The following is a 57,671-nucleotide window of genomic DNA, read 5'->3' as shown; positions in this document are numbered from 1 at the left end:
TAGTAGTTGTAAGAACTATAAGTGAATACGAAGGTGGTTCTTCTAATGTTTTTAACAAAGCATTTTCGGCTTCTGGAAGCATTTTTTCTGCATTAAAAATAACTACAATCTTTTTTCCTTTATCAGATGAAAATGATAAAAACTCTTGAATATTTCTAACATGATCTATCTTAATATTATTTTCATCAATCATTAAATATCTTTGTATATCATAATTAGTAACATCTAAAACTGCTTGCATTACTTTATCATTAACATATCTTTTATTTTCACCAACAATGGCTATAGAATTTCCAGAATTATTCTCAATTAATTTTCTTATTTTTTCCATATTGTTCCACCTTCTTCATAGTACTCTCTTAAAATTTTTTCTAACGCTGCTCCATCATATTTTACAAGACCATCTTTCATTAAAATTACTCGATCAGCTATATCATAAAAAATCTCTACATGATGTGTTGCAAGTATTATACCAATACCAGTTTTTTTTAATTGCTCAATTAATCTTTTAATAATCATTCTATCGTACTTATCCAACATTGCAGTTGGTTCATCAAGTAGCAAAAATTTAGGCCTCATAGCTAAAATAGAAGAAATTGCAAGCTTTTGTTTCTGACCTCCAGATAAACTATATGGATCAAAATCTTTATAATCTAATAATCCGGTAGTTTTCAACGTTTCTAAAGCTCTTTTTTCAATTTCTTCTCTTTTAAGTCCTATATTTTCAAGCCCAAAAATTACATCTTCCCAAACAGTACTGCCAACAATTTGCGTTTCAGGATTTTGAAAAACATAACCAGTGGCCATATAAAATGGCTTCCCATCGCTAGATATTATTTCACCTTTAAAATTTACTACACCCGCAAGGGCTTTTAAAAATGTTGTTTTTCCACTACCGTTATGGCCTAATAATAATACTAATTCATTGGTTTTGAATTTTATATTTATGGGACCAATTATTTTCTTATTTGTATAAAATACTTCTAAATTGTTAACTATTAATTCTATAATATCAACTCCAATAAATCCCCTGTATTGAACTTTAATATATCATTTGCTCTATATTGATTTGCAGCAATTTCAACATATCCAGTACTATCATTATGTACCAGTAATTGTCCTTTTTCAATTTCAGAATAATAATTTGCTATGGGAATTTCTATTCTCTTTCTGTTTTTAACTATTGTAACTTTTTCAAAATCCTTAATCCAATCATAAGGAATATTTGTTTCAATATTCCCAAATTTATCAATATAAGCAATTTCTCCTTGAATATTATTTCCAGATCTTTTTGGTTTAATATATGGAAGAGTTCCATAGTTATACAACTGATCTCCAAGTTGTTCAAATTTCCCAAGGGAGATGTATGCAGCCGCTGGAGAAAAGATATCTCTTCCATGAAAAGTTTGAGAATCACCATAATGAAATTCTTTATTATTGAGTTCTCTTATCTCTAATGGTTTTTCAATTTCAAAAACAAGTGTAAAAATTCCATTATCCGGCCCTACAAAGTAATAGTTTTCAGTTTTAGCTGCTATAGCTTTTCTAGAACTTCCTACACCATAATCAACCACACATAGGAAAATGCTTCCCCTTGGAAAGTGTATAAAAGAGCGCGAGAGGATATACATTGCCTCTCGCACATTAAATGATGAAATATCATGAGTTAGATCCACTATCTCTATATTGGCAATTTTTCGCATAACTCCTTTGCAGATTCCAACATAATGTGATGAACCCCAATCAGTCATAAATACAATCATATTATCACCTTAATAAAATAACTTAGTTAACTCCTTTAAATAGTAATCTACTGGCCTGTAATTTAACATTGTTTCTGAATAAGGAATTTCAGTAATAGAAAATCCTTTTACACCAACTGCTTGATAAACTTTTCCCATTTTTATCATTTCTATTGCATGTGCAGCCATCTGAGTTGCTATGATTCTATCCATTGCTGCTGGAGATCCACCCCTTTGTAAATAACCAAGATTAGTATATCTCCATTCAATTCCAAACTTTTCTTTTAATTTTTTTTCAATATACTTTCCAATAATTTCTGATGAACTTAATTTCTCATATCCATCACACTCTTTTTTTATCTCTTCAGGCAGTTCGACTCCAGATTCCACTACTATTAATGAAAATCTTTTTTTACCTTCATATCTTCTCTTTATAATTTCAATCAGTTCATCAAAGTTTGGTTTTTCAGCGGAAGTAATTATATAATCAGCTCCACCTGAAAGTCCTCCAATTGTTGCAATCCAGCCACCAGGTTTTCCCATTGTCTCAACTATCATAACCCTATGATGTGATTCAGCTGTAGAATGAAGAACATCCAATGCATTTTTAACATGCTCAACCGCAGTGAAAAAGCCTATAGAAAAATCAGTAAATGCCAAATCATTGTCAATCGTTGCGGGTACCAAAACTGAGGGAACTCCTATTTTCATTAGATTTATTGCTGCCTTTGCACCAAGTCTTCCTCCTAAAATAAGCAAGGATGAAATCCCATATTGTTCAACTTTTTCCTTAACTTTTTCAACATCTTCCTCAGGAACATATAGTGATGTTCCAAGCATAGTTCCACCTTGATGTAATATGTTTGATACATTGGGTCTCAATAAAACTTCTAAATCATCTCTTAATAATCCTTCAAATCCATCTTTTATTCCCATAACTTCAATATTTAGGTCTAACCCTCTAACTACAGCTGAACGTATTGCTGCATTTATACCTGGGGAATCATTTCCTACACATAATACACCTACACGTCTCATATATTACTACCCCCTTACAATTGTCATTAATACTATTGACGTAATAGCCATTAATTTTATCAGTATATTAATCGAAGGTCCTGAAGTATCTTTGTATGGATCTCCTACTGTATCTCCAACCACTGTTGCCTTATGTGCAAAGGAACCTTTACCTCCAAAATGTCCCTCTTCAACAAATTTTTTTGCATTATCCCAAGCTCCACCAGAATTAGCCATGAATATTGCCAACATAACTCCTGAAACTGTAGCACCAATCAACAATCCACCAACACCTATTGGACCAAAAAGAAAATATAGTAATGTTGGTGAGAGAATAGCTAATACTGCAGGTAGCACCATTCTCTTTAATGCACCTTTAGTTGCAATTTGTATACATTTTTGATAATCTGGTGTAGATTCACCACTTAATATTCCTGGAATTTCTTTTATTTGACGCCTAATTTCTTCTACCATATCATCTGCAGCATCACCAACAGCATGCATAGTTAGTGCCGAAAAGAAGAATGGCAACATTCCACCAATTAAAGCACCTAAAAATAGATATGGATTACTCAAATCTACTGAACTAACATTTGATATTGAGCTAAAGTTGGCAAATAACGCAAGTGCAGTAAGTGCTGCTGAACCAATTGCAAATCCTTTACCCATAGCTGCAGTTGTATTACCAACAGCATCAAGAGAATCTGTAATCTCCCTGACTTTTGGATCCAACCCCGCCATTTGTGCTATTCCACCTGCATTATCCGCAATTGGCCCGTAAGCATCTACAGATAAGCTTATACCTAAAGTAGAAAGCATGCCAACACCTGAAAGTGCAACACCAAAAAGCCCTAAAATTTTATATGATAGTACAACTGCAAGTGCTATTAACAAAGTTATAATAAATGTTGACTCCATTCCGAGTGCAGTTCCACTAATTATTACATTTGCAGGCCCCATAGTTGATGTTCTTGCAAGATTTTCAACTTTTTTTCCTGAAGTGTACCACTCAGTTATCAAACCTATTAATAATCCAACAAAAACTCCAAAAAAGACTACGTAAAAGATATTTAACCAATTTACTAAATAACTATATACAAATGTTGCTGTAAGTGCTAAAACGCCAGCAAAAATTGTCCCAAACCTTAAAGTTTTAGCAGGATCAGCAGATTTTTTTGCCCTCAATAAAGTTGTAACTATTCCAACAAGTGAAGATAATAAACCAAAAATTACAACAAACACAACTGAAATAAAGCCTTTCTCTCCAAAAAATAAACTTCCAAGAACAATTGCAGAAAAAATAGATCCTACATATGACTCATACAAGTCAGCACCCATTCCAGCAACATCACCAACGTTATCTCCAACATTATCAGCTATAACTGCTGGATTTCTAGGATCATCTTCTGGAAGATTCGCTTCAGTTTTTCCAACAATATCTGCTCCAACATCAGCGGCTTTAGTATAAATTCCACCACCAACTCTTGCAAACAGTGCAACAAATGATGCACCTAACGAATAATAACTTATTAATTCAATATCTTTTGTAACATAATATGTCAAAGCAAGTCCTAAAATCCCAAGTGTGGATACGGTTAATCCCATAACAGCTCCGCCAGAAAATGAAACACTTAAAGCTTCTCCCAAGCTTTTTGTTGCTGCCCAAGCAGTTCTTGCATTTGCTCTTGTAGCAATAGCCATTCCAAAATAACCTGCCAAAACGGAAAAGGCTGAACCTATAAGTAGAGCAATACTTGCCTTAATACTTACTATAAAATAGAAAAATATAGCTAGAGCAAAAATAACTGGAAAAAACACTTTGTATTCTTGCAGTAGGAAGGACTTTGCACCCCTTTGAATAATCTCTGATAGCTGAGTTGTCCTCTCATTTCCTGAGGATTTTTCCAAGATTTTAAATGCAAGAATCAAAATAAAAACAACTGAAATTGCTCCAGTTATCAAAAAATAAGCCAAAATCTCACCCCTTTAGATAAAGTTGAGGGCCTCAAAGCCCTCAAATTTAATTTATTTTTTATTCACTTTTTTATCCATCTTATCACAATTGGACTTGCTATATATAGGGATGAATACGTTCCAACTATAGTACCGATTGTCATACCGAACGCAAACGGTTTTATACTATTTCCAGAGAACAACAATAGTATAAATATTACTATGAAAGTTGTCAAGGATGTATTAATAGTTCTCTTAATAACTTGATTAATACTATTATTTACTAATGTTTCAATAGTACTACCACGTGACCTTCTTAAATTTTCCCTGATTCTATCGTAAACAACTATAGTATCGTTCAAAGAATAACCTATTAATGTTAAAATAGCTGCCACTGCTGCAACATTTAATTCATAGTTAAAGAATGAATAAAATCCCAAAGTTATTACAACATCATGTATCAATGCAACTACAGCACCTACACCAAAGACAAACTGGAACCTTAAAGTTATGTAAATTAAAAGTGCAAGTAATGTAAATACAATTGCTTTCCAAGTAAGATTCTTAATCTCTTGCGCTGCATAACCACTTGTTTCGTTAAATCCAATTACCTCTGCTGTAAAATTATTATTCTTAAATGCTTCAACTATTTTTTTGCTAAGTACAGATTTTTCTTCTCCAGTATAAACTTTTAATTCTCCATTTTCATCTTTTGGTGAAACTACAATTGAAAACTTAGAAATTCCTTTTGGATCATCAACACTTTTTATTTGGGTAATTCTGGCATTTTCAAACTCAGGTGCCAGGTCCTTTATTAATTGTCTAACATCTGATTCACTAACTTCTGCATTTACTTTTAAAATTATTTCCGAACCACCTAAAAATTCAACACCAAAGTTAAAACCTTTAGTAAAAATACTTATCAGAGATGCCACTACTAAAATTAGTGAAATTACTATAAATATTTTTCTTTTTCCAACGAAATCAATCATGCCCTGGCACCTCCCTTGCTAGCACCTTTAACTTTAATTGCTCCAGAGAATAATTCAAGGAAAAATCTTGAAACAACAAGGTTAACAAACAAACTACCGAGAACACCAATAATTAAAGTTATAGCAAATCCTTTCACTGTTCCTGTACCAAAATAATACAAGAACAAACCAGCTATAATTGTAGTTAAATTAGCATCAAACAAGGTTATAAATGATTTTGAAAATGCAGTTGAAATTGCCGCTTTTACAGAACTTCCTCTTCTGATCTCTTCCTTAATTCTTTCATAAATAATTATATTTCCATCGACAGTAGTACCAATTGTCAAAATGATACCTGCAATTCCAGGTAATGTAAGTATTGAACCAGTTGCAGCTAAAATTCCAAGTAATAAGAAAGTATTATATAAAAGTGCAATATCAGCTACAATTCCCATTACTCCATAGAATATTATCATGTAGATTAAAACTAATATAATTCCAATTATACCTGCCTTGAGAGAAGCTGAAACAATATCTGCTCCTAAAAGAGGTGCAACCCATCCAGATGAAACCTTTTCAAGTCTTGCTGGCAACGCACCACTTTTTAATATAGCAGCAAGTTGTTTTGCTTCATCAAGTGTAAAATTACCTTTAATTAAAGCACTTCCATCTGTAATTTTTGCAGTAACAAACCCAGCAAATTGCACTCTATCATCCAAAACTATCGCAAGTCTTTTTTTCAAAGCTTGCTGGTATGCTACACCACCTTGATTAATTAAGTCTTCTGGAACATATAATTTTTCCGTAATTCTTTTAAAAACGTCTGCATACTGCTTATCCAATTTAAATGTTACAACATAACCTGCAACATTATTTCTATCAACCTGTGGAATTGCTTCTACTATTTTTGGAGAAACAAGTTTCAAATTGGAAATATTTGCTATTTCCTTTTTTACCAAGTACCAAGTTTTACCCTCTCTATCAAGTAGCCATTCTGCCTTTTCCCTTTTTGCTTCATTTATAAGATTTGGATCAATATTTGGATCTGATGTTGTAGAATCAATAACTTGACCAAACCAAAGAAGTCCTGTAGAACCTATCAATTGTTCTGCACGGGCTGTATCAGTAGCTCCAGGAATTTCTACAATTATAAATGTATTTTCCTCACGAAATGTTTGTTTTACAACCGCTTCTGTATAGTTTGCCATATCAAGTCTGTTTCTTAAAACGGTCCAAACATCTTCTGCCACTTGTGAAGGATTCTCAACTGATTTATCAATATCTACTTTATATTCAATTCTGGCTCCACCACTTATGTCAAGTCCAAGTTTTATTCTACTGAAAAGACTTGCAAGTCCCTTGTATCCTTCACTTGTTGGCCAGAGCAGCGAAAGAAAAGCAAGTGCGATAACGATTAGTGTAATAATTCCCCTAACTTTGTTATCTTTCATCTCATTACCTCCCCTGGCTTATTCTTTATTGTCTTCTTGACTAGATTTAGAATTTTCTTCTGTTTTATCTTTATTTTTCAAAACTTTTGAAATATATACTTTTGCTACTTCAAGTTCGGTAGTATTACTTGTCTTTATTTTCAAAGTATCTTTTCTTACATCGATAACTTTTCCAACAATACCACCAGAGGTTATAATTGTATCTCCTCTCTTAATTTCAGAAATCATCTTTTTAAATTCTTTTTCACGCTTTCTTTGTGGTAGAATTACCAAAAAATACATCATTACAAAAAAGATCAATAAAAGAAACAACATTTGAAATAATCCACCTGCAGCACTTGGAGCAGCAGCTGTTGCACCACCCGTACTTGCTGATGGATCAGGGACACCTGAATAAACAATATTTGCCATAAAAACACCTCCTGTATTTTAAAAATTCATTTTTTCTGCTGATTTTACAACATGTTCCATTAATAATGCAGTAGTTATCCTACCAACACCTCCTGGGACAGGTGTAACTTTTGCAATTTCAGATACTTCTTCCTTCACATCTCCTACTATTTTCCCATCAACTACATTTATTCCAACATCGATAACAATTGAGTCAGCTTTTACCATTTCTTTGGTTACAAGTCCTGCTTTTCCAGCAGCCGCAACAATAATATCAGCATTTCTCGTAATTTCTGCAAGATTTTTTGTCTTTGTATGACATACCGTCACTGTTGCACTTCTATCTCTTCTTAAAAGCATAGTTGCTAGAGGTTTTCCAACAGTTGTACTTCTTCCAATAATTACAACGTTTTTCCCCGCGATTTCTGTAACATTTTCTAAAATCTTTACTACGGCTTCAGCAGTACATGGAGCAAAAAACTCATTTCCATACATTAACATTCCAAGATTATACGGATGTCTTCCTTCAATATCTTTTTCAGGAGAGAGATTTTCAAAAACCAACATTTCATCTAATTCGGGTAAAGGATGAGTAACAAAAATCCCATTAATACTTTTATCTTCAGATAATTTCCTCAATTTTTCTAACACTTCACTTGAATTAGAAGCCTCAAAAATTTCATAATCTAGCCCAAATCTTTTTGCCGCTTTCTCTTGACTTTTTAAATAACTTATTGTTGAAGGATCTGGCTTATAAGTTACTGCAACCAATTTTGGTACTTTTTTTAACTTAGACATGCGGTCTATGATTAAATTTTTAATTTCAGAATATAATGGCTTAACATCAATTAACAATTTGCTCATCCCCCTTGAGTACTGTTTTAAAATTTATTTATTGGTTTAAGACCATGCTTATATAAAATACCACAGGTTTCAAACATACCATATTTTGTAAGGATCAAACTTATACCGTTTAATTCTGCTATTTTTATAGTCTCTGGCATTATCTCTCTATTTCTGACAATAATTACCGCTGGTATTCCTACAACACTTGCAGTTCTTACGCATTGAGGGCTTGCAAGCCCTGTTACAAGCAATGAACCTTCCTCACCAAATGCCAACACATCACTCATTAAATCAGATGCAGCAACTTTTTCAACTTCAATATTTTCTATTCCATTATCAACAATTACCTTAGCATTTAAAAGATTTATAATCTCTTTTAATTTCATTATTCCCCCCCTTTTAGCAAATCACCTTTATACGCAAACTTTAAAAATGCTTCAAAAGTCCAAGGACATTTTTCTCTAAAAATATTTGCAATATTCAACGCATATTGCTGTATTTCCCACTGAGCATGAGAATCCGCTCTAAGATTTAAAAAGTTCATCAAGCTTCTTGCATTAACGGTCCAATAAAATTGTGTATACGAAGACATTGGAAGAACAATCCTTGCCATTTCTCTTGCTACACCCATTTCTAAAAGCTCTTTATACACTTTATATGAATTTTCTATCGAAGATTCTATTAAATCTAAAGCCTTTTGTTTTAACTGTTCATCATCAACTCTTATAGCTTTTTGTTTATCTTCAACTACGTTTTTTCTTACATGATCCGGGATATAAAATTCATCCTTAAGCTCTGTATACCTTAAGCTTGCTTCATTAAAAGATCCAATCCTATGCCTAAACCATTGCCTTGCTACAAAAATAGGCGCTTTTACATGAAATGTAAAAACTATGTGCTCAAATGGTGTTTCATGACCATGCTCCATAAGATAAAATATAAGATTTCTATCTTTTTCAGGTGTCTTTATACCTTTTCCATAAGAAACACGAGCAGCTTTAACAGCTGCATAATCATCTCCCATCATATCCACAAGCCTTAAAAATCCCTTATCTAGTATCTTGTATTCCAAAAAGAGGCACCTCCATTTTGCTAATTATTTTTTTATACCTTTCTTCATCTATCATACCACTTTTATACCATTCTTCAAGTTGAGTTATACTTAATAATTCCATAACAGGTTTATAAGTCAATCTATGCAAGGGAGTCAACCCATGCTCTTTAATTAATTTTAAATGAAGTTGCGTTGGATAGCCTTTATGTTTCTCTAGCTTATAACTTGAAAACTTTTTTGCATATGAAACAATTATCCTATCTCTAACAACTTTAGCTAATATTGATGCAGCAGAAATTTCCTTTACTAATGAATCGCCTTTCACAATACATTTAAAAGGAAAATTCAAATTTAAATTTTTTCCATCAACAAATGCTATATCAAAATCTACCTTTTTCTTTAATTTTTCTAAAGCCCTATTCATAGCAATTTCTGTAGCATGCAAAATATTAAATTTATCAATCTCATCAGCAGTTGCAATAGAAATTGCAAAATAGCTTTTTTTAATTATTTCCAAAAACAACTTCTCACGTTTTCTGCTTGTAAGTTTTTTAGAATCATCTAGTCCATCAATTTCTTCATTTAAAACTACTGCAGCTGCTACAACAGGGCCAAACAATGGACCTCTTCCTGCCTCATCAACACCTGCAACTACCATCATTGAATCATCCCATAAACTTTATTAATATATTCAAAGAATTCTTTAGAATTATTCCCTGTTATTACAAACAACCAATTTCCTTTCCACCATGTAATAACATTAAGGTCTTCAAACTTTGTTTGCAAATAACCTCTATCAAATAAACTAAATTTAAAATAATTAATTTTCAGAATACTTCCAAATGTCTTTATCAATCTATTCCAGTCATTTTTAGTAAGCTTTTCATCTTCATATTTAAATACGTAAAACATTCCATCAAAGTTTTTAAATACTCCATACATTCCTCTATTTAGCTGCACACCATACAAAGAATTTATCTCTCCTGCCTCTACCAACGGATATTCAAAGCTATCTAATAAACTAATTGCACTCTTTAATGAAAAACTAACAGGCAAAGAAGGTGTTTTAATTATTAAAGTACAGCTAAATGCTATTAATAGCACCAAAACTATTGCTACTAAAAGTTTTCCCATTAAACTCCCTCCCCAATAAAACCAAAGAACTCAGCTGCCTTTTCTATTATATCACGCCTCATTGCAAGGTCTGCATGATCTGCACCATAAAATATAAAATTAATATCACTATCCTGAGTTGCGCTAAAAACTGGAACCATTCCGTCATTTTCTAAAAAAATTGAATTCTCAGGATAAATATTATCCACAATATACTTTAAAAAATATAGTCCTGTAAAATATATCGGATTTGATTTTAAAATATCATCAATAGTCTCAACACTAACCTCTAATCTTCCAACAAAATTTACTCTTTTTATATAATCAGGAATAGGAGGAAATTTTTTACCAAAAATTAAATATTTATAATTTGGGGCTAAAATATAACCATTAAAAAAATTCGCAAGTAAAAGCGCTCTCTTTATAAGCTCTACTTTTGGTGTTGTGAAAAAATTCAAAATACTAGTCTTTAAAAATATTAATTGTGCTAGTGGACTTCCAATATGCGGTGTACCTGCAAAAATTACCTTTTTTACCTTCCTTGAAAACTCTTTATCTTGAAGAGCATATCTTAGTAAAATCCCACCCATGCTGTGTGCATAAACATAAATTTCTTTAAAAGAATCTGTCAATTCAATCAGCTTTTTAGAACTATATTGTAAATCTACCGAAAGGGACGGATAAAGAAAAAAATATATACCAACATCATCTGGCATTATTTCTTTAAAAGTATCAATCATACTTTTTTTGTAAAATCCCAACTTCTCATCTACCTCTTTGGGAGCTATCCCATGAATCAAAATAAGCTTTTTTCTACCTTCTCTAACGGTAATCAATTCAGGTTCAAATGGAAAATAATCTTTAACTTCCACCTCATCATATTCAAAAAACGGTTTAATTTTTATGCCTAAACTTCTAAAAACCACAACCCCGCTCATTTTATAACTATATAACGGAATAGATAAGAGCACTGTTGAAACCGCTAGTAAAAATAAGACTAATATAAATCTTTTCAATCAACAACCTCCTCAAAATATTTAGCAATTTTTTCAAACGTTTTAACTATATCATCATATATGATAATGTCTGCATAATCATCTAACGGTGTCTTATCTTTATTTATTATCGTTAAAGTTTTATTTTGTTTTTTAGCATAAATTGGCAAATACGCAGCAGGATAAACTTGAAGTGAGCTTCCAACTACAATTAAAGTGCTTGAATTATCAATCAAAGAGTAAGATTCTTCTAAATATCTTACACTTTCTGAAAAAAATACAATATCTGGCCTTATTAATCCCCCACACTCACAAATATAACCATCAAAAATGTTTTTTGATTGTTTTCCACATTTTGTACAATAAAATCTTGTAGCATTCCCATGGAGTTCCAATACATTTTTCGAGCCTGCTTTGTAATGAAGATTATCAATATTTTGAGTTATAATACCATTTATATATCCATTTTTTTCAAGCTTTGCAAGAAACATATGAGCAAAATTTGGTCTTGCATCATACATTTTTGGAAACTCTTTGTATACAAAACTATAAAAAGCAGAAGGATTTTCAAAGAAAAATTGAAGATCAAAAATTTTCTCTCCATATTTTTGATAGAGTCCATCTTCACTTCTAAAATCTGGTATTCCGCTCTTGGTACTAATACCAGCTCCTGTCAAAACTACAATATTACCATTTTTTATTATCCTTATTAATTCTTTTAACATAATAAAAACTCCCTACTAAAAAAATAAATATATATATTGAAAAATTTCTAAAAAATACCGCAAAAAGGACTGAAGCTAACAATATAATAACTTTTAAAAGATTCCACTTTTGAATTTTCACTATAGAATATAAAACACCAAGAACCAGACCTATTATAGATGCATAAACTCCCTCAAAAAAACCATGTAATTGGGCTGAATATTTCCCAATTATACTTCCTGCTAATATAATTATTGACACAGGAGGAATTAATACACCTAAAACAGAAAGCAATATTCCACTAAATCCAATTACTTGCTCGCCTATTAATATAGCTAAATTTATAGCTATTGGCCCTGGCATTGATTGTGCAAAAGATAAAATTTCTGCAAATTTTTCCTCATCGATATACTTGGAAAATTTTCTTTTTAAAACTGGAACCATAGCATAACCACCTCCCAAAGTAAAAAGGGAGGTTATGAAGAATTTTCCAAACAATTCAAAACTTTTTTTAAAACAATTCTTCTTCATTTTCTTGTTCTAACCTCTCTAAAAACTCCATATATTTTTTATCTATTTCCTCTTTCTCCTTTTTAAAATTTATAAGCTTTTTTCTTGCAACTGCAAGCAAATCAACTGCTTTTCCATACAACTTTATTGCAACTTCAATATCAACATCATTTTTATGAAAATAATTCTTTACAATCTCTATTTTTTCAACTAATTCATTAAAATCTAATTTTTCCATATCTTCAATTTCTAAAGAGAGTATGTCCTCCATAAAGCTCCTCCTTTTTTATTTTTTTCTCTGTTACAACCTTAGTTTTTACTTTTCCGTCCTTCAAAAATAAATCTAATTTATCTCCTATTTTCATCTGTCTAATACTTTTCACAAAATGTCCACTTTTCATAACCAATGCCCCACCAAATAAAAGTGGTGCAAATTCTTCTCGTTTTAAAAGCTCTTGAAATGTTTCATTAAGCATTGTTTCTTTATTTGAAAGTAAAATTGATATATCTCTTTCAAGTATTTTTTCAAAATTTTCAACACTATCTTTTTTGGATTTCAACTTATTTTCGAGAGAATTAGATATAAACCTTAAAAAATCTTCAGATAATCTCTGAGATGAATCATTTATTTTGTAACTAACAAAATTTTCAATCTTTTCATAAGTTTCATCCAGATCTTTTACTATCTTTATAAAATCACTTCCTATAACTTTCTTCATATAATCTATCAAACCTAATTCTACTGTTCTTTCATAGACTTTAAAAACATTAGAAAGTAAAATTCTTAAGTCATTATAACTATCATCTAATTTTTTTACATTATCTTCTATTTGCTTTGATATAGCTCTTGCAACTTCTGTCGGAGTAGCAAATCTCTTCCAGGCAACATAATCCGGGATTGTAAAATCTCTTTCATGCCCTATACCCGACAAAATAGGGCAATACTCATTAAATTTTGCAATCTCTATTCCAAGTGACAAATCATCAAAATACATCAGATCACTTCTTGCACCACCACCACGAGCAATGACAACAACATCATAGTCTATATTCGATTTTCTTATACGATTAAGCGCTAAAATGATACCGGAGGCAGTTTGTGCCCCTTGCATAGGTGATTCATAAAGATGCACAATAGGACGGTACAAATAATGAACTGTCAAGTTTTTTAAAAAATCTTCGTAACCAGCTGCACTTTTAGATGTTATAATGGCAATCTTTTTTATCGGTGGCAATTCAGAAAGATCATGCTTTTCTTTCATTAATAAATTCCTAACCTCAAGCTCTTTCAATATTTCTTTTCTTCTTTTTTCAATCTCAGATTCTCCCATCGGAGCTATTGTATCTGCATAGAAGGTAAAACTCATTCTATCTCTGAAAAAAGAAAGTCTTCCTTGGAAAATCCACTTTTTCCCAACAAGCTCCTTAACATTAGAAATTTTTATAACTTCCAAAATTTTTGGCGCAAGATATCTAGGTACATACACTGTAATTTCAATATTTCTTGTTCCATTCTTTGCAGTATAAGGTTGTGAAACATCAATATACAATCCTGTAGAATGGTTATTGGCTCTAACGACATCAGCATAAAACCTAAATGTTTCACTTGTAAGACCCGTCATTTCTATTTTTTTTGTAACATATTCATTTAATTCTATAAGATCTTTAAACTCCTTTACCCCTGCCATTATTCCCACTCTTTTCCATAATAAACATCTACTTTTAAAGGAACATCTAGCTTGACTGCATTTTCCATTTCATTTCTTACTATATCTTTTACAATCTCTAGTTCATTATCGGGTACTTCAAAAACTAACTCATCATGAACCTGCAATATCATTTTTGAACGTAGATTTTCCTTCTTCAATCTATTATGAATATTAATCATAGCTATCTTTATTATATCAGCTGCTGTTCCTTGAATCGGAGTATTTACAGCTATTCTTTCTCCTTCTTGAACTCTATTACCATTTTTCGATTTTAACTGTGGAATATATCTGCGCCTTCCAAAAAGCGTTGTAACATAACCTTTTTTCTTTGCTTGATCCTTCATTTTTTTTAAATACTCAAAAACTCCTTTATAGTATCTAAAATAGTTATCTATTATTTTTTTTGTCTCTGAAACATTAAGACCAATTCTCTTTGAAAGACCATACGGTGAAACTCCATAAATAATTGCAAAATTTACCATCTTTCCAACTCTTCTCATTTGTTCACTAACAAACATCTCTGAAACACCAAATATATTGGCAGCAGTAATTGTATGAATATCTAAATTATCTTTAAATGCTTTAAGTAGATTTTCATCTTTACTTACATGCGCTAAAACCCTAAGTTCTATCTGAGAATAATCAGCACCTAAAATCCACCAATCTTGTCTTTGAGGTCTTACTGCTTTTCTTATTTCTTTTCCCTCTTCGCTTCTTGTTGGAAGATTTTGCAAATTTGGATTTGAACTACTTAATCTTCCAGTAGAAGTTCCTGTTTGATGAAAAGTAGTATGGACCCTGTTTGTTTTTCGATTAATAGATAACGGTATTGAATCAATATATGTACTTTTTAATTTTTGATACTTTCGATACTCCAGCAACAATTTTGCAATTTCATGTTCTTTTGAAAGTTCTTCTAAAACTTCCGCATTAGTTGAAAACTTACCAGTCGCTGTTTTTTTGTAAGGAGCAATATTCAATTTTTCAAACAATATATATGCTACTTGAGCTGAAGAATTTAAATTGAACGTTTCACCAGCTATCTCAAAAACTTTTTCTTTAATTTCATCCATTTTTTCTTGATATTTTTTTGATAATTCTTTTAAATAGTCCGCATCAAAATACACTCCATTTAGTTCCATTTCTGAAAGAACATCTATTAAGGGCATCTCAATTTCGTAAAACAACTTTTCCATCTCATTTTCATATATCTTCCTACCAAGCTTTCTAAATATTCTGTATGTCACATCCGCATCTTCGCAAGAATACTCCACGGCCTTTTCTAGTGGGACATATGAAAAGTCATTTCCAAACAATGGTACATTTTCATTTACTAATTCATCAAACGAGATCATTTTATAACCCAAATATTTTAAGGATAACTCTTCAAGATTAAAACGTTTTTCATCTGGATTTAAAAGATAGGCTGCAATCATCGTATCAAAATGTGGAATATTTGGAGAAATTCCCATGCTTTTAAATATTTCATAGTCAAATTTTAAATTCTGACCAACGATATTATAATCTTTCTCTTGCAAAATTTGTTTTAGAAATTTATCTATTAAACTTTTAGAAATATTCTTAGCTCCAAAATGAGATACTGGAATATAATACGCCTTACCTTCCATTGTGGAAATAGAGACCCCGACTAGTTTAGCTTCAAATGGATCAAGTGAAGTTGTTTCCGTATCTATTGAAAAAGTTTTGTATTTTTCTATCTCTTCTGCAAGTTTTTTCAATTTATCTTCATTATCTACTAGTATATATTTTTTTTCTAATTTTTCTTGTAAATTTAACTCTTTAATTATAGATGAAAATTCATACTTTTTTAATACCTTTAAAAGCTTATCGGGGTTATATCCTCTGTAAATTATTTCATCTTTTTCCACATCCACCGGTACATCATATATCAACTCCACAAGTTCTACACTTTTCTGCAAATCTTCCTTTGAATTTTCCAAAAGCCTTCTTAATTTTTCCGTTAAAAGGTTAATATTTTTTAATACATTTTCTAAACTATTATATTTTTTCAAAAGAGAAACAGCTGTTTTCTTTCCTATTCCTTTAACCCCTGGAATATTATCAATCTGATCACCAACAAGGGATAAATAATCTTTGAATTGTTCTGGGTAGATCCCATATTTTTCAAGAACTTTATTTCTATCGTACAATACCAAATCTGTTATTCCTCTTTCAACTCTCCAAACAAAAACCTTATCAGAAACAAGTTGTAAAAGATCCTTATCTCCAGTTATTATGTTTACCTTTTCAAAATCATTTTCAAATTTTTTAGAAAGCGTAGCAATAATGTCATCAGCTTCAAAGCCTTCTATTTTTAAAACTTTTATTCCAAGAGCCTCAACAAGCTCTTCTACATATGGAATTTGCTCTAAAAGTAAATCAGGCGTTGATGGCCTATTTGCTTTATATGTTTCAAGAATATCCTTTCTTTTTTTGCTACCACCTTTTGAATCTAAAACAAAAACACAAGCATCTTTTCCAATACTGATATGTTCTTTTAAAAATTTTATAAGCATTTTAGTAAGTCCGTATACAGCATTAGTGTGCAAACCAGATGAAGTTTGAAGAGATTGATCTATAGCATAAAATGCTCTGTATACTAATCCAGTTCCATCAAATAGAAACATCTTTCCCATTTTTTTGCATCTCCCTGATATCCTCAAGCAATTTAACAGCACGTCTTAAATGAGGAATTACTATTGAACCTCCAACTATCAATGCCACATTAAAAGTTTCAAAAAATTCTTCATCACTAACTCCAAGTTGCGCACACCTTATCATATGATAAGTAATACAATCATCACACCTTAAAACCATTGAAGCAACAAGTCCCATTAATTCCTTCGTTTTCTCGTCTAATGCACCCTTTTTGTAAACATTTCCATCTAAGTTAAAAAATCTCTTAGTATTTAAAGTCCCTTCTTCAAGAATTTTTTCATTCATTTTTTCTCTGAATTTTTTAAATTCTTCAAGATTCATACTTTCACCCTTTCAATTCATATGTAAAAATTACTTCATCTCCATCTTGCAATGGTTCTGTAAAGAAGGCAGTTTGACCATTTTTTAAAAGCTGATATGACTTTATTTTCTTTAAATCAACATCAAGATAGGTAAATATATCGGCTACTATTATTGAACTATCTTCAGGAGTTGTTGAATATATTTTATCACCATTTTTTATCTCATACTCTTTACTAACAATTACCCCATTTACTTCATAAAGCAGCGAATCTTTTTCAAGAATAACCTCTTTACCATTCAAACTTATTTTTACCCTTTTTATTTCTCCTTGTGTTATATCAGCAATTTTTAAGGGTTTCTTTTCTAATACAACCCTCAATTTCTCGCCAGGATTAACTTGATTTTTATCTGAAAGCTGCAAATCACCCTTGTATATTTTCACAACTCCTTGCTTTTTTTCAAAATATACATCATTAAAGAAAAACTCTACATTTGCAAGATTTTTTTCCAAATTTTCCCTTATGGCTCCAACAAACACTGGATCATAATTTATAATATCCCCATCATTCAATTCAACATTTTCATTTACAACATTGCTGTTTAAATTCACTGGTGGATAGTAATACTCAATTTTACCTCCAAAATCTAGCTCAATTGGCGGTACAACATCATACAACCTATATTTTTTTTCAAAATTTTGAGAAGGTTTCCCAACAAAAATTCTATCACCGTGTTTTACTTTATCCCTTAGACTTGCTTTTTTACCATTTATAAATATCGGTGCTGGTTTTGGAAGCTCCCCTTTTAATATTTTCATTTTCCCATTCACTTCAAGCACAATTGACTCTGATGGTTTCCCAATTAGCTCTGAAAGAGAATACCCACATTGTAATAAAACGTCACTTAATGTATGGCCACCAGAAAATCCAACAAGTTGAATTGGTTCATCATTAACAAAAACTTGTTCAAAAATTGTTCCACTTCTGGTAAGAGCGGTATATGCAATGCCAATAGGTGTAACAAATTCACTTCCCTCAATTATTCCTGTGTTATCAATAATATTTAAATTCTTTGCATTTTTTAAAGATATGTTATCGAGATCTATTCCCAATTTTTCTGACAAAGATTCTACAAAACCCGGTACCTTTGCGCCACCTCCAACTACCATTACAACTTGAGGAGCCTGACCATTTAATCTTAAAATCTCTTCTGCAACTTTATCCGTAATATTTTGAACTACCGGAGAAACTAATTTTTTTAGTTCATCTCTTGTTATTTCCTTTTCTTTATCTAAAATATTTCTATATAATTTCTTATCGTCATTACTATTACTAGAAAGCCACCTTTTTAATTCTTCTGCTGTTGAAAAATCAACAAGCAAAGTTTTCGTTATTGCCTCCGTAATTTCATCACCTGCAAGAGGAACCATACCATATGCGACAATTGTTCCCTCTTTGGATATTGCAATATCACTAGTTCCTGCACCAACATCAACAAGCGCAATGTTTAATATTCTTAAATCTTCAGGAACTGTAACATTTATAGCAGCAATAGGTTCCAATGTCATGTGGGTCATTACAAGATCTACTTTTCTTAAAACTGAAATCATTGCATCAACAACTTGAATCGGTAAAAATGCTGTTACTACTTGTAAACTCGCCTTTTTTCCACGTAAGCCCCTTATGTTTTTAAGCCAATTCCCATCCAATTCATACCTTATAACAGAATACCCTACACAGTACATATTTTCCGATTGGATATTTTGAACAGCTTTATCTACTGCAGACAATTCCAACCTTGTCACAACTTCATCACTTATCTCGTTAACTTGGGATATATCCTCTTCATACTCTCCTATTGCAGTTTGAAGAAATCTTCCTGCAAGCGCGACTGCTACTTTTTCTAATTTTACATCATTTCTTTTCTCAAGCTCTTCTTTTACTTTTTTTACAACTCTTGCAACTTTATCTACATCATGAATTTGACCATCAAGCATGGCTCTATGTTCATGCTCTTTTATTACAACATCATGGATTACTATTTTTTCTTCTTCCAAAGTTGCTAAAATACCAGCAATTTTTCTCGTTCCTACATCCAAAGCAAAAATCAAGGCTACTACACCTCCACAACCGTCACACCTACTCCACCTTCACTTGGCCTACCAAAGCGATAACTTTTCACCCTTTTATCATTTCTAAGGAAATTCCAAATATTTGACGCAAGACTTCCAGTTCCTTTCCCATGAATAATATATCCAGTTGAAAAGTCTGATAAGACAAGATCGTCTATAAATTTATCAACAACATCTAATGCCTCTTCAACTGTCATTCCACGCAAATCAATTTCATTACTTTTCAAAGGACTAAATGATACTAAATGAACTGATTCACTAACATCATAAGTTTGTTTATCATCTTGAACATCTACCGGTATAAGTTTGTTCTTTTTAACTTCTATCTTTAACCCATTGAAATCAACCAAGAATTTATTTTCGCCCCTTTTCTCTATAACTTTTCCAACCGTTGTTCCGTCTTTTAATCTTACATACTTTCCAACACCAATTTCCCCTTCAACTTCAGGATATTTCATCGTTTCGATTTTGCTATCAATTTCTTGTATAGTATTTTCTTTCTCTTCTATATTTTTAAGTCTCTTCTTTATTAAACTTTCATTTTTAGTTTTAGCAGAAAACAGTGCGTTTTGAAGTTCTTTTTTTGCATTTCTAAATTCTTTATACATTTCTCTAAGTTCTTTATCTAATTCTTCTATTTTTTTCATCTTTAAAACATTGTATTTTCTCTCATATTCTTTCCTCAACCGTTCATATTCATCTAATGTTTTTTCAAGTTCTAATTTTTTACTCTCAAGTTCACTTACTTTTGAATTCAATCCTTTGATTAAGTTTTCAATTTTTAAATGATCTTTTGAAATATGCTGCTTTGCTTTCTCAACAATTTCTTTAGGAAGCCCCAACCTTTCAGATATTTCAAATGCATGAGAGGCTCCTGGAGTATTTAATAATAGTTTATAAGTTGGTTTTAACGTTTCAAGATCAAATTCCATAGATGCGGTAATAATATCATCTCTTTCCATAGCAAAAAGTTTAACATTGGTAAGGTGAGTTGTAATAACAAACTTTATATTTTTTTCAATTAGATATTCAATTATTGAAATAGCAAGTGCACTACCTTCAAATGGATCAGTTCCAGAACCAAGTTCATCTATAATTACCAAAGAATTTTCATCAGCATTTTTTATCGCATCAATAATTCTTACCATATGTGATGAAAAAGTACTTAAATTTTCAACTACGTCCTGAGAATCACCAATATCTAAATACAATTGAAAATCAGGAATTCTTGTACCGTGATCTGCCAAAATAGGCATTGCATGTTGTGCCATAAAGATAAATAGAGCTATAGTTTTTAATGTAACTGTTTTTCCACCAGTATTTGGCCCAGTAATTATTAACCCCTTTTTATCCACTGGTAAATCAATTGAAATGGGAACAACAATATCCTTTGGTATCAATGGATGTCTTGCATTAACAAGTTTTAAATATTTCCCATCGGGTTTTACAACAATAGCTTTATTTTCATATGCATATTTAGCTCTTGCATACAATGAATCAAAAAAACCCACAATTTCAATATCATTCATTAAGTTACCGTATCTATCATGAATTTTGCTTGTTATTCCCCTTAAAATCTTATCTATTTCAATTTTTTCCTCACTAAGTAAAATTTCATATTTATCATTAAGTGCAATAAACTCCTTTGGTTCAAAAAATAAAGTTGCACCTGTATTAGAAGTTCCATGTACAATACCTTCTAAATTACCACGAGCACCGGATCTTATTAAAAATACATATCTACCATTTCTTTTTGTATACAATTGCTCTTGCAAATACTTACTATTTTTCGAAATAAACTTTTCAATTCTTTGCTTTATTTCTAATTGATGTCTTTTTATTTCCTTTCTAATAACTGACAAATTTTTTGATGCATTATCTTTTACATTGCCATCAGAATCAAAAATTCTGTCGATTTCCTCAATAATTGAAGAATAATCCCCCAATTTAGAAAGATAATACGAAAGCTTATATCTAGAACTAGGTACTACTTTTTTTGCATCTTCAACAAACACCAAAAAATCTTTTATTTTAAATATCTCTTCTGGCAGTAAAACTGAATAATTTTTCGTTTTTTCAAGTATAGGCCTTATATCATCAAGCCTATGAAATACAGGTAACCCTTGGGTTACCTGTATTTCATATATTTCATTTAAGTATTCATACTCATCATCTTTGGGCTTATTTTCAACCAATCTTTTCAAATACTCTTGGCCGTATGAAGAAAAAGTATATTTCAAAAAATCTTGAAAAACTCTGTCAAAATCAATATATCGTTTCATTGCACTCCCCTTTAAAATTCTATATTTAAGGCAACATCAAAATCAATAGAATTTATAGGTTCTATACCACTTGTTACTTCCTTACCTGTTTCCGTTTTTGCTCCCATGAAAAATTGAATGTTATAATAGACCCTTCCACTAAAAGTAACATCTTTACTAAAAATAAAATCTGCTCGTAACCCCGGTTTTAAAGTAAATGAATTCACAATTATTTTGTTATAATGTGAAAAACTTACGCTTCCAAAATCAGATAAATTGCTGCTTGAACCAGCTTCTTTTTGAAAAATTTCCTTCTTATAAAAAACTTCACCTTGAAATCCTAATTGAAGTTTTTCACCTTCATTAAATAATGTTACTCCAAAAACTTTTACTGCAAAATCAAATGAAGCACCTCGGACTATGTATTCGCTGTCAAAGTCCAAATTTGAATATATTCCAAAACCATATGAGACAGGTGAATTATGCTGAGGATCAATATTTTTTTGGTATCCATAATATAAAATCAGATTATCAATAAACTCAGGCTTTGGCAAAATATCATTTTTTAAATCTACAGGATTATTTATTCTAATTCCAAATGTTCTTTCCTGATACCTTGTAAATGAAAAAGAAACAAGTGAAATTGCAATTAATGCTATTATCATTATTTTTTTCATTATCTCACCTCCGAAAATAATTATATCACAACTTACGTCAATATTATATACAAAAGAGCACTAACTCCAGCTGCAAATGGTACTGTAACAAACCAGGAAATAATTATGTTCTTTAAAATTCCAACATTTACAACTTCTATTCCTCTTGCAAAACCTACACCTGATACTGCACCTACCACTGTATGTGTAGTTGAAATGGGCATTCCCATAGTAGAAGCTATAAGAACTGTGGTTGCAGTTGAAAAATCAATTGAAAAGCCTCTAGTGTTATTAAGTTCAGTAATATCTTGACCAACTGTTTTCATAACCCTGTAACCTAAAATTGCAACACCAAAAGATATACCAATACCACCCAAAGCTAAAATATATTTTGGTATTTCAATAGCTCCCTTTACACTACCAGTAGTTATTATAATGTACATTAATGCAAGTGGACCTACTGCATTTGCTACATCATTTGCCCCGTGAGAAAAACTGACATAGCATGAAGTTACAACTTGTGCTTTCTTGAAAATTTTCTCAACTATATCATATTCATTATCTCCAACTTTTGCTCTTTTCAAATATAAAAAAGAGACAAGGAAAACTAAAAACCCGATTATAATTCCTGCATAATTTCCTAATAATATATCCTTTTTCATTGTTTTTACAACAAAAAGTACTGCAATTGTATAAAATGCAACACCTAACAAAATTGGAGCAACATATTTTGCAGCTTTAGCTGGATGTTTTCTATGTAAGATTGAAAAGGAAATAAATTTAAAGATCACATAAGCCATTGCTCCACCAATAAGTGGCGAAGTTATCCAGGTAATAACAATTTTTAATAAGGTCATCCAATTTACTATTTGAAGTCCACCAGCAGCAAGTCCAAAACCGACCATTCCACCAACTATTGAATGAGTTGTTGAAACTGGCATTCCCCAAAAAGTAGCAAGCAATATCCAAATAATTGAAGCAATTAATGCAGAAAAAGCACCAACCAGTATATTATTTGGATCAGATATCATATTTAAATCAACTATACCTTTTGCAATTGTTTTGGTAACATGTGCTCCAAAAAGAACTGCACCTAAAAATTCTAAAATGGAAGCAATTATAACTGCTTGTTTAGGCGTTATTGCTTTTGCACCAACAGCTGTTGCCATACTATTTGCAACATCATTTGCACCTATGGAAAACGCCATACCAAAACCCACCAAAAATGCTCCTACTATCAGTAGCACTTTATCGCCTCCTTATCTAATAATCATTCTAATTCTTTCAACAACATTTTCAGCTCTATCAGCTATTTTCATCATTAAAACTACAATACTGTTTAAAAACAAAATATCAACAGGATTCATCTTATTTTTATATGAATATAGTGTTTTTCCAATTTCTATTCCCAATGAATCTGTTTTTGACTCATCCTTTTCTACATCAAAAGTTAAATTATCTTCTTTACTAATTTCATTTGGAGAAAAGTCAGATTCTACAACAGTTCTAAGTTCATCTACAGAAACTTTCATAAATTTTATAACATCTGCAACATAGTCTCCCATAAGTTTTATTTTTTCAATTACTTCTTCTGGGCATTCATCAACTTTATTCATAGTAAGGATCTTTACAAAATCGTCAACTGCATCTATAATCGAATCTTGGTTATGTATAATCTCAAGTGCATCTATTCTATCAAAGTAGCTCCATCTAAGTTTTGTATAGATCTCTCTCAATCTCGTTTTAATCTCATCAGCACTAGACTCAAATTTATCAATCTCTTTAGAGTATTGCATTATATCTTTTCCATTAAAATAGTCGTCTAAAATCTGCGGTACAATAGTACCTGCTTTCATACAATACTCTGCGTGTTCACTGAGTAATTTCGTTGGTGATACTTCCGGAAATAACCTATCAATAAACCTCTTCATCTTATCCCTCCTTTTAAAGTTTATTAAATTCTTTCACTAGTTGAAATTTTCGTTATAAAGAAACTTCCCAACAAAAGTGGTATATAAAATGTAACAACCCGATACACCGTAATTATTCTTATTGAAACATCTGGACCCAAAATTTGAGAAAATACTATCTGATAAGTTCCTTCAACTCCTCCGCTTGAACCTGGTGTTGGAATGTAATAAGCAACAGAATTTAAGAGCGAAATTATACCTAATAAGTATAAGTATTCTATAGTTGAAAATTTATCAACAAAAATATAGAAAATATAGGTATAAAGCAAAATTGTAACAAAGTACAGTATTATATCCAAAATTAAAATCCACGGATTTTTAACCCACAAAATTTTTATACTTTCATGTAATGAATCAATCCATTCTATTATTTTTTCTCTCTCTAGCTTTTCTCTAGAAAATTTTCCAAAAAATGATAATATTTTTTCTAAAAATTTCTTGTTTATAAATCCAATTAAAATTAGAAAAGAAATTGAAAAACTAACTATGAATCCCGTCAAAATTAATGACAACCCAAAACTTTTAGGATAAGCAGATAAAATAGGTCTAATAGATAAAATATCAATAATCAAAACTACAAAAGACATCTCTAACGTTCTTGAAATTACAATATTTGTTGCATCCTCTGTTTTTACTCCCACTTTTGAAAGATGATATATCTGGTAAGGTTGGCCGCCTATAGACATTGGAGTGATATAAGAAATGAATTTACCGAAAAATATATTTTTGAAGGTCTCTTTGAAAGGAAGGCTATATTTAAAAAATTTTAATAACATTGAAAGTCTCAAAGTATCTATCAAATAAATTACAACAAGTATAAATAAACTAATTAAGAATTCTATAGTAAGTAAATCTCTTAAAAACGAAACTTGCGTTGAATAAAAAAATTGAAAAAGAATAATCATCGAAAAACTAATTATCAATGAAATAAAAACCTTTCTAAAAATTGACTTTTTGTTTCTATTAGCCTCCGACAATTTCATCAACTCCCATTAGATGCAAATCTTCTACTGTAGTTATTTTTATATTCTTTTTATTACCTTCCGTTATAGAAACTTTATAACCCGAAGCAAGTACAACTGAACCATCATCAGTAAAATTATCCAATCTATTTGAAAATTTTGAAAATGAATCTTTTAAAACTCCATATTTAAATGTTTGCGGTGTTTGGATTATAAATATACTATCTCTCTTTGGAACAGATAAAATAAAATCACTTTCAACTACCGCTATAGTATTTTCAGAAGGAATTGCTGTAACTGTTGCTCCAAACTTTTTTGCATTTTCAATGTTTTTTTCAATTATATCTTTATTTACAAATGGCCTTGCCCCATCGTGAATCAAAACAATATCATTTAAATCAATCTTATTTTCTAAAAATTTTATAGCGTTAAAGGTAGAATGCTCTCTTGTTTTTCCACCTTCAATAACGTATATTTTTTTTTCAAACTTTTTTAAAATTTCTACGCTTTTATTGATATAATCCCTATTTGACACTACTACTAAAAAATCAAAGCAATCTAATAAAAACTTTTCAACTGTATGCTCCATCAATGTCCTACCATTGAACTTCAAAAATTGTTTTGGAAAAGCTTTAGAAAATCTTGTTCCTTTTCCACCAAATAGAATTACACCAACTATCACATTTATCACCTTTTTTTAGAGTTTTCAATACCATAAAGTTTTATCTTGTGAGAAAGGGTTTTATAATTTATTTTAAGCATTTTAGCTGCTTTAAATCTCGAATCAGATTTTTTTAATGCAAGCATTATATATCTCTTTTCAACGTGCTTTACAAGCTTACTAGTAAAATTTACAAGATCTATACCTTCAAAATTACTGGTTTTAAATTTAGGTATATCAATTCTTCCAGTTGCTACATAATTACTAGCAACCTTAACCAATTCTTTTGTATTACCAGGCCAGTTATACTCTTTTAACAGCTCATATTCATTGTTATCTGGTATCTTTTTATCCAAGTTCTTATGTTTTAGGTACAAAGACGAAAGAACAATATCAAAGATATATGGAATATCTTCTTTTCTATCCCTTAAGGGGGGAATTTTAAGTCCTTTTTTCTTAGAAAATTTCACTTTTATATGAGGTAATCTACTTTCAAAAAATGTTCTGTATTCATTTACATACATTCCATCTTCATATAATAACACTAATTCGTTCTTTTCTTTAAAATCTAATATAACTTTTTGCAAAAATTCTCTTATTATAGGACCTTGAAGTTCTGGGAAAGAATACAACATATCATACTCTTCTTTTAGCCTTCTATATTCTTCTTTTACTTCAAAAAGCTTAACAGCGAGCTCCAATTCCCTTAAGGAATATACCAAAATTTTTCCCGGGACAGTTTTTTCTTCCGTTAAATAAACTATATCCCAGTAATCTTCTCTAATTTTTTCTTCTAAATTTGAATTATAAATGTCAAAAACAACTTCTCTATGTTCATATAAAAATTCCCTCAGGCTCTCAACAAGAACCTGAGGGATTAAAAGCTTAATCAAAGACTCACCCCTTATTGTATATTATTATAATTCCCTCAGGCTTCCCCCACCTTTCTATTGTATTTTAACATATTCCAAATAAATATTAAATACCATAAAATTACTTGCTAATTGCTGCAGCAATAGCTATTGAATTTCTTTTTGATTCGCTTGTATCGGCTCTTGAAACGATAATTATAGGAACTTTTGCTCCCATAATTATTCCAGCAATCTTACCATTTGCAAGGTACACTGCAGACTTTCCAAGGAAGTTTCCACTATGAATATCTGGAACAACTAAGATATCTGCTTTTCCAGCAACCGGACCTGAAACCTTCTTTACTTTCGCAGCAAACTCACTCAATGCGTTGTCTAAACCAAGTGGTCCATCAATTTTACATCCTTTTATCTGTCCCCTATCAGCCATCTTTGCTAATATTGCAGCTTCCATTGTCTCAGGCATATCTGGATTCACTACTTCAACTGCTGCTATTAAACCTACTTTTGGTTCCTCATATCCTAAACTATGTGCAAGAGAAACTGCATTTTTTATAATTTGTACTTTTTGCTCCAATGTTGGTTTAATAACCATTCCACCATCTGTTACAAAAATTATCCTATCCATTCCAGGGGTTTCTAAAAGTGCAACGTGAGAAAGTAATCCTTCACCACGAAGTCCCCATTCCTTATTCAAGGCAGCTTTCAATAGTGTAGCAGTTTTTACCAATCCTTTCATTAACACATTTGCTTGACCTGAAGATACCAACTTAACAGCCTTTTCTGAGGCTTCTGCTTCACTTTCAGCATTCACAATTGGAAGTTCCATTTCTAATTCCTCAAGATTTTTTCTAACAATTTCCTCTTTTCCAACCAATATAGCTTTTATGCCTAGATCCAAAACATCTTTAATCGCTTTCAATGACTCAACATCTTCAGCTCCAGCTAATGCAATAACAGCCTCTTTTGTCTTTGCTTTTTCTATTACCTCATCAAAACTTCTTAACATCCAATCACCTCCCAATGTATTTTATAATCGAACACATAAATGCCATACTTAAAATTGCATCAAATACTACTTGATAGTCTTCATGAATTAACTTCACACTTCTTCCATCAATTCTCTCAACAAGCGGTAACATCTCAACCAAATCCGCTCTTGCAGTGTCAGTAAATTCAACAACTAACTCAATTGGTGTGTCAAATTTATAGACCTTGAATTTTTCTTTTGGAACTTGTAACATCCTCCTAGTTGTTTCTTCTATTTCTTTTAAAACTTTCTTCATAGATTTATGCTTTGCTGAAAATCTCCCTAAAGATTCTTTAGTTTCTACAAAAAAAACATCATCAAAAACTTGACCTTTTAATTTATCATCACCAACTATCATTGCAACTGGAACATTGTAAAGTCCAGCATAAGCTGCGTTAATGAGAGCTTCATTCATTTTTTGACCATTTATCCATATGTTATATATAGATGATGAAGAATAAGAATGATCCATAACCGCATATCTTGTTCCAACACCAGCATGATATCCAAAAAATACTACTCTATCAAATGATTCATCAAGACCACTCATCATATAATTTTTCCTTAGTCCGCCTGAAATTAATTCCACATTTTCAAATTCTTTTGTAATTTCCCACAATACATTATCTCCCATAGCATGTGAATCAACTAATAAAACATAGTTTCCATCAGTTGCCCTTAAAAAAGCCTTCAATTGTTCCATCAAATAATTTTGTTTGAATTTAACGCCGTATTCAACATCGGACCATTGAGTCACACCACCCAATCCCTCAAAATCAATAGAAACATATATTTTCATACTCCCCCTCCTTTATGTTACAAAAATATTTTAACTCAAGTTCCTATAAAACCTAAGCTTTGCATTTCTTTGCAAAATCAAGAATTTTAAAAACTGCCTTAAATACTTTATTCTCATCATATTTAATCTAAAAATATAGAAAACTTGAATACCTGTTTCAAATTATTGGGAAATTATTTAGAACATTGACACATTTATTCCTTGAAATTTTACATACACCTATGAGATAATATTTGATGCCCCACCAGAAAAAATATTTTCCTGAGGTGTGTCCTATGAAAGATAATATACTTTCAGCACTAAAAGAAAAAATCAGCCGCCAAAACTGGGAAAGTTGGTTCTTAGATTTTAACGTTAAAAAAATTGAAGATAAACATGTTGTTTTCGAAGTCGGCAATATATTTATAAAAGACCGACTTGAGCAAAAATTCAGCAAAATTATTTCAAAAGTAGTTAAAGAAGTTCTTGGAAAAGATGCTACTTTTGAAATAGTTTATAAAGAAATTGATATTACCCAAAAAAATGAAGAAAAAGGTCCTTTAGTTAGAAAAAGACCTTTACTTATAACCCCACTAAATCCGAAATATACATTCGAAAATTTTGTAGTGGGAGACTTTAATAGATTTGCATATAACGTTTTTCTTGAAGCTAGTAAAAAACCTGGTTACTACAATCCTATATTTTTGTACAGTGGTGTGGGGCTTGGAAAAACACATCTTGCTCAAGCACTTGGAAATTATCTTTTGGAAAATGATCCAGATCTTAAAGTTGCATACCTTACCAGTGAAGATTTTATGAATGAAATGTTCTACGCAATTAAAAATGGAACAACAGAAGAATTTAGAGAAAAATACAGAAAAAAAGCTGACATATTGATAATTGACGACATTCAATTCTTGATCGGTATAAAATCAGCACAAGTTGAACTTTTCCATACATTTAATGCAATACATGAGGCCGGAAAACAAATTATTATATGTTCAGATAGAACTCCTCAAGAATTAAAAGATTTTCATTCAAGAATGATTTCAAGATTTCAAATGGGATTGCTAGTTAAAATTGAAAATCCTACTAAAGAAGACTTATTTAAAATTGGGAAAAAAATTAGTAAGCTTAAAGGTGTTGAAATAAACGATGAAATTATAGATTACATTAGTTCCATTTATGATAATCCGAGATTAATTCATGGTGCAATTTTAAAGTTAATTGCTTACAAAAATCTATATGGTTCTTTAAATCTATCTATAGCACAAAGTATTTTAACAAACCCATCCAAACCGCCAAAAGCTTTAGAAGAAAAACTTATTGAAATTTTAAGTGATATTTTTGAATGTTCACCTGAAGAAATTCTTTCAAGCAAAAGAACAAAAAATATTTCGTATGCTAGAAAAGTTGGGATGTACTATGCAGCAAAAAAATTAAACCTTTCGACACGTGACGTTGGAAAAGTTTTTAATAAATCACATTCTTCTGTCGTACAAAATATAAACCAAGTAGAAAAACTAATAAAAGAAGGAAATATCATAATAAAAAATTATCTAAAACAGATAGACAAAGCAACAAAAAACTTTGCACAGGGCGAAAGTATATGATATAATCAAATTAGCCTATCAAATAGCAGGAGGTGACAAACGTGAAAGTAAGAGTTGACGAAGCAACATGCATCGGATGTGGCGTATGTGAAAACCTTTGTCCAGATGTCTTCAAAGTTGGAGACGATATGAAAGCAAAAGTTCTCCAAGCAGAAACAGATTTAGACTGTGCTAAAGATGCAGCTGACAGCTGTCCAACCTCTGCAATTACAGTAGAAGAATAATAGATTTTAAAGGCCGGGATTTCCCCGGCCTTTGATTTTATCCGGCAGTTAGTCCTCTATAAATTCCTTCCCTTTCATTTATAGTAAATAACCGCTAAATTTTTAATTTTATTGTAATTTTCTACATTTTTCATGATATAATTAAAATTGTAGATGGTTTTTTTTTATGTTAGAATAAAATACCTGGTAGATAATGCTAAAAGATTAACCAACGGAGGTGCTGATTTAATGAAGCGGTTAACCATTTTTGTTTTTTTAGTACTAATCTTATCCCTAACTTTTCCAATCAATCTTGAAAAATCTAAGGAATTATTCTTATATTATATCAACAATTTTGAAACATCGAATGATGATGAATTTTTATCCAATACCAGAAATTCTATTAACACTTTTTTGCCAATTTACAGATATTACAAAATTGAACTTGTTGGAAGTGTTGAAAAAACAGACGTTTCAAAAAAAATTGGTGACTATCTTAATGTGATATACAAACAAAACATATCGAATAATTATACTACACAACTTGCTAGAGCCGCATTTTTTTCATACCTCGAAGCATCACTTGAAAGAAAAAAATTCGAAGCAAGCTTTATAAAATCTTCCCCTAATTTCAACAGTTTTTTTAACTCCTACCAATCAAAGGTTATTTTTGCTGCAAGAAATTATCTTTCTGATCTTTTAGCAAAACATCTTGGTGCTAAAATTAATTTGGTTGGTAATGCTGATATAGAAGATGCTCCTCAATATTCATTTGAATTTGAATACACTCCAAAATTTAAAGAATATGAGTTTACTGATGAAATAAAAATTATCCTTAAAGATGAAGAAATTAAAAAGAATTTTGTAAAATATTTGGAAATTATCTCTAAAAATCCACAAAGAATGGTCCCTAACATTAATAGATATAGTGGACTATTACAAAGAAACGTTATTAAAAGTGTCTCAAACTTGAAAAATATCTTTTCAGACGAGTTTGAAAAGACTGCTCCAAAATCATACAATTTCTGGTGGCTAAGATGGGTTGCCTATATTGCTTTAATTCTGATTACAATGAAGTCAAAAAAGTGGGATCTTGTATTATTTTTAATATCAATTGTTGAGATTTTGTATCTATTTATTGGCTTTGATATATTATCTAACTCTGATGCTACAATATATGGATTAATTTCATTCTCTGCCTTATTTGCTTCATTAATAATATTTATAAAAAACAAAAAGTTTCTTGAAATTTCATTGATTGCTTTATTATTAATATCATTTGTAATTCCAACATATTATACTAAAGATTTTCACATGAAAAACCTTAAAGAATTTGAAAATTCTCCATACTTTACTGAACTTATTAATGATGTTTTAAAAGATAAATATTCCAAATTTTCAAATATTGTAAGAGAATTAACTACAATTGCAAATTCAAGTATTATAGAAACTGAAGATATAATTAAAAGACTTTCAATAAACTTAAATAATTTTACCGAAAAAATCAAAGATCCTGAATATAAAAGTGTTAAAAATTTCGATGGTAGAGTCAATGATTTTAAAACATTAACTACTGAGTTTTCTAATTATCAAATCGAAGAAAAAATTAGAGAAAAGCAATTCAAAAAAGCTGAAAATAATTTAGAGAAATTCACGAAAAAAGTTGCTGAAATTTCATCTGACACATTTGAAAATGAATTCTTAAAAGAAATTCAAAACGATTTAAATTTTGAAGAAATAAGTCCAACAGTAAAAAAAATAAATGAAATTATTAAAAATACTAGAGATCTTGAAAAAATACCAATTCAATTTTACAGAACTAAGTTCGGGATCCTAACATTTGTATTTTTATCACTTGGATTTTTCTTGACATCCCTAAAAAATAAAAACTCAATTATTTGGAACGTTGCTGCAACATTGTCATCTTTATTAATGTTAATTAATCCTATAATTTTCTTTGTTCAATATGGTGTTCCTTTGATTACATTTAATTATAGTATTGTAATTCCAATTTTACTTATCATATCTATAATAATTTTAATAAAGAGCTTTAAACCCTTAAAGGGTTAAAACATACATTTTTTAAAAGGGAGGGAAGTTCTATGAAAAAGTTACTTATTTTCATTTTGTCGATATTATTTGTAGTAAGCGCATTTTCTTTCAAAGCTATTATGGTTACCGATACTGGTGGTCTTGGTGACAAATCTTTTAATGATGGAACTTGGGCTGGGGTTAAAAGAGCTGCAGCTGAACTTGGAATTGATGCTCAAGTAATTCAATCTTATGAACAAGCAGACTATGTTTCAAACCTTACAAAAGCTGCACAAGAAATTCAAAAAGAACCAGATGGTGGAATCGTATACGCAGTTGGATTTATGATGACCGACGCTTTATTTGAAGTTGCACAACAATTTCCTGATGTTTATTTTGCAGGTATAGATATTGCTCCATCTTCTGATAATGTTCCACCTAACGTAATTTGCTTCCTATTTAAAGAACAAGAATCTGCATTTCTTGTAGGTTACATTGCAGCAGCAACTACAAGAGCAAATAAAGTTGGATTTATTGGTGGAATTCCAATTCCTCCAGTTGAAAGATTTAGATACGGTTTTGAAACTGGTGTAAAGGTATTCAACGACCTTCATGGTACAAATATTCAAATAATTAAAGGATATACAAACCAATTTAGTGATCCAAAAAAAGGAAAAGATCTTGCTCTTTCTCAATTTGCAGAAGGTGTAGATATCATATTCCACGCAAGTGGTGCTTGCGGAAATGGTGTTATTGAAGCAGCAAAGGAAAAAATGGTTTCATTAGTTGGAAAAGACGATTTGAAATCCATTTTAGAATACGCATTTGAAAAAGGTGGATACTTTGCTATGGGTGTAGACGTTGATCAAGATTATATGGCTCCTGGTGTTGTTCTTGCAAGTGCAATGAAGGGTGTAGACACCGCATCTTATCTTGGTGTAAAATGGGCATACGAAGGAAACTGGACACCTGGAATCCACAAACTTGGTCTTGCTGAAAACGGTGTAAGAATGAGCCCAATGAAGTATACAAAAGGACTTGTTGAAAATAGAACATTAGCAGAACTTGCATACCTTGTTACTTTGATTAAAAAAGGTATTCTTACCGTTCCAGAAACCGAGGAAGCTTTAAAATCCTTTAGAACACCAAATATTGTATTCCCATTCTAATCTATAAAAATTTTGGGGGCATGTGCCCCCATTGCTTTGTCATTTTACTAAGGTTAAAACCTTAGTTAAGTGACAAAGCGTTGAAAGGAGGAGTTAAATTGTGTATGCCGTAGAAATGGTAAATATTGTTAAAAAATTTCCAGGAGTTTTAGCAAATGATCATGTAACTATAAGAATTAAAAAAGGTGAAATTCATGCAATAGTTGGAGAAAACGGTGCTGGTAAATCAACATTGATGAATCAATTATATGGGTTGTATCATCCAGATGAGGGTGACATTTTGATCAATGGCAAAAAAGTAACAATTAAAGGGCCTAAAGATGCTATAAAAAACGGAATAGGAATGGTTCACCAACATTTTATGTTAGTTGATACATTAACTGTTGCTGAAAATATAGTACTTGGTAGTGAACCTGTAAAAGGCCTAAATTTTGATATTAAAGAAGCCAGAAAACAAGTTAAAGAATTATCTGAAAAATATGGATTATTTGTAGATGTTGATGCAAAAATTGAAGATATTCCAGTTGGTATGCAACAAAGAGTCGAAATCCTTAAGACTCTCTATAGAGGTGCAAATATAATTATTTTGGATGAACCTACTGCTGTATTAACTCCTCAAGAAGTTGAAGAATTGTTTGAGATAATGAGAAAGCTTAAATCAGATGAAAAAACTATTCTCTTCATATCACATAAATTACATGAAGTTATGGAAATAAGCGATAGAATAACTGTTATGAGACTTGGAAAAGTTACCGGTGAACTTGAAACATCAAGAACTAATCCTAAAGAAATTGCAAGACATATGGTTGGAAGAGATGTTGTTTTAAGAGTTGAAAAAGCTCCACATGAGCCAAAAGAAAAAGTCTTTGAGATTAAAGATCTTGTCGTTAAAGATAACAGAGGTTTAGTAGCAGTCAATAAAGTTTCTTTTGATATAAGAAAAGGTGAAATAGTTGGTATTGCAGGTGTTGCTGGCAATGGCCAAACTGAACTTGTAGAAGCAATAACTGGATTAAGAAAAATTGAAGACGGGAAAATATACTTTGAAGGCAAAGATGTAACACATTTTACACCAAAGCAACTTAGAGAACTAGGACTTGCTCATATTCCCGAAGATCGCTTAAAACATGGACTTATTGAAGAGTTTGAAGCTTACTATAATGTTATTCTTGGACAACACTATAAACCTCCATTTTCCAATGGAACTTTTTTGAATCATAAAGAAATATTTGAATATACAAAAAATCTAATGGAAGAATTTGATGTGAGGCCTAGAAGAATTCAACATCTTGGAGGAAATTTTTCAGGTGGTAACCAACAAAAACTAGTAGTTGGAAGAGAAATTAGAATGAATCCAAAATTTCTAGTAGTTGCCCAGCCTACTCGTGGTTTGGATGTTGGAGCAATTGAATTTATACACAAACAAATATTAAAAATGAGAGAAATGGATGTTGGAATTCTTTTAATTTCTATGGAACTTGAAGAAATATTCTCTTTAAGTGACAGAATTATTGTTATGTATGAAGGAGAAATTATGGGAGAAGTAAAACCAGAAGAAACTACAGTTGAAGAAGTAGGATTGATGATGACTGGTCAAAGACTTGTAGAGGCACGGAGGGGATAAGATGAATAAAAGATTCTCTGCAATACTCATACCTATTATTTCTGTACTAATAGCACTTGCTATTTCAACAGTTATTATATTATTGATTGGTAAAAATCCACTCACTGCTTATTCAGCATTAATTAGAGGCTCTTTCGGTTCAAAACAAGCAATTGCTGATACAATAATAAAAACTACTCCATTAATATTAACTGGACTTGCTGTTGGCTTTGGATTTAGAGCAGGGGTCTTTAATATAGGTGCTGAAGGTCAAATGGTAATGGGAGCATTGATTGCTGCAGCTTTTGCTGGAAACTTTGGATTTTTGCCACCGATCATTGCCATTCCATTAACTATTTTAATAGCCATGGCAGTTGGTGCTGGCTATGCAGCAATTGCTGGATTTTTAAAGGCAAAGACCGGTGCTCATGAAGTTGTTACGACAATAATGCTCAACTGGATTGCAACTTACTTTGCATCTTACATGGTAACAGGTCCACTAAAGGTTGGATCAGGTACACCAAAGAGTCCTGAAATTGCTAATTCCGCACAACTTCCAATATTGATGAAGGTAGGAGCTATTGAAGTCAGTGCAGGTATTATAATTGCAGTTGTTGCAGCAATTTTTATGTATATTTTACTTAATAAATCAACAACCGGATATGAAATTAAGGCAGTTGGTTTTAATCCTTATGCTGCTGAATACGGCGGAATCTCAGTATCTAAAAATATTATCCTTGCCATGGCAATTAGTGGTGCACTAGCTGGTCTTGCAGGAGCAACTGAATTAATGGGTGTTCATCACAGATTCTTAGGTGAACTTTCTGGAGGAAAGGGTTTCGATGGTATAAGTATTGCATTAATTGGACAAAATAATCCAATTGGAATTATATTTGCTGCCTTACTTATTGGAGCTCTTAGAACAGGAAGTAATGAAATGCAATTTGTTGGTGTTCCAAAACATATGGTCATGATAATTCAAGGTATTGTTATCTTTCTTGTCGCAGCCGATAGAATTGTTCGTACTATTATGATAAGAAAGAAGGTGACAAAATGAGAGTCTTAGAAGCAATTTTCCTTGTTTTTATAAACCCTCTTTTTTATAAAATTACATTAACAGCTGCTACTCCTTTAATCTTTGCATCCCTTGGCGGAGTATATAGTGAAATTACCGGTGTTGTAAATATTGCTCTAGAAGGTATTATGCTTATGAGTGCATTTACTTCTGTTGTGTTTACATATCTATCTGGAAATGTTTGGGTTGGAGTACTAATGGCTGTAATCTCTGGTCTTGCATTTTCATGGATTCATGCATGGGGAAGTATTAAGTGGGCAGGTAACCAAGTTGTTTTAGGTACTGCTTTAATATTAATAGCTCAAGGTGTTACTGGTTTTTTGATGGAACCAATTTTCGGAAAACCTGGTCAAACCGACTTTGTTGGAAAAGTAGAAGAATTAAAAATTCCCGGATTATCTAATGTACCATTTTTTGGAAAAATATTTGGTGAATTAAGTCCTTTTGTTTATATGGCATTTGCGGCAGTTGCATTTTCCTGGTGGCTAATCTATAAAACTAAACTTGGACTTAGAATGAGGGCAGTTGGTGAAAATCCGGAAGCAGCTGATACATTGGGAATAAATGTTTTTGGAATAAGATACTTTGGTGTACTAATGAGTGGAGTTTGGGCTGGCCTTGCAGGAGCTTACTTAAGTATTGGTGAAGTTGGTCATTTTAGAGAATTAATGACTGGTGGTAGAGGATTTATAGCACTTGCAGCGATGATTTTAGGTAAATACAATCCTGTAGGAGCAATGCTTGCTAGTATATTATTTGGTGCATCAAGTGCATTTGCAAACCAAATGCAAAGCAGCTCTTTAATTCACGTTTCTGCAACTGTCAAACCATTATTTGACATGATCCCATTCATCCTAACCATTATAGTCGTTGCCGGATTTGTTGGCAAATCTCGCGCTCCAAAAGCTGATGGTGTTCCATATGAAAAAGTTTCCTAATAAATAATGATAAAATTATCTATACAAAAATCCCTCTTCTTGATTTTAGTTATTTTTTCAAGAAGAGGGATTTTTTTAATTAATTACATTATAAGTTTTGAAAAAAGCAATATTTTAATATATTTAAAAAGAGCTCATTTCTTATTAAATTGCTTTTCAAAAAAGATATATCATTTATTGCCATTCTTTACTAAATATCTGTTATAATAATTCTATCAAAAAGGAGTACAAATAAAAATGAATAACATAAGTAAACTTCTTATATTTGCTTTTTTAATAGCTTTAATTCTAAATTACTTTAAAACTGAATATAACTATTTTTATAAAATTTCATCCAAATTTGCTTTAATTCCAAAGTTAAATGAAAATTATGTTCCTCAGGGACTAAGTTATTTCAATAATTGGATAGTTATTTCATATTATTCTGCTAGTAAAAAACCCAGTATACTAGTTTTATTAGATAAAAAGACTGGAAAGTATATAAAATATCTAAACATTTATTTTTCAAACGGAAAACCCTATACAGGTCATGCAGGCGGTGTAGCCGTAAGCAAAAAATTTATATGGATATCTTCAGACTATCATTTATATAAAATAAAAATAGACGACTTAATAAATACCAAATCTGGAAATAAGATTAATATCATTGAAACTTACAAAATACCTGTTAGAGCTTCTTTTGTCCAATACTATAACAATCATATATGGGTAGGTGAGTTTTATCATATTTTTGGCTATTTAACTGATCCCTCTCATAGAATAACTAATAAAAAAAACGAATCATTTAATTCTTGGATAACTGGTTTTCTACTAGACAAAAATGAAAATATTTCTTCTCTTAAATATATTTTGGTCTCACCAAATATTGTACAAGATGTAGAATTTACTGAAGATTATATAATTTTAAGTAGATCATACGGTATAAATAATGATTCAAAATTGGAATTTTATCCTAATAAGCTAAATAAACAACCACAGAAAAAAATAAACAATATTCCTGTTTGGTTTTTAGATAATCCAGAAAAAATAATAAATATTTTACCTATGTCAGAAGGAATATCAAAAATTGATAATTCACTATATATATTATTTGAATCAGGTGCTTTAAAATATAAAAACTTTTGTAAATCACCAACAGAATATATTTGGAAATTAAATTTAGAAACAGTTTTAAAAAAAGAACATTAGACATGATTTTGTTATGTTTTATATAAAAAACAAAGGGGATAGCCTTTTGCTATCCCCTTATCTTGGCGGGGACGACGGGATTTGAACCCGCGGCCACCGGTGTGACAGACCGGCGTGATAACCAGGCTTCACCACGTCCCCAACACTAGTCATCATTTAATATTTTACCATATACATATAATCTTGTCAATCGCCTTATCGGCTACATTTTATTTAACTGGCGGGGACGACGGGATTTGAACCCGCGGCCACCGGTGTGACAGACCGGCGTGATAACCAGGCTTCACCACGTCCCCGACTCTTAGATGACAAAGACCGTTATTTATTTTGCCATAAACACTTGTATTTGTCAACACTAAAACGAGTTAATTTTCTGTAAAAACAGGTCAATTACTTTACTAATTCATTAATCTTGTTTTTATCATGCAAATATTTTGCAAAATATAAAAACGGTGTATCAGCTGCTGCAACTATCCATTTAAAAAAGTAAGTGGTCCATAATATACTCCAAAAAACGTTTAATTCATATACACCCCAGAATGCTATAAAACAAAATACAAAACTATCTATAAATTGTGAAACCATAGTTGATAAGTTGTTTCTTACCCACAAAAATTTAAGCTGTGGTAATTTATTTTTCCATAGATGATATGCCCAAATATCATGAAGCTGCGATAACCAATATGCAGTTAATGAAGCTATTACAATCCTTGGCATTATTGAAAAAATAGTTTCAAGAGCTCCCTGTGCGAAATCTGATTGATCCGGCTTAAAATAAAGAGCTAATTGCATCATAACAGTCATAACTATAAGGCTCAAAAATCCAACATATACAGATTTTCTTGCATCTTTTTTTCCATAATTTTCCGATAAAATATCAGTTACTAAAAAGGTTGTTCCATAAACTATGTTTCCTAATGTTGCAACAAATCCAAATAACTCTACCGTTTTTAATACTTGAATATTTGCAATAATAGTTGCAATAGCGGTCCAAATATACAAACCAGTTTTACCCATTAGCCTGTAAAACAGCAAAATCCCTCCAAAGTTTACAAGCATTAGCAAAAACCAGAGTACCTCGTTTGTCACAGCAGATTCCTCCTTTTTAATTTTTTATCTAATAATTTCTATACCAAAACCTGCCATTCCGATTCCAACATGTGTAGATATTACTTTACCAGTATTAGAATAGTCAAAATATTCAACCTCATACCTTTCTTTAATCATTTTCATCATTTCATCAACATGCTCTTTTCCGTTACAATGAATACCTATCAAACCTATTTTTTGACCAATTTTTATTCCTTCCTCTTCCATTTTTGATAAAATCATACTATATGCCTTTTTATATCCTCTTGCTTTATCAAAAGGAATCATTTCTCCTTCCTCATTTATATAAATCCCAACTTTTATCTTCAACAAATTACCAACAAAACCTGTAAATTTGCTTACTCTTCCACCTTTTGCCAGAAAATCAAAATCGGAAACGAAAAATATAGCATGAAATCTTTTATTTTCTCTTTCTTCCTTTACTTTTTTCGCAACTTCTTCAAGGCTCATCCCAGAATTAAGCAATTCTCTTGCATACTTTGCCATGTTAGAAATTATTGAAGAAGCCATTTTTGTATTAACAACTTCAATTGGAATATCAAAAGATTGTGCCGCAAGTCTTGCAGAATTAAAAGTTCCAGACATTTTTGTTGAGATTGTTAAAACCAAAATACTATCATACCCATCCTCTATAGCTCTTTTATATGCATTCTGAAAATCCAAAATGGAAGGTTGTGAGGTTTTTGGTAACTCTTCTGCTTTTGAAAGTCTTTCATAAAATTCTTTTAAGCTTTCCTCATCTCTAACATTATCAGGTTCACTACTACCATCTGTCCAATTTACATAGAGTGGGACAATATCAATATCGTATTTTTCAATCCACGATGCTGGAATATCTGATGTACTATCAACAATAATTTTTGTTTTCATATTAACTCCTCCTTTGATCCTAGAATTATTCTATTTAATTGTTTTAATGAAGAAACTTTTATAATATTTTCCCCGTTTATATCTTCAACATTTGGTATTATAAATCTATCATACCCCGACTTTTTTGCATTTTCAATTCTCTTTTTAATATTTCTTACTCTTCTAACACTTCCATCTAATCCCACTTCCCCTATTATCACGACCTTTCCCAAGAAAGTGTTATACAATGAAGATAAAATAGATGATGCAATAGCAAGATCACTTGCAGGATCTGTGATTTTTAATCCACCAGATACATTTAAATATAAATCATGAGAATCAATTGGTAAATTAAGGTGTTTTGCAATTACAGCACCTAAAATAATCAATTTTCTAACATCGATACCATGAGCTATTCTTCTTGCTGTAGCAATTTTATCTCTTGATACAAGACTTTGGATTTGAACAAGAATAGGCCTTGTACCTTCAAACACACAAGAAATAACATTTCCTGGCATATTACTTTCCTCAATAAAAATTCTATCCTTCAATGGTTTAAGTCCTTCTTCTAACATTTGAAAAATTGCTAACTCTCCACTTGGACCAAATCTATTTTTTAAAACCCTTAAAATTCTAAAGTCTGTATTTTTTTCTCCTTCAAAATAAATAACTGTATCAACAACGTGTTCAACTAACTTTGGACCGGCAATATTTCCCTCTTTATTCACATGTGCAACTAAAAGTGAAGGTATACCTTTTTCTTTTGATAATTTTCTTATCTTTTCTACTACTGTTTTAATCTGCAAAATTCCCCCAGGTACTCCATCTACACTATTTGAAAATATAGTCTGTATAGAATCAAAAACTACAAAAGAAGGGTTTATTTGATTAACAGCAACAAAGATTGATTCTATCTCATTTTCTGTTGTAACATAAAGCTTTGAATCACTAACATTTAATCTTTTTGATCTTAAACCAATTTGCTCTATACTTTCTTCACCACTTACATAAAGTACCTTTCCATGTTTTGAAAGCATCTTACATAACTGCAATGAAAGTGTACTTTTTCCAACACCTGGTTCACCACCAAGTAGTATAACCTGACCAGAGACAATACCTCCACCAAACAACTTATCAATCTCTGGATCATTTGACTTTAACCTTTTATTTTCATCAATTTTTAAACTGTCATCAAGCAAAAAAATGCGGGAACTTAAACCCGCATTTTTCTTTTCATCTTTACTAACTTTAATCTCTTTCGCACTGTCCCATGCACCACACGAAGGACATTTTCCAAACCACTTTAAAGATTCATAACCACAATTATCACAAACATAAACTGTTTTTTTCTTAGTCATTTTTCACCTTTACTTTTCTCTGTCTTTTCTTTTTAAATACTATCTTTCCATTTTCATAACTACATACAATTGTGTCATTCTCTTTAAACTTACCTTTCAACAATTCCTCCGATAAGGGATCTTCTATATACCTTTGAATTGCACGTTTTAAAGGCCTTGCTCCATATGCTGGATCGTAACCTTCTTGTACCAAAAAGTCTTTTGCACTTTTACTTAACTCAAGTGAAATACCTTTTTCAGAAAGTCTTTTTCTGATATCCTTTAAAAGTATTTCTATTATTTCCCTAATATTGTTCTCTGTAAGTTTATGGAATACAACTACTTCATCTATTCTGTTCAAAAATTCCGGTCTAAAAGTTTTCTTTACTTCTTCAATAACTTTTTCCTTCATTTCTTTAAATTCAATATTATTATCTTTGCTATCCACAAATCCTAAGGATCTTTTTCCAGAAACAATTTGAGATCCACCAATATTACTTGTCATTATTATGATTGTATTTCTAAAGTCAACAACATGACCTTGAGAATCGGTTAACCTTCCATCATCCATAATTTGTAATAAAAGATTGAAGACATCTGGATGTGCCTTTTCAATTTCATCAAATAAAATTACCGAGAAAGGTCTCCTTCTTACTCTTTCGGTAAGAGCACCTCCCTCTTCGTATCCAACATATCCTGGAGGAGCTCCAATTAATCTAGAAACCGAGAATTTTTCCATATATTCGCTCATGTCAAATCTAATAAGCGCCTTTTCATCACCAAAAAGGTACTCAGCAAGTGTCTTTGCAAGCTCAGTTTTTCCAACTCCAGTTGGACCAAGGAATAAAAACACACCTACAGGTCTTCTAGGATCTTTTAAACCACTCCTTGCTCTTCTAATGGATCTAGCAATAGCTCTTACTGCTTCTTCCTGACCAACTACCCTATTATGAAGAGCATCTTCAAGCTTCAACAATTTTTCGCTTTCTCCTTCTTCAAGTTTCTTAAGCGGAATACCAGTCCAATTTGAAACTACTTCTTCAATTTCTTCAACACCTACAACCACAACGCTAGTTTCAACATTCTTTTTCCACTCAGTGTATCTAATATTAAATTCCTCTTTTAACTCATTCTCTTCTTCTTTTAATTTAGCTGCTTTTTCATATTCTTGATTTGCCGCAGCAATTTCCTTTTTCAACTTTATATCTTCAATCTTTTCTTTAAAACTCAACAATTCCTTTGGCATAACGAATGCTTTCAATCTTGCTCTTGCACCAGCCTCATCTATCACATCTATCGCTTTATCCGGCAAAAAGTGATCACTTATATATCTTTGTGACAAATATACTGCTGCTTCTAAAGCTTCATCAGTGTATTTTACTTTATGATGTTTTTCGTATTTTGGTTTTAAACCCTGTAAAATTCTAATAGTCATCTCAGGTGTCGGTTCTTGAACATATATCTTTTGAAATCTTCTTTCCAATGCTGCATCTTTTTCAATAAACTTTCTATATTCATCAGGTGTCGTAGCACCTATACATTTTATCTCTCCACGTGCAAGCGCTGGTTTTAAAATATTTGCAGCATCAACCGCCCCTTCAGCTGAACCTGCACCAACAATCATATGTATCTCATCAATGAAAAGTATAATATCTTTTTGATTTTTTAATACCTGAAGTAGCTTTTTCATCCTTTTTTCAAACTCGCCACGGTACTTTGTCCCAGCAACAAGAGAAGCTACATCCAATGAAAAAATAGTCTTTCCCTTTAAAGGTTCTGGAACTTCACCGTTTACAATTTTTTGAGCAAGTCCCTCAACAATCGCAGACTTACCAACACCAGGATCACCTATTAATACTGGATTATTTTTCTTTCTCCTAACTAAAACTTGCATTACACGTTCTATTTCACTTTCTCTTCCAATAACTGGGTCAAGTTCCCCTTTTATCGCTTGTGCAGTTAAATTAATTCCAAAACCTTCCAATTGTCTTGCACGTGTCACTATTTCCTCATCAAAATCTGTAAAATCAGCTAAATCCTCTTCGGGCATATCTCCTGACAACTCCCTTCTTAACATCTGAACATCAATTCCCATTTTTCTTAAAATATGAACTGCTATTCCTTCACCTTCTCTTAAAATTCCTAAAAATAAATGAATAGGCTTTATTTTATTTTCACCAAGACTCTTTGCTTCTTCATATGCTAACTCCGTCACCCTTTTGGCTCTAGGTGTCATCTGAGGTGACATTATAAATCCACGCATTCCCATGCCTACAATGGAAATTACCTCGTTTCTAATTTTTGTATAAGTAATTCCATAATTTTCCAATATTGACTTTATCTTATTATCATTAATTTTCAAAATAGCCAAAAGTAAATGCTCTGTACCAACATATGAATGTCCTAGCTCTTTTGCCTCTTCCTGGGCCATTACAAAAACTTCTGCGGACTCTTCAGAAAACTTGTCAAACATATATTTCCACCACCCTTTCTGTCCGCGACAAATTACTTCTGTTTCTATTATACCTTATAAACACTAAAATATCAATTTTTATTAATTTAATATTATATTTGAAATAAACTCCTTGTTATAGTCAAAATCATAATCTGAGAATATTGACTTTCCCAAAATTATTACTTTACCTAATCCTGATTGCTCTTCAACAGCCAAAACTACTTTATCAACCTTTACAGCATCACCATTTCCATCACTATCTTCATTCTTAGCAGTCTCAGATTCTAACAATATTCTTGCATCTTCTCCAACTATTAATGAACAAGGGCTATAAAATCTTACACCATTTACAAGAATCTTATACCTTGCACCATAATTGTTTACTTCATCAATAACTTGATCATCATTAAATCTTGTGTCCAGTCCTATTTTTTCAAGTATGTAATTAAGTTCTTTAGTATTTCCACCGTTTCTATAATCACTCTTACTTGTAATTATAAGTTTTCCGCCTTTCTTTACAAAGTTTACAATACTTTCTAATTCTTTTTCAGTATATCCCTTACCATTTTGAATAATTAACACATCTCCATCTATTACTTCCAATTTACTGGCATAACTAATTTCTAGTCCAAGAGATTTTACAAAATCTTCAAGTTTTGTAAGTTTTGCTGTACCATAATCATTCATATGTCCTATATCAATTATTATTTTATTTACTGATTTCTTCGTAGTATATCCAAACATTTCATATAAAGCTTCAAGTTCAATAACTTTACCATTAATTTTTTGTTTGTAAAGATCAAAGTATGTTTCATCACTACCTGGTATTAGTATAATTTCTCCATTAAATTCGCTTAAAGCTTTAATTTCAGGAGCTAATAAATCTTTTGAAAAATCAAATCCATCAACTTTTGGAGTGGAAATAATTAAAATGTCCACATCTTTTAGATTGGTCAACATTCTCTTTGAATACAAAACCCTATACCCATTTTCAGATAAAAATTGACCAAATTCCTTTAATTCATCCATATGATCATTTTCGTGGAGTATGTCAATCATTACAGTCTTTTTATATGACTTTACAAATATTTTTTGTGATTGAATAAACACATCATTCACTAAAAATTTGATAAGATGATCTCCTGATGATAATTTTCCTAAATTTACAGATAAAGACTTTATCCCATATGGTTTAAAACTTACCTGCTCAGTTGAAACCACGCGCTCATTATCAACAACTTTTAGCTCGGCTTCTACATTTTCACTAGTAACATTATAAATATCAAATAAAATAGCATTGTTGTTATACTTTACATTATTTACATATATAGAACTTTCTTTTTGAAACCAGATTGGAGAAGTAACTATTTCATCAGAATCATTTTGTTTAATGTAACAGTAATACCATTCATATCCATCAGGAATTTCAACTGTAATATCGGTTGAATAAGAATCACTTCTTGGATATGCTTCAACTACTGTTCCACTTTGAGAAATTAACGCAAAATAATCTATATTGTCGTAGTCTTTATACTCAAAGTGCAAAGTTGCTTTTTCAACAGGTTCTTTAACAATATCTCCCATTATATAATTTCCATAACTAAAACTAACTTTAACATCTTTATCCTCGGTTCCAAATGTATGCCTTGACCATAATGCACTCATTATATCATCGTAGCTTAAATATTGAGCAATTATTCCTGTCCTTCCTTCATTTGCACTACCCCAGTTGGGCTTATGATTATCCTGACCAACTGTTGCACCAAGATGCCAACCTTTGTTAAGTGCTACCCTGTAATTTTTAAGCATTTCATCATTTATTACATCACCTGCACTCCAATTACCATTTCCAACCTCAATTAAATTCATATATAAATCAGCTTGAGGATAATATTCAAAATCATTAAAGGTGCCAAATACAGAAATTGGATGGTTAAATTGTCCAAGCTTTTTATGCTCAACAATCCACTTATAGAAACCTTCCATTGAACTTACTTTGTTTCTATCTACCCACTGCAACGATTCATACACATTTATATGACCTATTCCAGAAGTCCATTCAAAACCTTGAAGAGCTATAAATTCTCCTTCAACAGTTGCCTTTTCAGCAGCAAGCTTTGTTAAGTAAGTTTTAGTTTTCCCATTTATAAGCTGCTCAAAATAATATGCATGATCTGTTACTGCCAGCACATCTACATAATTTTTTGCGTAATTATACGCATCTTCCGGATAAAGTTTTCCATCAGAATAAGAAGTATGTGAATGTAAATTTCCATAATAAATATTTGCAAATGTTAAAAATGTCACTAAAATTGCTAAAATAGAAAGCCATTTTTTCATAAAAACACCTCCAAAATTTTCTCTATAAATTATTATAACCTAACTTCTATGATTTTAAAAGAATATATGTTAAAATTATTTAGTTAGGGGGTGATGAAATGTGGCTAATTTTAAGTGATTCTCACGATAATTTACACAAAGCTAAAGAAATAGAAAGAATAATAACTAAAAATAACATAAAAAAGATATTTCACTGTGGTGATTTTGTAGCTCCGTTTATTTTACCATACTTTGTAAAAGAAGAAATAGAATTTTATGGAGTATTTGGTAACAATGACGGCGAAAAACTTCTTTTAACACAAAAATCAAATGGAAAAATAAAAGTTGGACCACGTGATCTTACAATAGATAATTACAGAATTTTAATGATGCATGAACCTTTTGCATTAGAAGCAGCAAAATCAAGTAACTTGTATGATTTTATATTTTTTGGACACACACATGAAATATATACTGAACAAACAGAAAAAACATTAGTAATTAATCCAGGAGAATCTTCTGGATGGTTAACTGGAAAAGCCAGTGTAATACTTTTAGAGCCAAAAAGTAAAAAATGGGAAATTCTAAATCTTTGAGGCGTTTATATGTGTAGAATGATTGGATTTTCATTTGAGAATGACAAACAAATTAATTATTTATTTAAGGCACTACAAAACATGGCGAAAAATGGCTTAAAAAGTCCTCATTCACATGACTTTGGAATTTATGCACTTACTGAAAGTAATGAGGTATTGTACCACAAATTTGAAGAACCAATTTATAAAAAAGATATCTCTTTTCCTAACTTAAAAATTGGTATAATTCACGCGAGAAAGGTTTCTCCAAACTATCCAATTGGTTTTCTTCAGATTCATCCATTTGTTGATGAAAATGGCACAGCTTTTTGTCATAACGGAACAATAAATTCATTAAGAAGAAATAATATTTTTAAAAGTGATAGCTATGAATTTTTCTTAATAGTAAAAGATTTCAAAGATTTACATGATCTTTCTCAAAGATTGAAAAAATTTATTAAAGAAAACGAATTTACTGGCGTAAACTTTTTAATGATCAAAAACAACAAACTATATGCGTTTTGTTATTTTAATAGTGATCCTGATTACTATACCATGTGGTATTCAAAAAATATAATTTCATCTGAAAAATTAGGCTTAGATTTTAAAATGATTAAAAAAGGTGAACTTTTAATTTTTGAAAATGGAAAATTAATTTTCAAAGATGTTATTATTTAAAATAGATTTAAGTGGTATAATTAAGAAAATAAAATCTAGGAGGTGAAAAAGAAATGAGTAGTGAAAGTTTTAGTAGATACTCAGATGAACCTTTATCTAGACCACCGTAGTTTAATATAAGGAGGTAGAAAAAATGGTAAAATTTTACACAATGCAAGAAAATAAAATTGTGGAAGTAGAAAAATTCGTTCCAAATTCCCTTATTAAGGTAATTGACCCTTCCGCCGATGAAATTCACATGCTTTCAAGTCTTCTTCAATTTGATCCGGATTTTATATATGACTCCCTCGATGATGACGAAAGAGCTCGTATAGAATTAGATGACGATACTGTACTTATAATTTTAAAAATTCCCAAAAAATTTAATGGTAATTCAAAAATACCATATAGAACTGTTTCCATGGGCGTAATTATTGGAAAAAATTACACTATTTTTTCCAGCAAAGAACCTGTTGACTTTATTGACTATATGATTGAAAATAATAAATTTGATATTAATAAAAAGAGTAGAATGATATTCCAAATATTTCTTTTAAATGCGAAAGTTTTTCTTTCCTATTTAAAGGAAGTAAATAAAACTATAAGTATAATAGAAGAAGAGCTTCATAGATCTATGAAAAACAAAGAACTTGAAGAAATGATGTACCTTGAAAAAAGCCTTGTTTACTTTACAACTTCACTCCGCTCAAACGAAATAATGATGGAAAAACTTCTACGGGGTAACATAATAAAAATATATGAAGAAGATAAAGATGTACTAGAGGATGCAATAATTGAAAATAGGCAAGCAATAGAAGTTTCAAATATATATAGTGATATCCTTGCTGGTATGATGGATTCATATGCTTCAGTTATTTCAAATAACTTAAATATAGTGATGAAAATTCTCACGGTAGTTACCATACTAATGCAAGTTCCAACAATAATAACAAGCTTTTATGGAATGAACGTAAAATTACCACTTCAAAACAATCCATTAGCTTATGTACACATAATTTTTTGGTCTATTGGAACAATACTTTTAACACTTGCTTGGTTTAAAAGAAAAAAATGGTTATAACTATTAATAAATCAACAAAAAGGAGAAATATTTATGTTCGGCAAAATTACTAAAGAATTATTTGGAAAAACACAAATAGGAGCCCCCGTATTTCAATATACATTGGAAAATCGAAATGGAATAATCGTAAAAGCCTTAAACTATGGAGGAATAATTACTAACATATGGATTAAAGATAAGTATGGAAAATATGTTGATGTTGTCTTAGGATTTGATAATTTAGAAGAATACGAAAAACTAAATCATAAATATTATTTTGGTGCAGTTATTGGAAGATATGCAAATAGAATAAAAAATGGACAATTTAAAATTGATGATACTATTTACCAGCTTGCACTAAACGATGGTAAAAATTTTCTACATGGGGGGATAGGGGGTTTTCATACCAAAATTTTTAAACCATCTACTGAAATTACTCCATATGGTCCAAAATTGAAACTAAAATATCTAAGCCATGATGGTGAAGAAGGCTTTCCGGGAAATCTACTTGTCAATGTAATATACACACTAACAAATAACAATGAACTTATCGTCGAATACACAGCACAAACCGATAAACCTACAGTTGTTAATTTAACACAACATAGTTATTTTAATTTATCAGGTAAAGGCAATATTTATGACCACAAACTTGAAATAAATGCAGGTTTTTACACTCCAGTAGATGAAAATTTGATACCAACCGGCGAAATTGTACCTGTAGAAAATACACCATATGATTTTAAACAGCCAAAAAATTTAGGGAAAATGCTAGAAAACATTGATTATGACGTAAACTTTGTATTAAACAAGTCAAAAATTGCTGCAGCATTTTCATCTTTAGAATCCGGAATAAAATTGGAAGTATCAACAACAAAACCTGGAATTCAATTATACACAGGAAATTTCCTTGATAATATAATTGGAAAGTCCGGAAGTGTATACAGAAAACATTCCGGACTTTGTCTTGAAACACAATATTTTCCTGACTCACCAAACAAAAAAAACTTTCCAAATGTAATACTAAAAAAAGGTGATATTTATTACCATAAAACAACATTTAAATTTACTGTTGAACAGTAAAATATTTCTCCATTTTTTCTATAACATAGTCAATATCCTTCTTTTTTATCCAATAATGTGTAACAAACCTAAATATTCCGTCATCAGACGGATTTATTTTTATACCATTCTCAAACAGATACTTTACAAAGTCTTCTTCTTCAAATTGCTTATTTATCTTAAAAAATACCATATTAATTTCTACATCCTCTACAATCTCAATAAAATCAAAATTTAAAAGCTTTTGTGCAAGATACTTTGCATTTTCATGGTCTTCTTCTAGTCTAAATCTCATCTTTTCAAGAGCAATAATCCCTGCCGCCGCTAAAATCCCAGCTTGTCTTAATCCTCCCCCCATTATTTTTCTTTTCTTTCTTGCCTTCTCAATAAATTCTTTTTCTCCCACAAGTAGTGATCCAACAGGTGCACACAAACCTTTTGAAAGACAAAAACTTACAGAATCAGCATATTTTGCAATTTCACTTGCTTGAATTTTTAAAAACGTTGCAGCATTAAATATTCTCGCTCCATCAAGATGAATTGGGACTTTGTATTTGTTTGCAATATTTCTTATTTTTTCATAATTTTCAAGTCTTATCACTCTTCCATTAGAGTGGGCATTTTCAAGGCAAATAAGACCTGTTTTAGGATAATGAATATCTTCTACTTTTCTTATCTTTTTTTCAACCACTTCTGGAATTAATGCTCCTCTATCTGTTTCTATTGTTCTAAGCTGTACTCCTGATATTATTCCTGCAGCTCCTGCTTCATGCTGAACAATATGGTAATCATCACCAATTATTACTTCATCACCTCTATTACAATGTGTAAAAAGTGCTAGCTGATTTGCGAATGTTCCACTTGGAACAAATAATGCAGCTTCTTTTCCTAATATTTCAGCAGCAAGTTCTTCAAGTTTATTTACTGTAGGATCGTCACCATATACATCATCACCAACTTCTGCATAAGCCATTGCTCTTCTCATTTCATCAGTTGGTTTTGTCACAGTATCACTTCTCAAATCAATAAACTCCATATATTTCACCTCCAGCTACAATTATAACAAAAAAGGGGCTGATATATATCAGCCCCTTTTTAATCATCTATTCATTAATTATTCACCAGCAAGAGGTGTTCCCTTTGATGCCTCATCTAATACTGAATTTAATGCTTTAAAGAAGTCAACTCCCTGCTTACCCAATTTTTTCACAGAATCACTTACAAGTGCTTGAGATTCAAGGATAGAAAGCAAGTTTGTAGGATCATAGAAATAAAGAACATGAAGCTCTACAACGTTCCCTTTTCTTACTTCCCAACTTGCATATTTTAAAGCACCACTTACTATAGCTTCTGCCATAACTTTGGTAATTCCTTTATATGCAGATACTGCTGCTTCTACTAATTGTTGATTATTTTCTTCATTTCCGGTATTTGTTTGAACACTTTGAAGTTGTCCTTCAACAACTTTTCTGAAGGTTTCTACCTTTGCATTTAAAAACTCTGCAATTTTTCCTAATGCTTGTGTTCTTGCAGCATTTTCAGCAATTGTCATATTTACTCCGCCACCGACATTTACTCCTTCAAATAAGAAAAGTCTTCCTTCTCTTGCAAGTTGAGCTACTTTGGCTTCGTGAGAATAATTAATCTGAATATTTTCTGCTTCCTTTGGAAGTTTCCAAATTTTAACTCCCTGCGCTGTAATATACTGATCCTTTGGCATTATAAGGAAAACTACCCCAACAACTAATGCAACCGCTAATACACCTACTCCTACCCACATTAAAATGTTATTTTCTCCCATATAATCACCTCCCTGGATATATTATACCATAAATATTTTTTTATTTTACAAAATTATATGCATTCTCAATCTTTTGTTTTTCCAATAAATGTTTTTGAACATATTGCCCACAATTACTCCCTATATTATTCTCCTCCAATTCCCCTATGCTGATTAATACATCATAACCATATTCTTTTAATTCCTCTACAAAATTTTTGTGATTAACTGGCATAAAACTATTTAAATCAATATCAGAATGTAATCCATTTTTAATAGCTGAATATGTCGGGTTAACAGGGGTAATTTTAATTAAAAACTTTTCCGGTGAAAAGTAGCTTTTTATAACTTTAGAATCAACTATATTTTCTTTGGCAAGTGCAAAATTAAGTGTTACTTTTCTATCTCCTTCTCTAACAAATTTTTCTCCATACAATGCTATCCTTTCAAAATTCCATTTTTTAATAGGAATTATTTTGTCTCTTTGGTTTTCATCTGTACTATGTATTGAAAATTGTAATTGAAATCTATTTCTATAAAATTTTTCCTTTATTTCATACAATTCTTCAAAAAAATCATTGGTTCCAATTGGAGCAACTGTTGAAATTGATGGCAAGAGGCCAGGCGCATCCAAAATTTCTGGTAACTCTTTTAAAACTTCTAAAACTTCATCATTTAAAGATGGCTCACCCATACGCGCAAATTGTATCTTAAATTTTTTAACCGGAACTTTTTTACTATACCTTGTGTTTACAAGGTATAGAATTTGCTCTAAAATCTCTTCCTTTGTAAGCTTTCCTTTATAAAAACCTCCCGCATCGCACATCATACATTGTACTGGACAGCCATTCAACGTTGATACAATTAAAACCCACTTTTCATCTCTTGGAATAGGTGGTTGAATAGATTCAACAAATTCAACCAAATTTCCTCTTGAAGTTTTTCCTAAATAAACATATGCTATTTCTTCTTTTCCAAATTTTTCTAAAATTTTCACACCTTTCCCTCCCCGATGATTTTCATTGCAATTTTTATACCATCTCCCATGGCTATAGAAGCCTGTCTAAAATTTTGATGAGCAACATCGCCTATCAAAAATACTTTATCAGTTTTTAAAAATGATAAATCTACTTTTCTGCCTGTTGCAAGTAGTAAAGCATCAAATTTGTAAACAGACTTTTTTGTATGTACTAATACATAATTTTCTTTGTTTTCTACAATTTGTATTGGCTCACTTTCATGATATATTACACCCAAACTATTTGCAATATTAACAAGTCGTGAAAGAGCTTTTATTTTGTTTGATCTATTAAAAATATGAACATTTTTCCTTAAAATTTTTGCTTGTATTGCTCCATCAAAAGCTACATCGCCCGCACCATATATTGCAAGTGATTCAATATTTTTCGGTAAATCTAAAAATTCATAGTATACTCTTTTACCTTCTAATTCCACTATTCTGTTTGGAACCGTTCCCGATGCAATAACTATATAATCAAAATAATATGTATCTTTTTCAGTTATAATCCTTTTATCATAAACCTCTTTAACTTCTTCAAATATTATATTAACGTTATATAGATCCAAATATGACTTCATATTCTCAACAATTTCTTTACCTGACAACGGCTTAAAAAGTGGAATATTTTCAACTCGCCAAGCATTATTTATAAGTCCACCAATTCTTTTCTTTTCAAACAATGCTACATCTATTCCATATCTTTTCAAAAAAACTGCAGCTGAAATTCCAGCAGGACCCGCTCCAACTATTCCAACTTGCACAATACTTCCTCCGTTTTACAAATATGTGCAAAACCGTGTGCCAAAGATTTTAAAGACAAAAAGTGATAAAATTCATCTTTATCCCAAAGCGCATCTTCAACCATAACCACATTAAAATTTCTTACAAAACCACTTCTTGCAGTTGTCTCACAACACAAGTGTGTCATAACTCCGGTAATTATAATATCAGTGACATTTTTTAGCCTTAGTACTTTTTCAAGGTGCGTATTATAAAAAGCATCATAGGTATCTTTTATTATATACACATATTCGTTCGACTTAAAATAAGGTTTTGCCCACTTTTCATCGACTATATTGCCCCACCATCTCTGCATTTGTAAAGCTCCGCCTTTGTGTATTGTTGATATTACAGGGTAACCTTTTTGCAAAAATTTTTCTGAAAGTTTTTTTATATTTTCATATATATTTTCAATCCCGTCTAAATAAGCAGGACTTTCTTTATCGGTAAAATAGCTTTGAACATCAATAATTAACAATGCAGGTACGTTTAAAACAAGTGGATGTTTTTTTCTTTCCTTATAAAAATTCATTCAAGCACCTTCCTTGCAATTTCCTCAAGATTGTTAGCATATTCAAAATAATTGTAAGGCTCCTTTGAAGGTTTTTCGTTATAATACGGCCTTGTACAGTGACTACAACCTGAGGTTAAAAATGCCTTTCCAAGTCCTTTTTTAAAAGGATAATTAATTTTTTCCAACCGTTCTTTATTAAAAACAAATACATCTTTTGAAACTTCTTCTTCAAATATTAAATACCTTGCCATCTGAATTTTTCTGTATCTTTCCATACTTGGTGAAGGTAATTTTTCAAAAGCTGTTCCTTTAATTGGAGTAAAAGAAAATAGAGCAACTATTACATTAAGTTCTTTCATCATGTAAAAAAATTCTATAAGTTCTCTATCAGTCTCACCTAGTCCTACTATAACATGAGTAGTAATATGCCCTGGATATTTTTTTGCTGCATTTTTAATTAATTCAAGTGTATTTTCAAACTTTCCACCACGTATTTTTTCAAATAATTCTTTGTTTACAACATCAACCGACAAACCTATCGCATCTGCTCCAAGTTCAAAATACCTATCTATTTCTTTCATCGAAAGAGCTCTTACTGAAACTGAAACTTTTTTTCCATTTAGCTTTAAAAGTAAATTTTCAAGATCTTCCTTGTAACCTTTATAGCTTACAACCTGAAGACATATTCTTTTTACATCAAGTTTTTCAATCATATCAACACTAACTTCTTTCCAAACTATTCTTGAAAGAAATTTATTATCCGTTCTTGCATCTCTTGCATGCGCACAAAATGCACAATTAAACATACAGCGACCATCAAGCATAAAATAAGCTGTATCCATTTTAATTTTGATATTTTTCACAAGTCCAAGCAATGATAGAGTTCCATATGAAGCTCTTAAAATCAAATTATCACCTCGTTTAACCAACATCTAACAATTTTAATCGTTCTTTATATAAATCCTTGACATAACTAATTAAATCTCTATATTTTTCTTCATTTTCAATAATGTATTTTGCATCTTCCCGTGCCACCATTATTATGTCAATATCGTTTATGATATCTGCAACTTTAAATTCTGGAAGTCCATGCTGTCTTACTCCCAAAAATTCTCCAGGACCTCTTAGTTTTAAATCAAATTCTGAAATTTTAAATCCATCATTTGTTGATGCAAAGAAATTCAATCTTTCAAAGGCTTCTCTTGAAACATTTCCAACTGTTAAATAACAGTACGACTGTTTGTTTCCCCTTCCAACTCTTCCTCTTAGCTGATGAAGCTGAGCAAGTCCAAAACGTTCTGCATTTTCAATTACTATTACTGTAGCTTGTGGAACATCAATTCCAACTTCTATAACGCTTGTAGAAACAAGAATTTTAATCTCTCCAGATGCAAATTTGTACATTATATCATCTTTCTCTGAGTCACTCATTTTACCATGGATAAGTCCCACAGGAATATCAGGAAAATACTCTTTTGTAAGAACCTCATACATAGAAGTTGCAGATTTAACCGCTAATTTTTCTGATTCATCTATCAAAGGATAAACAATATATGCCTGCCCGCCGTTCTCCACTTCACTTATTACAAATTTATACACTTCTTCAATTTTTGATTGGTGAACAACAAATGTCTTTATTGGTTTTCTCCCTTTTGGCATCTCATCAATAATCGACACATCAAGGTCACCATACAACGAAAGAGAAAGTGTTCTTGGAATAGGTGTTGCTGTCATAACCAACGTATCTACCAATTTTCCTTTACTGATAAGTTCCTTTCTTTGCTCAACACCAAATCTATGTTGCTCATCTATTACAACCAAACCTAAATTCTTAAAATGAACATCCTCTTGAATTAAGGCATGTGTTCCAACCACAACGTCGATGTCACCATCTTTTAATCTTTGTTTTATACGCTCTTTTTCAGAATTTGAAGTTGCTCCAATTAAAAGTGCAACCTTTATTCCAAATTTTGAAAAATGATCATAAATCTTTTTAAAGTTTTGAATAGCAAGAATTGAAGTTGGTACCATAACCGCTGATTGAAAACCTGCTTCATAGTTATCAAGCATTGCAAGTTCTGAAACAATAGTTTTTCCAGAACCAACATCTCCCTGGAGTAATCTATTCATTGGTTTATCAGATTTTAAATCATTTTTAATCTCTTCGTATGCTTTCTTTTGAGCATTTGTTAACTCAAAAGAAAGAGAATTTATAAGCTCTGTTGAATATTTCCCATCAAATTTTTTAGATATTCCGCCTATTTTTTCATTTTCTTTTTTAGATAATAAAAATGCGATTTGAAGGTATAAAATTTCTTCATATGCAAGTCTATATCTTGCCGCTTTTTTATGAAAAACACTCCTTGGAAAATGCATTCCAGTATATGCCTGATAAACATCTATCAAGTTTCTCTTTGAAATTAAATCATCAGGTAAATGCTCCTTGAAATTGTAAATATTATAAATATTTTCACTTATAATTCTTCTTACAGTATTTTGATTTAATCCTTCAGTTAAAGGATAAACCGGAAAAATTTCTCTTTTACTCTCATTAAAAAGCTCAATCTCTGGATTGTGAATCTCCAAACTTCCATAAAATCCTTTTTTTACTGTACCAAATACATATAGTTTTTTTCTCAAAAGACCTTTTAATATTCCCTCCATAAAGTCCTGATTAAACCATTTTAAAAGAATTTGATACATTCCATCGGATAAAACAGCACTAACAATAGTTAAATTACCTTTTTTTATTTTTTCAACCCCGGTTAATTTTCCTGTTGTAACAACTTTATCATCTTCACGAAGCAAAGGAATAGGAATAATTCTTCTTCTATCTTCATAATCTCTTGGGAAAAAGTTTAAAAGTTGCTCAACATTATTCACATTAAGTTTTAAAAATTTTTGAGCTCTTTTTGGACCTATTCCTTTAACATACTTTATAGGCGTATCAAGTGGTTTTAAATCAGAAGATTTTTCAACTTTATAAACCAAATGCATCAACTTAAACCTTTTAACCATTCCTGGAATGTAACTCAATCTCTTTTGAATTCTTTTTTCTGGAAGATTTTTCATTTCAACAATGTATGTATAAAATTCCTGAAGCCTTTTGAAAACTTCAGGATCTTCTTTTAAAGGATCATCTATTTTTTCAAAATTATCCTCCACATATTCAATTAAAGCTTTGTGATCTTTTATATTCAATATTTCATCTAAAAAGTCTTCGATTAACAATGGAATATACATTCCTTCATCCTCTCACAAGTATTTCTTCAGAAACTATTTGTCCACTATCCATTTTAATAATTCTATGTGCCCGTTTTGCAACATTTATATCGTGAGTTACAATAACAAATGTTGTTCCAAGCTCTTTATTCATATCAATGATTAAATCAATTATCTCTTGACTATTCTTTGTATCAAGCGCCCCAGTTGGTTCATCTGCCCAAACAATCTTTGGATTATTAATTAATGCCCTTGCAATAGCCACTCTTTGTTGCTCACCACCAGACATTTCTGATGGATATGCATTCTTCCTATGAAGTATATGTAACCTTTCAAGCCACTCAAGAGCTTTTT

General features: G+C 31.1%; 55 protein-coding genes and 2 tRNA genes (2 of these 57 cut by a window edge). 12 read left to right on the top strand and 45 right to left on the bottom strand.

Annotation, left to right across the window (positions count from 1 at the left end; genetic code table 11):
* The 30 genes from EO083_RS04685 to EO083_RS04540 all read right to left on the bottom strand — a co-directional run.
* Positions 1–331: the 5' portion of a DNA polymerase III delta subunit-related protein gene (locus EO083_RS04685; RefSeq protein WP_126993020.1), read on the bottom strand. It extends 467 nt beyond the left edge of the window; 331 of the gene's 798 nt are visible here — the first part of the coding sequence; the start codon lies at positions 329–331; the stop codon falls past the left edge of the window.
* Entirely contained in the window at positions 319–942 is a 624-nt protein-coding gene (locus EO083_RS04680) for an energy-coupling factor ABC transporter ATP-binding protein (RefSeq protein WP_241229973.1), read from the bottom strand. The genes EO083_RS04685 and EO083_RS04680 overlap by 13 nt, the downstream gene beginning before the upstream one ends.
* 62 nt (positions 943–1,004) lie before the next feature.
* The gene (locus EO083_RS04675) at positions 1,005–1,763 is read right to left on the bottom strand and encodes an SAM hydrolase/SAM-dependent halogenase family protein (RefSeq protein WP_126993018.1); all 759 of its coding nucleotides are present in this window, start codon (positions 1,761–1,763) and stop codon (positions 1,005–1,007) included.
* Between the two features lie 9 nt (positions 1,764–1,772).
* On the bottom strand, positions 1,773–2,780 hold the full coding sequence (locus EO083_RS04670; protein WP_126993017.1) for a 6-phosphofructokinase: 1,008 nt from the start codon (positions 2,778–2,780) through the stop codon (positions 1,773–1,775).
* Positions 2,781–2,786: 6 nt separating this feature from the next.
* Positions 2,787–4,733 carry a sodium-translocating pyrophosphatase gene (locus tag EO083_RS04665; RefSeq protein WP_126993016.1) on the bottom strand — a complete coding sequence of 649 codons (1,947 nt, stop codon included), beginning with the start codon at positions 4,731–4,733 and terminating at the stop codon, positions 2,787–2,789.
* Positions 4,734–4,795: 62 nt separating this feature from the next.
* On the bottom strand, positions 4,796–5,704 hold the full coding sequence (gene secF / locus EO083_RS04660; RefSeq protein ID WP_126993015.1) for a protein translocase subunit SecF: 909 nt from the start codon (positions 5,702–5,704) through the stop codon (positions 4,796–4,798).
* The gene (secD, locus tag EO083_RS04655; protein ID WP_126993014.1) at positions 5,701–7,134 is read right to left on the bottom strand and encodes a protein translocase subunit SecD; all 1,434 of its coding nucleotides are present in this window, start codon (positions 7,132–7,134) and stop codon (positions 5,701–5,703) included. Before secD ends, secF begins: the two co-directional genes overlap by 4 nt.
* 18 nt (positions 7,135–7,152) lie before the next feature.
* Positions 7,153–7,545 carry a preprotein translocase subunit YajC gene (gene yajC / locus EO083_RS04650; protein WP_126993013.1) on the bottom strand — a complete coding sequence of 131 codons (393 nt, stop codon included), beginning with the start codon at positions 7,543–7,545 and terminating at the stop codon, positions 7,153–7,155.
* Positions 7,546–7,563: 18 nt separating this feature from the next.
* Positions 7,564–8,379, bottom strand: a complete 816-nt coding sequence (locus EO083_RS04645; protein ID WP_126993039.1) for a bifunctional 5,10-methylenetetrahydrofolate dehydrogenase/5,10-methenyltetrahydrofolate cyclohydrolase — start codon at positions 8,377–8,379, stop codon at positions 7,564–7,566.
* Positions 8,380–8,405: 26 nt separating this feature from the next.
* Positions 8,406–8,756: a DRTGG domain-containing protein gene (locus tag EO083_RS04640; RefSeq protein WP_004103723.1), complete on the bottom strand. Its 351-nt coding sequence runs from the start codon at positions 8,754–8,756 to the stop codon at positions 8,406–8,408.
* A complete protein-coding gene (gene thyX, locus EO083_RS04635; protein WP_126993012.1) occupies positions 8,756–9,442 on the bottom strand; it encodes an FAD-dependent thymidylate synthase in 687 nt (228 codons plus the stop codon). The genes EO083_RS04640 and thyX overlap by 1 nt, the downstream gene beginning before the upstream one ends.
* Positions 9,420–10,085 carry a ribonuclease HII gene (gene rnhB, locus EO083_RS04630; protein ID WP_241229969.1) on the bottom strand — a complete coding sequence of 222 codons (666 nt, stop codon included), beginning with the start codon at positions 10,083–10,085 and terminating at the stop codon, positions 9,420–9,422. The genes thyX and rnhB overlap by 23 nt, the downstream gene beginning before the upstream one ends.
* Positions 10,082–10,558, bottom strand: coding sequence for a DUF3242 domain-containing protein (locus EO083_RS04625; protein ID WP_126993011.1), 477 nt, complete (start codon positions 10,556–10,558; stop codon positions 10,082–10,084). The genes rnhB and EO083_RS04625 overlap by 4 nt, the downstream gene beginning before the upstream one ends.
* Complete coding sequence (locus EO083_RS04620) at positions 10,558–11,553, bottom strand: lipase family alpha/beta hydrolase (protein WP_126993010.1); 996 nt, start codon at positions 11,551–11,553, stop codon at positions 10,558–10,560. Before EO083_RS04620 ends, EO083_RS04625 begins: the two co-directional genes overlap by 1 nt.
* Positions 11,550–12,257, bottom strand: a complete 708-nt coding sequence (locus EO083_RS04615) for an NAD-dependent protein deacylase (protein ID WP_126993009.1) — start codon at positions 12,255–12,257, stop codon at positions 11,550–11,552. The genes EO083_RS04620 and EO083_RS04615 overlap by 4 nt, the downstream gene beginning before the upstream one ends.
* A complete protein-coding gene (locus EO083_RS04610) occupies positions 12,220–12,768 on the bottom strand; it encodes a chromate transporter (RefSeq protein ID WP_126993008.1) in 549 nt (182 codons plus the stop codon). Before EO083_RS04610 ends, EO083_RS04615 begins: the two co-directional genes overlap by 38 nt.
* A complete protein-coding gene (locus EO083_RS04605; protein ID WP_012579416.1) occupies positions 12,749–13,018 on the bottom strand; it encodes a hypothetical protein in 270 nt (89 codons plus the stop codon). The genes EO083_RS04610 and EO083_RS04605 overlap by 20 nt, the downstream gene beginning before the upstream one ends.
* Entirely contained in the window at positions 12,990–14,435 is a 1,446-nt protein-coding gene (locus tag EO083_RS04600) for an exodeoxyribonuclease VII large subunit (RefSeq protein ID WP_126993007.1), read from the bottom strand. The genes EO083_RS04605 and EO083_RS04600 overlap by 29 nt, the downstream gene beginning before the upstream one ends.
* Complete coding sequence (gene polA / locus EO083_RS04595; RefSeq protein WP_126993006.1) at positions 14,435–17,113, bottom strand: DNA polymerase I; 2,679 nt, start codon at positions 17,111–17,113, stop codon at positions 14,435–14,437. The genes EO083_RS04600 and polA overlap by 1 nt, the downstream gene beginning before the upstream one ends.
* Entirely contained in the window at positions 17,091–17,456 is a 366-nt protein-coding gene (locus tag EO083_RS04590; protein ID WP_126993005.1) for a carboxymuconolactone decarboxylase family protein, read from the bottom strand. The genes polA and EO083_RS04590 overlap by 23 nt, the downstream gene beginning before the upstream one ends.
* 4 nt (positions 17,457–17,460) lie before the next feature.
* A complete protein-coding gene (locus EO083_RS04585) occupies positions 17,461–19,548 on the bottom strand; it encodes a cell division protein FtsA (RefSeq protein WP_126993004.1) in 2,088 nt (695 codons plus the stop codon).
* Between the two features lie 5 nt (positions 19,549–19,553).
* Positions 19,554–21,851, bottom strand: a complete 2,298-nt coding sequence (locus tag EO083_RS04580) for an endonuclease MutS2 (protein ID WP_126993003.1) — start codon at positions 21,849–21,851, stop codon at positions 19,554–19,556.
* A gap of 11 nt (positions 21,852–21,862) precedes the next feature.
* Entirely contained in the window at positions 21,863–22,507 is a 645-nt protein-coding gene (locus EO083_RS04575; protein WP_126993002.1) for a hypothetical protein, read from the bottom strand.
* A 32-nt stretch (positions 22,508–22,539) separates the two neighbouring features.
* Positions 22,540–23,733, bottom strand: coding sequence for an inorganic phosphate transporter (locus EO083_RS04570; RefSeq protein ID WP_126993001.1), 1,194 nt, complete (start codon positions 23,731–23,733; stop codon positions 22,540–22,542).
* A 12-nt stretch (positions 23,734–23,745) separates the two neighbouring features.
* Positions 23,746–24,417 (bottom strand): DUF47 domain-containing protein, encoded by a 672-nt coding sequence (locus EO083_RS04565; RefSeq protein WP_126993000.1) that lies wholly within the window; start codon positions 24,415–24,417, stop codon positions 23,746–23,748.
* 23 nt (positions 24,418–24,440) lie between these two features.
* Complete coding sequence (locus EO083_RS04560) at positions 24,441–25,439, bottom strand: lysylphosphatidylglycerol synthase transmembrane domain-containing protein (RefSeq protein ID WP_164723695.1); 999 nt, start codon at positions 25,437–25,439, stop codon at positions 24,441–24,443.
* On the bottom strand, positions 25,420–26,100 hold the full coding sequence (ispD, locus tag EO083_RS04555; protein ID WP_126992999.1) for a 2-C-methyl-D-erythritol 4-phosphate cytidylyltransferase: 681 nt from the start codon (positions 26,098–26,100) through the stop codon (positions 25,420–25,422). Before ispD ends, EO083_RS04560 begins: the two co-directional genes overlap by 20 nt.
* Before the next feature lie 5 nt (positions 26,101–26,105).
* Positions 26,106–26,972 carry an AAA-type ATPase lid domain-containing protein gene (locus EO083_RS04550; protein ID WP_126992998.1) on the bottom strand — a complete coding sequence of 289 codons (867 nt, stop codon included), beginning with the start codon at positions 26,970–26,972 and terminating at the stop codon, positions 26,106–26,108.
* Positions 26,973–27,072: 100 nt separating this feature from the next.
* Positions 27,073–27,957 (bottom strand): bifunctional enoyl-CoA hydratase/phosphate acetyltransferase, encoded by an 885-nt coding sequence (locus EO083_RS04545; RefSeq protein ID WP_126992997.1) that lies wholly within the window; start codon positions 27,955–27,957, stop codon positions 27,073–27,075.
* Between the two features lie 4 nt (positions 27,958–27,961).
* Positions 27,962–28,777: a M55 family metallopeptidase gene (locus tag EO083_RS04540; protein ID WP_126992996.1), complete on the bottom strand. Its 816-nt coding sequence runs from the start codon at positions 28,775–28,777 to the stop codon at positions 27,962–27,964.
* 275 nt (positions 28,778–29,052) lie between these two features.
* On the opposite strand from EO083_RS04540, the gene dnaA reads away from it, so the two are divergent.
* The 8 genes from dnaA (at position 29,053) to EO083_RS09980 (ending at position 38,576) form a co-directional block, all read left to right on the top strand.
* The gene (gene dnaA, locus EO083_RS04535) at positions 29,053–30,369 is read left to right on the top strand and encodes a chromosomal replication initiator protein DnaA (RefSeq protein ID WP_126992995.1); all 1,317 of its coding nucleotides are present in this window, start codon (positions 29,053–29,055) and stop codon (positions 30,367–30,369) included.
* 41 nt (positions 30,370–30,410) lie between these two features.
* Positions 30,411–30,593, top strand: a complete 183-nt coding sequence (locus EO083_RS04530) for a ferredoxin (protein ID WP_126992994.1) — start codon at positions 30,411–30,413, stop codon at positions 30,591–30,593.
* Between the two features lie 228 nt (positions 30,594–30,821).
* Positions 30,822–32,642, top strand: a complete 1,821-nt coding sequence (locus tag EO083_RS04525) for a hypothetical protein (RefSeq protein WP_126992993.1) — start codon at positions 30,822–30,824, stop codon at positions 32,640–32,642.
* Between the two features lie 32 nt (positions 32,643–32,674).
* Entirely contained in the window at positions 32,675–33,772 is a 1,098-nt protein-coding gene (locus EO083_RS04520; RefSeq protein ID WP_126992992.1) for a BMP family lipoprotein, read from the top strand.
* 115 nt (positions 33,773–33,887) lie between these two features.
* Complete coding sequence (locus EO083_RS04515; protein WP_277600362.1) at positions 33,888–35,396, top strand: ABC transporter ATP-binding protein; 1,509 nt, start codon at positions 33,888–33,890, stop codon at positions 35,394–35,396.
* Between the two features lies 1 nt (position 35,397).
* On the top strand, positions 35,398–36,432 hold the full coding sequence (locus tag EO083_RS04510; protein ID WP_126992990.1) for an ABC transporter permease: 1,035 nt from the start codon (positions 35,398–35,400) through the stop codon (positions 36,430–36,432).
* Entirely contained in the window at positions 36,429–37,388 is a 960-nt protein-coding gene (locus EO083_RS04505) for an ABC transporter permease (protein ID WP_126992989.1), read from the top strand. Before EO083_RS04510 ends, EO083_RS04505 begins: the two co-directional genes overlap by 4 nt.
* 237 nt (positions 37,389–37,625) lie before the next feature.
* Positions 37,626–38,576 carry a hypothetical protein gene (locus EO083_RS09980; protein ID WP_241229967.1) on the top strand — a complete coding sequence of 317 codons (951 nt, stop codon included), beginning with the start codon at positions 37,626–37,628 and terminating at the stop codon, positions 38,574–38,576.
* A gap of 63 nt (positions 38,577–38,639) precedes the next feature.
* On the opposite strand, the gene EO083_RS04495 is transcribed toward EO083_RS09980, so the two are convergent.
* The 7 genes from EO083_RS04495 to EO083_RS04465 form a co-directional block, all read right to left on the bottom strand.
* A tRNA-Asp gene (locus EO083_RS04495) sits at positions 38,640–38,717 on the bottom strand.
* Positions 38,718–38,794: 77 nt separating this feature from the next.
* Positions 38,795–38,872: transfer RNA gene (locus EO083_RS04490), tRNA-Asp, on the bottom strand.
* A 94-nt stretch (positions 38,873–38,966) separates the two neighbouring features.
* Positions 38,967–39,665, bottom strand: coding sequence for a queuosine precursor transporter (locus EO083_RS04485; protein ID WP_126992988.1), 699 nt, complete (start codon positions 39,663–39,665; stop codon positions 38,967–38,969).
* A 24-nt stretch (positions 39,666–39,689) separates the two neighbouring features.
* A complete protein-coding gene (locus EO083_RS04480) occupies positions 39,690–40,556 on the bottom strand; it encodes a DegV family protein (RefSeq protein ID WP_126992987.1) in 867 nt (288 codons plus the stop codon).
* Entirely contained in the window at positions 40,553–41,893 is a 1,341-nt protein-coding gene (gene radA / locus EO083_RS04475) for a DNA repair protein RadA (protein ID WP_126992986.1), read from the bottom strand. Before radA ends, EO083_RS04480 begins: the two co-directional genes overlap by 4 nt.
* The gene (locus EO083_RS04470) at positions 41,886–44,345 is read right to left on the bottom strand and encodes an ATP-dependent Clp protease ATP-binding subunit (RefSeq protein WP_126992985.1); all 2,460 of its coding nucleotides are present in this window, start codon (positions 44,343–44,345) and stop codon (positions 41,886–41,888) included. The genes radA and EO083_RS04470 overlap by 8 nt, the downstream gene beginning before the upstream one ends.
* Positions 44,346–44,426: 81 nt before the next feature.
* Positions 44,427–46,667, bottom strand: a complete 2,241-nt coding sequence (locus EO083_RS04465; protein ID WP_126992984.1) for a CehA/McbA family metallohydrolase — start codon at positions 46,665–46,667, stop codon at positions 44,427–44,429.
* Positions 46,668–46,765: 98 nt separating this feature from the next.
* Here EO083_RS04465 and EO083_RS04460 point away from each other — a divergent pair, with 98 nt between their 5' ends.
* The 4 genes from EO083_RS04460 to EO083_RS04445 all read left to right on the top strand — a co-directional run bounded on the left by EO083_RS04460 (position 46,766) and on the right by EO083_RS04445 (position 50,021).
* Entirely contained in the window at positions 46,766–47,242 is a 477-nt protein-coding gene (locus tag EO083_RS04460) for a metallophosphoesterase (protein ID WP_126992983.1), read from the top strand.
* 9 nt (positions 47,243–47,251) lie between these two features.
* The gene (locus EO083_RS04455) at positions 47,252–47,899 is read left to right on the top strand and encodes a class II glutamine amidotransferase (protein ID WP_126992982.1); all 648 of its coding nucleotides are present in this window, start codon (positions 47,252–47,254) and stop codon (positions 47,897–47,899) included.
* Positions 47,900–48,032: 133 nt separating this feature from the next.
* Positions 48,033–48,959 (top strand): magnesium transporter CorA family protein, encoded by a 927-nt coding sequence (locus tag EO083_RS04450; protein ID WP_114702340.1) that lies wholly within the window; start codon positions 48,033–48,035, stop codon positions 48,957–48,959.
* Between the two features lie 33 nt (positions 48,960–48,992).
* The gene (locus EO083_RS04445) at positions 48,993–50,021 is read left to right on the top strand and encodes an aldose epimerase family protein (RefSeq protein ID WP_126992981.1); all 1,029 of its coding nucleotides are present in this window, start codon (positions 48,993–48,995) and stop codon (positions 50,019–50,021) included.
* Here the strand turns inward: EO083_RS04445 and ltaE are convergent.
* The 8 genes from ltaE to EO083_RS04405 form a co-directional block, all read right to left on the bottom strand.
* Positions 50,005–51,036: a low-specificity L-threonine aldolase gene (ltaE, locus tag EO083_RS04440; protein WP_126992980.1), complete on the bottom strand. Its 1,032-nt coding sequence runs from the start codon at positions 51,034–51,036 to the stop codon at positions 50,005–50,007. The genes EO083_RS04445 and ltaE overlap by 17 nt on opposite strands.
* A 78-nt stretch (positions 51,037–51,114) precedes the next feature.
* On the bottom strand, positions 51,115–51,801 hold the full coding sequence (locus tag EO083_RS04435) for a hypothetical protein (protein WP_126992979.1): 687 nt from the start codon (positions 51,799–51,801) through the stop codon (positions 51,115–51,117).
* Between the two features lie 40 nt (positions 51,802–51,841).
* A complete protein-coding gene (locus tag EO083_RS04430) occupies positions 51,842–52,777 on the bottom strand; it encodes a radical SAM family protein (RefSeq protein WP_126992978.1) in 936 nt (311 codons plus the stop codon).
* Complete coding sequence (locus tag EO083_RS04425) at positions 52,774–53,562, bottom strand: NAD(P)/FAD-dependent oxidoreductase (RefSeq protein WP_126992977.1); 789 nt, start codon at positions 53,560–53,562, stop codon at positions 52,774–52,776. The genes EO083_RS04430 and EO083_RS04425 overlap by 4 nt, the downstream gene beginning before the upstream one ends.
* The gene (locus EO083_RS04420) at positions 53,547–54,113 is read right to left on the bottom strand and encodes an isochorismatase family protein (RefSeq protein ID WP_126992976.1); all 567 of its coding nucleotides are present in this window, start codon (positions 54,111–54,113) and stop codon (positions 53,547–53,549) included. Before EO083_RS04420 ends, EO083_RS04425 begins: the two co-directional genes overlap by 16 nt.
* Entirely contained in the window at positions 54,110–55,003 is an 894-nt protein-coding gene (gene lipS2, locus EO083_RS04415) for a LipS2 family lipoyl synthase (protein ID WP_126992975.1), read from the bottom strand. The genes EO083_RS04420 and lipS2 overlap by 4 nt, the downstream gene beginning before the upstream one ends.
* Positions 55,004–55,016: 13 nt before the next feature.
* Positions 55,017–57,338 (bottom strand): ATP-dependent DNA helicase RecG, encoded by a 2,322-nt coding sequence (gene recG, locus EO083_RS04410; RefSeq protein ID WP_206512270.1) that lies wholly within the window; start codon positions 57,336–57,338, stop codon positions 55,017–55,019.
* A gap of 4 nt (positions 57,339–57,342) precedes the next feature.
* Positions 57,343–57,671: the end of an ABC transporter ATP-binding protein gene (locus tag EO083_RS04405; protein WP_126992974.1), read on the bottom strand. Its footprint extends 361 nt past the window's final position; 329 of the gene's 690 nt are visible here — the last part of the coding sequence; the start codon falls outside the window, past its right edge; its stop codon occupies positions 57,343–57,345.

It is taken from the genome of Thermosipho globiformans, from assembly GCF_003990895.1.
Lineage (GTDB): Bacteria > Thermotogota > Thermotogae > Thermotogales > Fervidobacteriaceae > Thermosipho > Thermosipho japonicus.
This window is presented reverse-complemented; position numbering and strand designations above follow the sequence as displayed.

What these genes read in the sequence shown, in the direction of transcription:
- EO083_RS04640 (WP_004103723.1), bottom strand. Translation starts at nt 8,756, where the DNA reads ATGAAATTAAAAGAGATTATAAATCTTTTAAATGCTAAGGTAATTGTT.
- EO083_RS04525 (WP_126992993.1), top strand. Translation starts at nt 30,822, where the DNA reads ATGAAGCGGTTAACCATTTTTGTTTTTTTAGTACTAATCTTATCCCTA.
- dnaA (WP_126992995.1), top strand. Translation starts at nt 29,053, where the DNA reads ATGAAAGATAATATACTTTCAGCACTAAAAGAAAAAATCAGCCGCCAA.
- EO083_RS09980 (WP_241229967.1), top strand. Translation starts at nt 37,626, where the DNA reads ATGAATAACATAAGTAAACTTCTTATATTTGCTTTTTTAATAGCTTTA.
- EO083_RS04625 (WP_126993011.1), bottom strand. Translation starts at nt 10,558, where the DNA reads ATGGGAAAACTTTTAGTAGCAATAGTTTTGGTGCTATTAATAGCATTT.
- EO083_RS04605 (WP_012579416.1), bottom strand. Translation starts at nt 13,018, where the DNA reads ATGGAGGACATACTCTCTTTAGAAATTGAAGATATGGAAAAATTAGAT.
- EO083_RS04510 (WP_126992990.1), top strand. Translation starts at nt 35,398, where the DNA reads ATGAATAAAAGATTCTCTGCAATACTCATACCTATTATTTCTGTACTA.
- EO083_RS04505 (WP_126992989.1), top strand. Translation starts at nt 36,429, where the DNA reads ATGAGAGTCTTAGAAGCAATTTTCCTTGTTTTTATAAACCCTCTTTTT.
- EO083_RS04445 (WP_126992981.1), top strand. Translation starts at nt 48,993, where the DNA reads ATGTTCGGCAAAATTACTAAAGAATTATTTGGAAAAACACAAATAGGA.
- EO083_RS04565 (WP_126993000.1), bottom strand. Translation starts at nt 24,417, where the DNA reads ATGAAGAGGTTTATTGATAGGTTATTTCCGGAAGTATCACCAACGAAA.
- EO083_RS04590 (WP_126993005.1), bottom strand. Translation starts at nt 17,456, where the DNA reads ATGAATCTTGAAGAATTTAAAAAATTCAGAGAAAAAATGAATGAAAAA.
- radA (WP_126992986.1), bottom strand. Translation starts at nt 41,893, where the DNA reads ATGACTAAGAAAAAAACAGTTTATGTTTGTGATAATTGTGGTTATGAA.
- secD (WP_126993014.1), bottom strand. Translation starts at nt 7,134, where the DNA reads ATGAAAGATAACAAAGTTAGGGGAATTATTACACTAATCGTTATCGCA.
- EO083_RS04420 (WP_126992976.1), bottom strand. Translation starts at nt 54,113, where the DNA reads ATGAATTTTTATAAGGAAAGAAAAAAACATCCACTTGTTTTAAACGTA.
- EO083_RS04520 (WP_126992992.1), top strand. Translation starts at nt 32,675, where the DNA reads ATGAAAAAGTTACTTATTTTCATTTTGTCGATATTATTTGTAGTAAGC.
- EO083_RS04580 (WP_126993003.1), bottom strand. Translation starts at nt 21,851, where the DNA reads ATGAAACGATATATTGATTTTGACAGAGTTTTTCAAGATTTTTTGAAA.
- EO083_RS04675 (WP_126993018.1), bottom strand. Translation starts at nt 1,763, where the DNA reads ATGATTGTATTTATGACTGATTGGGGTTCATCACATTATGTTGGAATC.
- EO083_RS04470 (WP_126992985.1), bottom strand. Translation starts at nt 44,345, where the DNA reads ATGTTTGACAAGTTTTCTGAAGAGTCCGCAGAAGTTTTTGTAATGGCC.
- EO083_RS04560 (WP_164723695.1), bottom strand. Translation starts at nt 25,439, where the DNA reads ATGAAATTGTCGGAGGCTAATAGAAACAAAAAGTCAATTTTTAGAAAG.
- ltaE (WP_126992980.1), bottom strand. Translation starts at nt 51,036, where the DNA reads ATGGAGTTTATTGATTTGAGAAGTGATACTGTGACAAAACCAACTGAT.
- secF (WP_126993015.1), bottom strand. Translation starts at nt 5,704, where the DNA reads ATGATTGATTTCGTTGGAAAAAGAAAAATATTTATAGTAATTTCACTA.
- EO083_RS04610 (WP_126993008.1), bottom strand. Translation starts at nt 12,768, where the DNA reads ATGAAGAAGAATTGTTTTAAAAAAAGTTTTGAATTGTTTGGAAAATTC.
- rnhB (WP_241229969.1), bottom strand. Translation starts at nt 10,085, where the DNA reads ATGATGGTAGTTGCAGGTGTTGATGAGGCAGGAAGAGGTCCATTGTTT.
- EO083_RS04465 (WP_126992984.1), bottom strand. Translation starts at nt 46,667, where the DNA reads ATGAAAAAATGGCTTTCTATTTTAGCAATTTTAGTGACATTTTTAACA.
- EO083_RS04615 (WP_126993009.1), bottom strand. Translation starts at nt 12,257, where the DNA reads ATGTTAAAAGAATTAATAAGGATAATAAAAAATGGTAATATTGTAGTT.
- recG (WP_206512270.1), bottom strand. Translation starts at nt 57,338, where the DNA reads ATGTATATTCCATTGTTAATCGAAGACTTTTTAGATGAAATATTGAAT.
- EO083_RS04545 (WP_126992997.1), bottom strand. Translation starts at nt 27,957, where the DNA reads ATGTTAAGAAGTTTTGATGAGGTAATAGAAAAAGCAAAGACAAAAGAG.
- EO083_RS04575 (WP_126993002.1), bottom strand. Translation starts at nt 22,507, where the DNA reads ATGAAAAAAATAATGATAATAGCATTAATTGCAATTTCACTTGTTTCT.
- EO083_RS04600 (WP_126993007.1), bottom strand. Translation starts at nt 14,435, where the DNA reads ATGGCAGGGGTAAAGGAGTTTAAAGATCTTATAGAATTAAATGAATAT.
- EO083_RS04540 (WP_126992996.1), bottom strand. Translation starts at nt 28,777, where the DNA reads ATGAAAATATATGTTTCTATTGATTTTGAGGGATTGGGTGGTGTGACT.
- EO083_RS04455 (WP_126992982.1), top strand. Translation starts at nt 47,252, where the DNA reads ATGTGTAGAATGATTGGATTTTCATTTGAGAATGACAAACAAATTAAT.
- EO083_RS04515 (WP_277600362.1), top strand. Translation starts at nt 33,888, where the DNA reads ATGGTAAATATTGTTAAAAAATTTCCAGGAGTTTTAGCAAATGATCAT.
- EO083_RS04450 (WP_114702340.1), top strand. Translation starts at nt 48,033, where the DNA reads ATGGTAAAATTTTACACAATGCAAGAAAATAAAATTGTGGAAGTAGAA.
- EO083_RS04460 (WP_126992983.1), top strand. Translation starts at nt 46,766, where the DNA reads ATGTGGCTAATTTTAAGTGATTCTCACGATAATTTACACAAAGCTAAA.
- polA (WP_126993006.1), bottom strand. Translation starts at nt 17,113, where the DNA reads ATGGGAAAGATGTTTCTATTTGATGGAACTGGATTAGTATACAGAGCA.
- EO083_RS04480 (WP_126992987.1), bottom strand. Translation starts at nt 40,556, where the DNA reads ATGAAAACAAAAATTATTGTTGATAGTACATCAGATATTCCAGCATCG.
- EO083_RS04670 (WP_126993017.1), bottom strand. Translation starts at nt 2,780, where the DNA reads ATGAGACGTGTAGGTGTATTATGTGTAGGAAATGATTCCCCAGGTATA.
- yajC (WP_126993013.1), bottom strand. Translation starts at nt 7,545, where the DNA reads ATGGCAAATATTGTTTATTCAGGTGTCCCTGATCCATCAGCAAGTACG.
- EO083_RS04435 (WP_126992979.1), bottom strand. Translation starts at nt 51,801, where the DNA reads ATGGGAGAAAATAACATTTTAATGTGGGTAGGAGTAGGTGTATTAGCG.